The sequence below is a fragment of the Parvimonas sp. KA00067 genome, assembly GCF_001553085.1.
Classification (GTDB): domain Bacteria; phylum Bacillota; class Clostridia; order Tissierellales; family Peptoniphilaceae; genus Parvimonas; species Parvimonas parva.
On the sequence record NZ_KQ960151.1, the window covers coordinates 57672 to 111284 of the forward strand.

Annotated in this window: 50 protein-coding genes and 1 tRNA gene; 49 read left to right on the forward strand and 2 right to left on the reverse strand. The window is 29.3% G+C overall.

Features of this window, described 5'->3' with window-relative positions:
• Positions 1-112: 112 nt before the first annotated feature.
• On the forward strand, positions 113-1471 hold the full coding sequence (gene radA, locus HMPREF3181_RS05535; protein ID WP_068474241.1) for a DNA repair protein RadA: 1359 nt from the start codon (positions 113-115) through the stop codon (positions 1469-1471).
• Positions 1472-1585: 114 nt separating this feature from the next.
• Here radA and HMPREF3181_RS05540 read toward each other — a convergent pair whose 3' ends face one another.
• On the reverse strand, positions 1586-2131 hold the full coding sequence (locus HMPREF3181_RS05540; protein WP_068474244.1) for a DUF6648 family protein: 546 nt from the start codon (positions 2129-2131) through the stop codon (positions 1586-1588).
• A 39-nt stretch (positions 2132-2170) separates the two neighbouring features.
• Positions 2171-2596 carry a hypothetical protein gene (locus HMPREF3181_RS05545; protein WP_068474247.1) on the reverse strand — a complete coding sequence of 142 codons (426 nt, stop codon included), beginning with the start codon at positions 2594-2596 and terminating at the stop codon, positions 2171-2173.
• A 319-nt stretch (positions 2597-2915) separates the two neighbouring features.
• Between HMPREF3181_RS05545 and HMPREF3181_RS05550 the strand changes: the two genes are divergently transcribed.
• From HMPREF3181_RS05550 to fusA, 48 genes are all read left to right on the forward strand, one after another.
• A complete protein-coding gene (locus HMPREF3181_RS05550) occupies positions 2916-3620 on the forward strand; it encodes an ABC transporter ATP-binding protein (RefSeq protein ID WP_068474250.1) in 705 nt (234 codons plus the stop codon).
• Position 3621: 1 nt separating this feature from the next.
• Complete coding sequence (locus HMPREF3181_RS05555) at positions 3622-6843, forward strand: ABC transporter permease (RefSeq protein ID WP_068474253.1); 3222 nt, start codon at positions 3622-3624, stop codon at positions 6841-6843.
• A gap of 48 nt (positions 6844-6891) precedes the next feature.
• A complete protein-coding gene (locus HMPREF3181_RS05560; protein ID WP_068474255.1) occupies positions 6892-7884 on the forward strand; it encodes a Fic family protein in 993 nt (330 codons plus the stop codon).
• 132 nt (positions 7885-8016) lie between these two features.
• Positions 8017-9465 (forward strand): glutamate--tRNA ligase, encoded by a 1449-nt coding sequence (gene gltX, locus HMPREF3181_RS05565; protein WP_068474257.1) that lies wholly within the window; start codon positions 8017-8019, stop codon positions 9463-9465.
• Positions 9466-9471: 6 nt separating this feature from the next.
• Positions 9472-11178 (forward strand): DUF2207 family protein, encoded by a 1707-nt coding sequence (locus HMPREF3181_RS05570; protein WP_068474266.1) that lies wholly within the window; start codon positions 9472-9474, stop codon positions 11176-11178.
• A 140-nt stretch (positions 11179-11318) separates the two neighbouring features.
• On the forward strand, positions 11319-11867 hold the full coding sequence (locus HMPREF3181_RS05575; RefSeq protein WP_068474268.1) for a LemA family protein: 549 nt from the start codon (positions 11319-11321) through the stop codon (positions 11865-11867).
• Positions 11868-12317: 450 nt separating this feature from the next.
• On the forward strand, positions 12318-13280 hold the full coding sequence (locus tag HMPREF3181_RS05580; RefSeq protein ID WP_068474270.1) for a metal ABC transporter solute-binding protein, Zn/Mn family: 963 nt from the start codon (positions 12318-12320) through the stop codon (positions 13278-13280).
• Between the two features lie 68 nt (positions 13281-13348).
• Positions 13349-14059, forward strand: coding sequence for a metal ABC transporter ATP-binding protein (locus HMPREF3181_RS05585; protein WP_068474272.1), 711 nt, complete (start codon positions 13349-13351; stop codon positions 14057-14059).
• Positions 14060-14061: 2 nt separating this feature from the next.
• The gene (locus HMPREF3181_RS05590; protein ID WP_068474274.1) at positions 14062-14955 is read left to right on the forward strand and encodes a metal ABC transporter permease; all 894 of its coding nucleotides are present in this window, start codon (positions 14062-14064) and stop codon (positions 14953-14955) included.
• Positions 14943-16052, forward strand: coding sequence for a metal ABC transporter permease (locus HMPREF3181_RS05595; RefSeq protein ID WP_068474276.1), 1110 nt, complete (start codon positions 14943-14945; stop codon positions 16050-16052). The genes HMPREF3181_RS05590 and HMPREF3181_RS05595 overlap by 13 nt, the downstream gene beginning before the upstream one ends.
• Before the next feature lie 352 nt (positions 16053-16404).
• The gene (locus tag HMPREF3181_RS05600) at positions 16405-18081 is read left to right on the forward strand and encodes an NHL repeat-containing protein (RefSeq protein WP_068474278.1); all 1677 of its coding nucleotides are present in this window, start codon (positions 16405-16407) and stop codon (positions 18079-18081) included.
• A gap of 241 nt (positions 18082-18322) precedes the next feature.
• Positions 18323-19381 carry an ABC transporter substrate-binding protein gene (locus HMPREF3181_RS05605; RefSeq protein WP_068474280.1) on the forward strand — a complete coding sequence of 353 codons (1059 nt, stop codon included), beginning with the start codon at positions 18323-18325 and terminating at the stop codon, positions 19379-19381.
• A gap of 88 nt (positions 19382-19469) precedes the next feature.
• The gene (locus HMPREF3181_RS05610) at positions 19470-21155 is read left to right on the forward strand and encodes an ABC transporter permease (protein ID WP_068474606.1); all 1686 of its coding nucleotides are present in this window, start codon (positions 19470-19472) and stop codon (positions 21153-21155) included.
• A gap of 8 nt (positions 21156-21163) precedes the next feature.
• The gene (locus HMPREF3181_RS05615) at positions 21164-22234 is read left to right on the forward strand and encodes an ABC transporter ATP-binding protein (protein ID WP_068474284.1); all 1071 of its coding nucleotides are present in this window, start codon (positions 21164-21166) and stop codon (positions 22232-22234) included.
• Between the two features lie 108 nt (positions 22235-22342).
• On the forward strand, positions 22343-22927 hold the full coding sequence (locus HMPREF3181_RS05620) for a DUF3841 domain-containing protein (protein ID WP_068474288.1): 585 nt from the start codon (positions 22343-22345) through the stop codon (positions 22925-22927).
• A 143-nt stretch (positions 22928-23070) separates the two neighbouring features.
• A complete protein-coding gene (locus HMPREF3181_RS05625; RefSeq protein ID WP_068474291.1) occupies positions 23071-23523 on the forward strand; it encodes a hypothetical protein in 453 nt (150 codons plus the stop codon).
• A 198-nt stretch (positions 23524-23721) separates the two neighbouring features.
• A complete protein-coding gene (locus HMPREF3181_RS05630; RefSeq protein WP_068474294.1) occupies positions 23722-23970 on the forward strand; it encodes a hypothetical protein in 249 nt (82 codons plus the stop codon).
• A 228-nt stretch (positions 23971-24198) separates the two neighbouring features.
• Positions 24199-24483, forward strand: coding sequence for an Asp-tRNA(Asn)/Glu-tRNA(Gln) amidotransferase subunit GatC (gene gatC / locus HMPREF3181_RS05635; protein WP_068474297.1), 285 nt, complete (start codon positions 24199-24201; stop codon positions 24481-24483).
• The gene (gene gatA, locus HMPREF3181_RS05640) at positions 24483-25889 is read left to right on the forward strand and encodes an Asp-tRNA(Asn)/Glu-tRNA(Gln) amidotransferase subunit GatA (RefSeq protein ID WP_068474300.1); all 1407 of its coding nucleotides are present in this window, start codon (positions 24483-24485) and stop codon (positions 25887-25889) included. The genes gatC and gatA overlap by 1 nt, the downstream gene beginning before the upstream one ends.
• A gap of 1 nt (position 25890) precedes the next feature.
• Positions 25891-27318 (forward strand): Asp-tRNA(Asn)/Glu-tRNA(Gln) amidotransferase subunit GatB, encoded by a 1428-nt coding sequence (gene gatB, locus HMPREF3181_RS05645; RefSeq protein ID WP_068474303.1) that lies wholly within the window; start codon positions 25891-25893, stop codon positions 27316-27318.
• On the forward strand, positions 27318-27920 hold the full coding sequence (rdgB, locus tag HMPREF3181_RS05650; RefSeq protein WP_068474307.1) for an RdgB/HAM1 family non-canonical purine NTP pyrophosphatase: 603 nt from the start codon (positions 27318-27320) through the stop codon (positions 27918-27920). The genes gatB and rdgB overlap by 1 nt, the downstream gene beginning before the upstream one ends.
• Positions 27901-28371 carry a YfcE family phosphodiesterase gene (locus HMPREF3181_RS05655; protein ID WP_068474308.1) on the forward strand — a complete coding sequence of 157 codons (471 nt, stop codon included), beginning with the start codon at positions 27901-27903 and terminating at the stop codon, positions 28369-28371. The genes rdgB and HMPREF3181_RS05655 overlap by 20 nt, the downstream gene beginning before the upstream one ends.
• Before the next feature lie 167 nt (positions 28372-28538).
• On the forward strand, positions 28539-28856 hold the full coding sequence (locus tag HMPREF3181_RS05660) for a nitrous oxide-stimulated promoter family protein (RefSeq protein WP_068474311.1): 318 nt from the start codon (positions 28539-28541) through the stop codon (positions 28854-28856).
• Positions 28857-29312: 456 nt separating this feature from the next.
• Positions 29313-29639: an ATP synthase subunit B family protein gene (locus HMPREF3181_RS05665; RefSeq protein ID WP_068474317.1), complete on the forward strand. Its 327-nt coding sequence runs from the start codon at positions 29313-29315 to the stop codon at positions 29637-29639.
• Positions 29626-31545, forward strand: coding sequence for a V-type ATP synthase subunit I (locus tag HMPREF3181_RS05670; RefSeq protein ID WP_068474320.1), 1920 nt, complete (start codon positions 29626-29628; stop codon positions 31543-31545). The genes HMPREF3181_RS05665 and HMPREF3181_RS05670 overlap by 14 nt, the downstream gene beginning before the upstream one ends.
• Before the next feature lie 46 nt (positions 31546-31591).
• Positions 31592-32077 carry a V-type ATP synthase subunit K gene (locus HMPREF3181_RS05675; RefSeq protein ID WP_068474321.1) on the forward strand — a complete coding sequence of 162 codons (486 nt, stop codon included), beginning with the start codon at positions 31592-31594 and terminating at the stop codon, positions 32075-32077.
• A 33-nt stretch (positions 32078-32110) separates the two neighbouring features.
• On the forward strand, positions 32111-32662 hold the full coding sequence (locus HMPREF3181_RS05680) for a V-type ATP synthase subunit E (RefSeq protein ID WP_068474323.1): 552 nt from the start codon (positions 32111-32113) through the stop codon (positions 32660-32662).
• A gap of 13 nt (positions 32663-32675) precedes the next feature.
• Positions 32676-33662 (forward strand): V-type ATP synthase subunit C, encoded by a 987-nt coding sequence (locus tag HMPREF3181_RS05685; RefSeq protein WP_068474325.1) that lies wholly within the window; start codon positions 32676-32678, stop codon positions 33660-33662.
• Complete coding sequence (locus HMPREF3181_RS05690; RefSeq protein ID WP_068474327.1) at positions 33655-33963, forward strand: V-type ATP synthase subunit F; 309 nt, start codon at positions 33655-33657, stop codon at positions 33961-33963. The genes HMPREF3181_RS05685 and HMPREF3181_RS05690 overlap by 8 nt, the downstream gene beginning before the upstream one ends.
• Before the next feature lie 16 nt (positions 33964-33979).
• The gene (locus HMPREF3181_RS05695) at positions 33980-35749 is read left to right on the forward strand and encodes a V-type ATP synthase subunit A (RefSeq protein ID WP_068474329.1); all 1770 of its coding nucleotides are present in this window, start codon (positions 33980-33982) and stop codon (positions 35747-35749) included.
• Positions 35742-37118 (forward strand): V-type ATP synthase subunit B, encoded by a 1377-nt coding sequence (locus tag HMPREF3181_RS05700; RefSeq protein ID WP_068474331.1) that lies wholly within the window; start codon positions 35742-35744, stop codon positions 37116-37118. The genes HMPREF3181_RS05695 and HMPREF3181_RS05700 overlap by 8 nt, the downstream gene beginning before the upstream one ends.
• A 13-nt stretch (positions 37119-37131) precedes the next feature.
• Positions 37132-37767, forward strand: a complete 636-nt coding sequence (locus tag HMPREF3181_RS05705; RefSeq protein ID WP_068474334.1) for a V-type ATP synthase subunit D — start codon at positions 37132-37134, stop codon at positions 37765-37767.
• Positions 37768-37922: 155 nt separating this feature from the next.
• Positions 37923-38288 carry a hypothetical protein gene (locus HMPREF3181_RS05710; protein ID WP_068474336.1) on the forward strand — a complete coding sequence of 122 codons (366 nt, stop codon included), beginning with the start codon at positions 37923-37925 and terminating at the stop codon, positions 38286-38288.
• Between the two features lie 56 nt (positions 38289-38344).
• Positions 38345-40093, forward strand: coding sequence for a hypothetical protein (locus tag HMPREF3181_RS05715; RefSeq protein ID WP_068474338.1), 1749 nt, complete (start codon positions 38345-38347; stop codon positions 40091-40093).
• A gap of 538 nt (positions 40094-40631) precedes the next feature.
• Positions 40632-40934: a DUF1292 domain-containing protein gene (locus HMPREF3181_RS05720; RefSeq protein WP_068474341.1), complete on the forward strand. Its 303-nt coding sequence runs from the start codon at positions 40632-40634 to the stop codon at positions 40932-40934.
• 55 nt (positions 40935-40989) lie between these two features.
• Positions 40990-41838: a Cof-type HAD-IIB family hydrolase gene (locus HMPREF3181_RS05725; protein WP_068474343.1), complete on the forward strand. Its 849-nt coding sequence runs from the start codon at positions 40990-40992 to the stop codon at positions 41836-41838.
• A gap of 1 nt (position 41839) precedes the next feature.
• The gene (locus HMPREF3181_RS05730) at positions 41840-42280 is read left to right on the forward strand and encodes a peroxiredoxin (protein ID WP_068474345.1); all 441 of its coding nucleotides are present in this window, start codon (positions 41840-41842) and stop codon (positions 42278-42280) included.
• Entirely contained in the window at positions 42280-43227 is a 948-nt protein-coding gene (locus HMPREF3181_RS05735) for a tRNA modification radical SAM protein MnmL/YtqA (protein WP_068474347.1), read from the forward strand. The genes HMPREF3181_RS05730 and HMPREF3181_RS05735 overlap by 1 nt, the downstream gene beginning before the upstream one ends.
• On the forward strand, positions 43227-43889 hold the full coding sequence (sdaAB, locus tag HMPREF3181_RS05740) for an L-serine ammonia-lyase, iron-sulfur-dependent subunit beta (protein WP_068474349.1): 663 nt from the start codon (positions 43227-43229) through the stop codon (positions 43887-43889). Before HMPREF3181_RS05735 ends, sdaAB begins: the two co-directional genes overlap by 1 nt.
• Positions 43890-43897: 8 nt before the next feature.
• Positions 43898-44779 carry an L-serine ammonia-lyase, iron-sulfur-dependent, subunit alpha gene (gene sdaAA / locus HMPREF3181_RS05745; RefSeq protein ID WP_068474351.1) on the forward strand — a complete coding sequence of 294 codons (882 nt, stop codon included), beginning with the start codon at positions 43898-43900 and terminating at the stop codon, positions 44777-44779.
• Between the two features lie 33 nt (positions 44780-44812).
• Positions 44813-44898: transfer RNA gene (locus tag HMPREF3181_RS05750), tRNA-Leu, on the forward strand.
• A gap of 335 nt (positions 44899-45233) precedes the next feature.
• Positions 45234-46559: an electron transport complex subunit RsxC gene (gene rsxC, locus HMPREF3181_RS05755; RefSeq protein WP_068474353.1), complete on the forward strand. Its 1326-nt coding sequence runs from the start codon at positions 45234-45236 to the stop codon at positions 46557-46559.
• Positions 46560-46569: 10 nt separating this feature from the next.
• Positions 46570-48009, forward strand: a complete 1440-nt coding sequence (locus HMPREF3181_RS05760) for an RnfABCDGE type electron transport complex subunit D (RefSeq protein WP_082713922.1) — start codon at positions 46570-46572, stop codon at positions 48007-48009.
• Entirely contained in the window at positions 48009-48587 is a 579-nt protein-coding gene (locus HMPREF3181_RS05765; RefSeq protein ID WP_068474356.1) for an RnfABCDGE type electron transport complex subunit G, read from the forward strand. The genes HMPREF3181_RS05760 and HMPREF3181_RS05765 overlap by 1 nt, the downstream gene beginning before the upstream one ends.
• Before the next feature lie 10 nt (positions 48588-48597).
• The gene (gene rsxE / locus HMPREF3181_RS05770) at positions 48598-49212 is read left to right on the forward strand and encodes an electron transport complex subunit RsxE (protein ID WP_068474358.1); all 615 of its coding nucleotides are present in this window, start codon (positions 48598-48600) and stop codon (positions 49210-49212) included.
• The gene (gene rsxA, locus HMPREF3181_RS05775) at positions 49212-49787 is read left to right on the forward strand and encodes an electron transport complex subunit RsxA (RefSeq protein ID WP_068474366.1); all 576 of its coding nucleotides are present in this window, start codon (positions 49212-49214) and stop codon (positions 49785-49787) included. Before rsxE ends, rsxA begins: the two co-directional genes overlap by 1 nt.
• A 10-nt stretch (positions 49788-49797) precedes the next feature.
• Positions 49798-50631: an RnfABCDGE type electron transport complex subunit B gene (locus HMPREF3181_RS05780; RefSeq protein WP_068474369.1), complete on the forward strand. Its 834-nt coding sequence runs from the start codon at positions 49798-49800 to the stop codon at positions 50629-50631.
• Between the two features lie 602 nt (positions 50632-51233).
• The gene (gene fusA, locus HMPREF3181_RS05785; protein WP_068474372.1) at positions 51234-53297 is read left to right on the forward strand and encodes an elongation factor G; all 2064 of its coding nucleotides are present in this window, start codon (positions 51234-51236) and stop codon (positions 53295-53297) included.
• The last annotated feature ends 316 nt before the right edge of the window (positions 53298-53613 follow it).

The window sequence follows — 53613 nt, forward strand, 5'->3', positions numbered from 1 at the left end:
GTTAATATTTAAAAATGGAATTATATTTAAACGAGGTACTCTACTTAACTTTAGCCACATATCCCTATTGCTTTTTAAAATTTTTTACATTACAATATAATTGGTGATTAAAATGAAAACAAAGAAAAAATATATATGTTCAAACTGTAATAAAGAATCTTTAGGTTGGCAAGGTAAATGTAGTTTTTGTGGTAGTTGGGGAACTATCGAAGAAGTTGAAGTTTCAGTTGTAAAAACTGCAACGAATAAAATTGTTGCTAAGGGAAAAGTTGAAAAGTTAAAAAATGTAAATGTTAATGAAAATGATAGATTTGTTACCGGAATTTCTGAACTCAATCGTGTATTAGGTGGAGGAATTGTTCGTGATAGTGTAAATATTTTAACTGCAAGGCCGGGTTGTGGTAAGAGTACATTGCTTTTACAACTTGCACTTGACTTTGCAAGTAAAAATATAAAAACTATCTACATTTCTGCAGAGGAAAGTTCATCTCAGATAAAATCAAGAGCAAATAGAATTATAAAAGAAATTCCTGAAAATATTTGGATACAATCAACACAAAGTATGGACGAGTCTTTAAGTTCCATTGAAGAAGTTGACGCAGAAATTGTAATTTTAGACAGTATTCAAACTGTAATGTTAAGTTCAATTTCATCAAGAGCCGGTTCTCCAACGCAAACCGTTGAATGTATAAACGAATTGGTTAGGGTTGCAAAAAATGATAAAAAACCTAGAGCAATTTTCATTGTTTGCCATATGACAAAGCAAGATGAAATGGCAGGACTTAGAACTCTTGAGCATATGGTAGATTCCGTTTTGCTTTTAGAGGGAGACTCAGATGAAAGTTTAAGAACATTAACAAGTACAAAAAATAGATTTGGAAGAACAGGAGAAATCGGACTTTTTAAAATGGAAGAGTACGGACTTTTAGAAATAAAAAATCCGTCAGAGTTTTTTGTAACACAAAGAGAAAAGGACGTTTGTGGAAGTGTGTTGTCGGTTGCAAAAGAGGGAAGTAGAATGTTGGTCGTTGAGGTTGAAAGTCTGGTTTCACAATCTTTTACTAACTATCCTGCAAGAATTGGAGATAGTTTAAAGAAAGACCAGTTAAATACATTGCTTTCAATCTTAGAAGAAAGAGCCGGTTTTAATTTGTATAATAAAAATGTAATCTTAAAGACGACAGGAGGACTAAAAATTTCAGAGCAATCTGTAAATTTAGCTGTAATAATTTCAGTTGCCTCATCAGTTTTGAATAAAGCAGTTCCAAGAGATAATGTTTTTATCGCAGAAGTTGGACTTACAGGAGAGCTTAAAAAAGTTCCAAACTTAAATGAAAGACTTGTTGAGCTTGATAGAATGGGTTACAAGAAAGCCTATATTTCAAATGAAACGGTGGATATAAAAAATTTAAAAACATTAAAAATAGAAAAGTCAAAGACTTTAAAAGAAGTAATACAAAAAGTTTTTTAGAAAAGAAAATATTAAGTTAATCCTTGCATTTCATTATTTTTTCGCAACGGTTTGAAATCTAAGAAACCAGTTATTCCACAAGAATATTAAAAGCTGATGAATATTCATCAGCTTTTAAATATTTGTATTAACATATTCATTTATTTTTGAAATTCTAATTTCGTCTATAAAAATATTTTTTTCTTTTAATTTTTTTAAAATTTCTTCATTCATAGAATGAAATATTGCAAATTCTACATTTTTTACAACAATTTCAAAAAGTGAGTTGTTAAGTCTTTTTGAGTGCATATCTATAAAATAACTTTCTGTAAAATTTTCGTCTAAAAAATCTATCATTTTTAGAAGATGTTTGTCTTTTTCGGCATAGTAGTTATTTGATTTTTGGATATTTTCAGTATATTTTTTTAATTTTTTTTTATTGTTCGAGTACAATGTAGATTTTTGTTTAAAAAATTTTGCCAGAATATTGTAATATTGGTAATTATACATTCCTTCTTCTAGCGAGGATATATTTAAAAGTGGTTTCATATTTAGATTTTGTACTAATTCATAATTTTTTTCTAAAAAAGTAATTTTATCTATTTTTTTATCCGAAAGTTCTTGTATTAATTCATTTCTTTTTTTGAAAAAAATTTCAAGTTGTCTTTTTGGTATATTCATATTCACACAAAAAAAGCATCATTACGATGCTTTTTAAATTTAGTCTAATTTTAGCTCTATACAATTTGCTTTAGCATGATCGCAAAGTTCTTCTTTTGGAATATCAATTCCCATAAAAACTTCAAGATTGTGCTTTTCACAAAATGCCTCTACGTCATTTTTAAATTTACAAAGCATATCGCAATCCATTTTAATTATTGAGTAAATTCCATCGATGTAAATTTTTTCTACATCATAATCTCTTGAAACAATGCCGAATAAGAATCCGAAAAGTTTATCAAGACTTTCTATTCCGTATTCTTTAGCGTTTGTCAATCTAACGCTGTGGTCCAAGCTAAAGATATGAGAATCATCTGTATCAATGAAAATGATGTTTCCATTTCCATTTCTCACTTCTTCGTTAGCTTTGTCTATTAACCATTTAGTTTTTCCAGACCCTGATGGACCAAGTACAAAATTTAACATATAAACCACCCCTTAAATTCTTTTTCTTATTATACCATTTTGAAAAAATTAATACAAGTGTTTTTGGATAAAAAAGATTAATAAAAAATATTGAAAAATAAGTATTTTTTATTAATATTATGAAATATTTTTGAAAACGATATTAAACTTAGAGAATATACAAGTTTTTTATAAAGATACCGGCAAAGATATAACTCATTTTATAAAATTTATAAATCTTGATTTTTTTTCTGTTTTGTGATAAAGTAAAATCAGATAATTGTATATAATTTTATGAAATGAAAATAAACTTAAGGAGTATCTGATAAGGAGGCTTGTTATGGCTTTTGTTGAATTTAAAAATGTTTATAAAAAATATAATGAGGGGAAAAGCTCGGAAATTGTTGCAAATCGTGATGTTTCTTTTGAGATTGAACATGGTGAATTTTGTGTGATTGTTGGCCCTTCGGGAGCAGGTAAGTCCACGATTTTAAATATTTTAGGTGGAATGGACGATGCGACAAGTGGAGAAATTTTTATAGACGGTAAAGATATTTGCAAGTTTAATAAAAGACAATTAAATGATTATAGAAGATTTGATGTGGGTTTTGTTTTTCAGTTTTACAATTTAATTCCGAATCTAACAGTTCTTGAAAATGTTGAGCTTGCAGGACAAATCGTTAAGGAAAGTTTGAGTCCAACGGGAGTTTTAGAGTCTGTTGAATTATCTCATAGGCTTAAAAACTTTCCAAGTCAATTATCAGGTGGAGAGCAACAAAGGGTTGCGATAGCTAGAGCTTTATGCAAAAATCCGAAATTACTTTTGTGTGATGAGCCGACCGGAGCCTTGGACTATCATACAGGGAAGAAAATTTTAGGTCTTTTACACCAAAGATGTAAAAGTACGAATACAACAGTAATTTTAATTACTCATAACAAGGCGATAGCACCGATGGCTGATAGAGTTATCGAAGTTAATGATAGTACAGTTAAAAATGTTATATTAAATAAAAATCCTAAGGATATAAAAGAAATCGAGTGGTAATATGAAAAAATCATTGTTTAAAAATTTTTACAGAACAATTTTTAGGTCGTTTCCAAAGTTTTTATCAATTATGTTTATGATTGGACTGGGAGTTATGGTTTTTGTTGGGCTTAAGATAACTCCATATATAATGAGAAGAAGTGTTGATAAGAGTATAAATGACGGAAATTTATATGATTTTAAAATTTCTTCAAGTTTTGGTTTGCTAAAAGAAGATGAAAATATAATTTCAGGTTTGAAAAATTTAAAAACTCTTGAATATGGATACAGTATCGACCTTAAAGATGAGGATAGAAAAGTTGACTTCGTCATTGAAAATAAATCTGAAAAAATCAGTACCGTTAAAATAATTTCAGGAAAAGATATTTCGAATGAAACGGATATTTTATTGGACGAAAGGCTACAATCCACTTACAAAATTGGAGATGAAATAAATTTTAAAAATGTTGAAAAGTTTGGTATTTTTAAAGATGAAGTAAAAAAATTAAAACATAATAAATTTAAAGTTGTAGGCTTTGTTAAAAGTCCGGAAGTTCTAACTTCATTGTTAAGAGGAACTACTGAAAATGGATATTTAGGTATAATTTCTAAAGAAACTTTTGACTTTAGCCATTTTTCACATGCCAAAATTATTTTTTCAGATTTGAATGATTTAAACAAAAATACAAAAAAATTTGATAAAATGAAGAACACTAAGAGGCTCGAATTACAAGAAAGTTTTAAAAACAGACCTCTTGAAGTTTATGAGCTGATTTATTCTCAAAAGAGGGAAACTTTGGATAAGAGCAAGGAAGAAGTTTCAAAAAATAAGATTGACGTTGAAGAAAATGAAAAAAAATTAAAACAAAATTTTGAAAAATTACAAAATGGACAAAATGATATAAGACGTGCTTTTGCAGATTTGAATTATCAAAAAAATCAATTTGTTCTGCAAATAGATGAAAATAGGAAAAAAATATTGGATTCTATTAATGACTTATATAAAAAAGAAAGTACTATTAAAGAAAAAAAGGCAGAATTACTTGAAAAAAATAATTCTTTGATAAAAAGTAAAAATGAATTGGAAAAGCAAAAAGATGAAATACTTTCAAAGATAATTTCTCTAAAAGAGAATTTACGATTACTTGAAGAAAATTTCAAGTCAAAATTCATTGGAGAAAAAGAATATAAAACAAAAAAAGAGGCAATAGAAAAGAATTTATCTTTACTTAATGAAAATTTTTCTAAACTTCAAAAAGGTTTAGAGGAAGTTGAAAAAAATTTGGGAAATCTATCTTCAGGACTAAAAGAGCTGGAAGAAAATTATAAAAAAATATCTTCTGGAATTTCTGATTTAGAAAAAGCAAAAAAAGATTTACAAGAAAAATCTGAAGAGGGTTTAAAAAAATTTGATGAATACTATTTACAATTAGTTCAGAAAAAAGAAGAAATACAAAAGAATAATTTAAAATTAAAAGAGGGCAAAGAAAAAATTGAAGATGCAAAAGATAAAATATCAGATGCAGACTCAAAAATTTCTGAAGGAGATGAAATTTTATCCAAACTCATAGAGCCTACCTATAATATTGAGGACGGTTTTAGTAGCTCAGGAACTTCAAATGTATATTTTGCAAGTAATGGAATCTATGGCGTTTCAAATGTTTTTTCACTATTTTTCTATTTTATTGCACTTTTAGTTTCACTTACTACAATGACCAGAATGGTTGATGAAAATAGGGTACAGATAGGAACTTTAAAGGCTTTGGGTTATAGTAATGTGGATATTGCAAAACAATATTTTTACTACGGATTTTTGGCAAGTGTAATCGGTGGAGGAATAGGTTCAGTTTTAGGATTTAAAATAATTTCTCCGCTTGTTTACGGAGCATATCTAAAAGCCTTTATATTTCCAAAAGTATTTGACAGCTATTATTTAGATATTGTATTTTTGGGAATTTTAATCGCAGTATTTTGTACGGCTTTTGTTTCTTATATAACTTGTATAAAAACTTTGAAAGAAAAAATTTCATCTCTTATGAGAGCAAAGGCTCCAAAGAGTGGGAATACTGTTTTTCTTGAAAGAGTGCCTTATATATGGAAAGAACTTTCTTTCTTGCAAAAGGCAACTTTGAGAAATGTTTTTAGATATAAACTCAGATTGTCAATGACAATTATAGGAGTAATGGGTTGTATGGGACTTTTGGTGCTAGGCTTTGGAATCAAAGATAGCTTGGACGGAGTTTCCGATTTGCAATATGAAAAATATACGAAGTATCATAGTTCTGTTGTTTATAATCCAATGGCACTTTCAAAAGATTTGGATAAATTTAACGAGGATATAAAGTCAAACAAAGATATAAAAGAAAGTTTAGATGTCTCAATGGGTGTTGTAAATATAAAATCCGATAAAAAATTTGATGAAAAGATAGGAGTTTTTACAACAGATAATTTGACAGAGTTTTCAAAATTCTTCGGACTGTATAATGGAAATGAAAAAATTGAAAAGTTAGATGACGGAATTTATATAAATAAAAAATTGTCCGAAAAATTTTCTCTTGTCGTTGGAGATGAAATCTCGTTTATAAGTAATAATAAGGAATATAAAGGAGTAGTTGCAGGAGTTTTTGAAAATCACGTTGGTAATTTCTTTGTGATGAATGAAAGTACTTATGAAAAAACTTTTTTCAAAAGACCTATAAAAAATACTAAATTGTTGATATTGAATGATGGAAGTAAAGAAAATATCGAAAAAGTTATCAATGAAGTTGAAAAGGATTCTGTCGTTATAAAAGCTACTGATATAAATGTATTAAAGAAAATAATTGACGATGCCTCATACAGCGTAAACTCAATCATCTTAGTAATTGTAATCTGTTCAGGATTTTTGTCAATAGTTGTGTTATATAACCTTAGCAATATAAATATTTCTGAAAGAAAAAGGGAAATTGCAACACTAAAAGTTTTAGGATTCTATCCGATAGAAATCGACAAATACATTTACAAAGAAACTTTAATACTAACTGTAATAGGAATTTTTATAGGAATATTTGTTGGACATAGCTTGCATATAAATATAATGGAGCAACTTGCAATGGACTCAATCAGATTTTTCAACAAAGTGAAACTTGTAAGCTACATTTATGCAAGTGTCGTAACATTGTTATTTACATTTGTTGTATATTTTATAGTAAAAATAATCTTAAAGAAAGTTCCGATGATTGAATCACTAAAAGATATTGAGTAGAATATTGGAAGATAATAAGCAAGATAATAAGCAAGATGGAGTGATAATATGAGTGAATATAAACCACCTTACTATTTAACTGAAAATATGTTAAGTTTTGTGGCATCTATTTCAGAAAAATTAGGGAAATTGAATGTGTATAATGGATTGGAATCAAAACCACATTTGAGACGTAATAATAGAATAAAGTCAATACATTCTTCTTTGAAAATAGAGGCAAATTCTTTGTCTATTGGAGAAGTTAAGGATGTGTTAGATGGTAAAATTGTTCTTGGACCTGAAAGAGAAGTTCAAGAAGTGAAAAATGCTTATGATGCTTACGATTTAATATCAGAAATTAGCCCATATAGTATAGATGATTTAAAAAAAGTTCATGGAGTTATGACTAGAAATTTAGAGCTACAAGCTGGAGAATTTAGAAGTAGTGGAGTTGGCGTTTTTAATGGAGATAGTTGTATTTTTATGGCGCCACCATTTAAACAAGTCCCAAATCTTATAAGTGATTTATTTTTATGGATGGATGAAAATAAATTTAAAATTCATCCTCTAATAATGGGAGCTGTTTTTCATTATGAATTTGTTTTTATTCATCCATTTACAGATGGAAATGGACGTATGGCAAGATTGTGGCACACTTTGATTTTATCAAAGTGGAATCAATTATTTGAGTTTGTGCCGATAGAAAGTCAAATTGAAAAATTTCAATCTGGATACTATAAAGCTATATCTGATAGTCATAGTAATGGAAATTCAAATATTTTTATTGAATTTATCTTAGAGCAAATAGACTTTGTATTAGAACTATTATCTAATCAGGTACAAAGAGTTGATTATAATTTATCAGAATATTTAAAAAAGATGTTAGATGTTATGGAGTTTGGAATTCCTTATTCAACTACAAGTATTATGGAAATGTTAGGGCTTAAATCAAGAGAAACTTTTAGAAAAAATTATTTAAATCCGGCAATAAAATTAGGATTGGTAGTTCGTACAATACCTAATAAACCAAACAGTAAAAATCAAATGTATGTAAAAATATAAAAACATTAAAGCAACCAAATTGAAGTGGTTGCTTTTTTTATAGCTTTTCAATTCATATAATTCTTTACAAAAAAAGGTAATTGATATATAATTATCTTGAGATTATATTCATTATTTTAGGAGGAAAAGAAAATGGTTAGATTACGTTTTGCACCAAGTCCAACAGGATATTTACATATAGGAGGACTTAGAACTGCACTTTATAATTATTTATATACTAAACAAAAAGGTGGAAAATTTTTACTTAGAATTGAAGATACAGACAGAACAAGATATGTTGAAGGAGCTATTGAAAATTTAATTCATGAGCTTAAGTGGTCAGGCGTTGAGGCTGACGAAGGAGTTTGCTTAGACGAAAACGATAAGATTACTGAAGTTGGAGAATGTGGTCCTTACATTCAATCTGACAGAGTTGAAAAAGGAATTTATAATAAATATGCAGAAGAACTTATAGAAAAAGGATATGCTTATTATTGTTTCTGTAGTAAGGAAAGACTTGACGATATAAAGAATCAACAAAAAGCTGACGGAAAGATTCCAAGATATGACGGACTTTGCAAGGGAATTAGCATTGAAGATGCTAAAAAGAGAATTGCAAATGGAGAAAGTTATGTAATTAGATTAAAGTTACCTGAAAATAGAGATATAGTTTTTGAAGATGTTATCAAAGGAAAAATCACAATAAATACAAATGATATGGACGACCAAGTTTTAATCAAAGCTGACGGTTTTCCAACTTATCATTTTGCAGTTGTTATTGATGACCATTTAATGGGAATTACTCATATTGTTAGAGGAGATGAATGGATTTCATCAACTCCTAAACATATTTATCTATATGAGGCATTAGGTTTTGAAAAACCGACTTTCGTTCATTTACCAACAGTTTTAAATAAGAGTGGTAAAAAATTATCTAAGAGAAATGACGATGCATCTGTTGAAGATTTCAGATTAAAGGGTTATTTACCTGAGGCACTTATAAATTATCTTGCGCTTGTTGGTTGGAGTCCTGAAAGTAATGAAGAAATTTTATCTTTAGAAGAAATGGTTGAACAATTCTCTTTTGAAAGAGTTTCAAAATCCGGTGGAGTTTTCGATGTTGACAAACTTGATTGGGTTAACGCTCAATACATTAGAAAAATGGAAATTTCAGAACTTGCTAAACTTGTTAAACCATATTTAGTTGATGCAGGTTTTGTTAAGGAAGATGTTTGTGAACAAAGACTTCTTCTTATCACAAAGACTTTCCAAGAATCTATTTCAAGACTTCCACAAATAGTTGAACAATCAAGATTTTTATTTGAAGATGTTGAAGTTGAACAAGATGCTGTGGAAATGAGAAATGTTGCTCATATAGAAATTTTGAAAGAAAAAATCAGAGAAGAATTATCTCAAATTGAAGAAATTGATGATGAAGTTGCTAAAGGCTTTATGAAAAAAATTCAAAAAGCATCAGGATTTAAAGGGAAAGATTTATATATGCCTGTTAGAGCATTGCTTACAGGTCAAGTTCATGGTCCTGAACTTTCAAATATTTTGGAAATTTTAGGTAAAGAAGAGGTTTTAAGAAGATTAGGGTAGGTTTTTATGAAAAATTTTAGAAATTTCGTAAAAAAGTTTTTTGTATTTTCTTTTATACTGATTAGTATCTTAGCGATACCACTTTCAAATGCTTTTGCAGATGATTTTTATGAAAATAAAATAAATGTAAAAATTAATAAAGACGGTAGTGCAGATATTGAAAGTATTATGGATTTCAAGCCAACTAAGGGAACTGAATACTATATTCCGATTGAAAATTTAGGAAAAAGTGAAATTAAAGATTTTAAAGTTTCAGAAATTTTAAATGGAAAAGAAATTCAGTATGAATCACTAGGGTTTGGTTGGAATACAAAAGCAAGTAGAGCACAAAAGGCGAAAAAGTCTGGAGTTGTTAAAACTTCAAATGGTTATGAACTTTGTTTCGGCTTTGGAGAATATAAAAGAAATACTTTTGTTTTAAGATATAAAGTTACAAATTTTGTAAAATTGTTAAATGATTCAGATATGATTTTCTGGAAATTTGTAAATGACAGCTTATCTGCTCCTCCACAAAAAGTTAGCGTTATTATTTCAAAGGAAGACGGAAAATTTGACAATACAAATTCTAAAATTTGGGCTTTTGGTAATAAAGGTAAAATTGAATTTATTGATGGTAAAATAGTTTTTAAAACTTTAGAAGGTCTTAGAAGTTCAAACTATGTAACTATTTTAACTCAGTTAAATAAAGGGGAAATAATTTCCGGAGAAAAAATAAATAAAGACTTTTCATATTATAAAGATATGGCTTTTAATGGCTCACAATATAAAAAAACTACAAAACAAAGTGCCTTCAGTTTTAAAAAATTATATAGATTGTTATATATTTTAGCAATTATACCACTTTTAAGAGGTTCTTTTAAAAGTGAAAGAATTAAAGGTGGATATAAAAAGGGAGATTTTAAAGGAGAATATTATAGAGATATCCCTGAAAAAGAATGGTGGCAATTATCTCACATTTTAAAATGTGCAGGATTTGATGGAGCGGAGTCAATAATTAGAGCATATTTTCTAAAATGGATTCAAGGAAAAGTATTGATACCTATGACTGAGGAAAAAGGCTTTATTTTTAAAAAAGAAGTTTTATCTTTAAAAATCAATAATAAAATAGAGTATGATTTTGAAACAACAGTAGAGAGAAAATTATTTTCTATGGTTGAAAAAGCAGCTAGAGATGATGAAATTCTACAGGAAAATGAATTTACTTCTTATTTAAAAAAGGAAAACAATCAAAGTGCTTTTAAATCTTTACAGGAGTCTATGAAACAAGATTCTTTAAGTTATGCTAGAAAATATGATTTGCTCGAGATGAATGAAAAAGGAAAGTGGACATATAAATATAATGAAAAAGGTAAGAAATTTACTGAACATCTTATAAAATATTATAATTATTTAAAAGATTTTTCATTATTAAGCGAAAGAGAAGTTTCAGAAATAAAAGTTTGGAAAGATTTATTAATTTATGCGACACTTTTTGATGTTGCAGAGGAAGTTCAAAAACAATTAAAGAAATTATCTCCGGAATTTTTAGAAAAGTATGATGTAGATGTGAATTCATTGCATACAGCTATGCTTTATTCCCATGTATTCTCCAATAATTTCTTGGATGCTTATTCAACTGCTGTTGCAAGTTCATCAAGTGGTGGAGGAGGTTTCTCCAGCAGAGGTGGAGGTAGAGGCTCTTTCGGCGGGGGTTCCGGAGGAGGAACTAGATAATTGGATATTAATTTAACATATTTCCATTTTGATAAATCTAAAGTGGTAAATATGATGAAATAAATATTCTTTTACACAAGAATCGTAAATTCATATTTATTTTAACATAATAGAATATATATTTTGAAAGGAGAAAAATTATGACAGCATTATATGTAATTCTCGCACTAGTAGTTCTTTTAGTACTTTGGGTTATAGCAGGATATAATAAACTTATAAGACTAAGAGAAATGGTAAAAAATGCAATGGGACAAATTGCAGCAAATGTTGAATCAAGATGGGACGCTTTAAAATCTTTGATTGATGCAACTAAAAAGTATTCTGAACATGAATCAGAAACATTGAAAAATGTAATTGCACAAAGAGGTGGCGTAAACAGTAACAGTACAGTAAAAGATATTGAGGCTGATAACAATATGTTTACACAAGCACTTTCTAGACTTGCAGTAGTTGTTGAATCATATCCGGAATTAAAAGCTAATACATTGTATTTAAATACAATGGATAAAATTGACTCTTATGAACAAGATGTTAAAAATTCAAGAATGGTTTACAACGATACCGTTACTAAATTTAACAGAACAATGTTAGTATTCCCATTGGTTTTAATTTCAAGAATGATGGGCTTTACTGAATACGAATATTTCAAAAATACAGAAACAAAAACAAATCCACCAAGTTGGGATTAGTAAAAGGCACTCGAAAGAGTGCTTTTTTGTTATGAAATAACAAGGTTCTAAGTTATCCACTCGATGCAAAGCATCGTGTAAGGGTGTTTATTGTGTAAAAAATTGTAATGTGTTAAAATCTAATTTAGATAGAGTAAAGAGGTATTTATGAAAAATTTTAGAAAATTTGTATTTTTTATTTTTATATTTGTTGAGATTTTATTAATGCCACTTTCAACCAACTTTTTTTGTGGAAATTTTTATAATTGAAATAAATTTTCAAACTAAAAAGGAAATTTGTGTAAAAAATTATAATCTGTAATTATAAAATGTTGAAAAATTAATATTTTATCAAGTGAAAAATATTTTTATAAAAATAAGTAATAATAATTGATATTATTTAAAAAATATGGTAATATATATAAGGAGAGAAAAATAAATATTCTTCAAGAAAAATTTAGGAGGAAAAGTATGAAAAAGAAATTTATGTTATTACTTGCGTTAGTGCTTTCGGTAGGAGTTTTGGGAGCTTGTACAAAGAAAGCTGACGATAAAATGAAAAAGGAAGAAAAGAAAACTGAGCAAAAGGCTGAAAAGAAAAAAGTTATTGCTACAAGTACAATGCTTACAGACTTGGTAAAGCAAATAGGTGGAGATAATTTTGAAGTTGAAGGAATGATGAAAGCGGGGGTTGACCCTCATTTATACAAACCGACTGCTGGAGATGTTGAAAAACTTGAAAAGGCTGATGTTGTTGTTGTAAACGGATTACATTTGGAAGGTCAAATGGGAGAAGTTTTACAAGGTCTGGAAAAACAAAATAAAAATGTTGTAACTGCCGCTAACAATATTCCAAAAGAAGATTTACTTCCTTGGGAAGAAGAAGGTGCAGGTCCAAACGACCCTCATATGTGGTTCAGTATTAAAAATTGGAAAGTTGCCGCAAAGAATGTTGCTGAAGGTTTAAAGAAAACTGATAGCTCAAAATCTGCTGAGATTGATAAAAATCTTGCAAAATATGAAAAAGAACTTGATGAACTTTCTGCTTATATAAATAAAAAAGTTAAAGAGTTACCGGAAAATCAAAGAGTTTTAGTTACTGCTCATGACGCTTTTAACTATTTTGCAAAGGAATTCGGTTTTAGAGTAGAAGCAATTCAAGGAATTAGTACAGAATCAGAAGCAAGTGCAGCTGATATAAAGAAACTTTCAGATTTTTTAGTTAAAACAAAAATAAAAGCTGTTTTTGTTGAATCTTCAGTTCCTAAGAAAACAATTGAATCTTTAGTTGAATCTTGTAAAGCTAAAGGTCATAATGTAAAAATAGGTGGAGAATTATATTCTGACTCATTGGGAGATGATAATACAAAAGAAAATACTTATATCTCAATGTATAAATACAATATTGACACAATAGTTGACGCTTTAAAATAAACTTTTAAAAAGAATCTCCTAACTATATACTTATTGTAGTGGGAGATTTTTGTATTTTGGAGGAAAAAATGAACGATATAGCTGTAAAGGTTGAAGATTTAACTATTGCCTACTATTCAAAGCCGGTTGTTTGGGACGTTGATTTGGATATTAAAAAAGGCAAACTTACTGCGATTTTAGGTCCGAATGGTGCCGGTAAATCGACTTTGTTAAAGGCGATGTTAAATTTGATTCCTATTTCATCAGGAAAAATTTTATTTTTCGATAAAACTTATAAGGAATTTAGAAAAAATATTTCCTATGTACCACAGAGTGAGTCTGTGGATTGGGACTTTCCAACTGATGTACTGGACGTTGTTATGATGGGAACTTATGGGAAACTCGGTTGGATAAAAAGAGCCGGAAAGAAAGAGAAAGAATTATCTTTAGAGGCTTTAAAAAAACTTGGTATGGAAGAATATGTTGACAGACAAATAAGCGACCTTTCAGGAGGACAACAACAAAGAGTTTTCTTGTCAAGAGCATTGGTTCAAGACAGCGAAATTTATTTTCTTGACGAGCCTTTAAAGGGTGTTGATGCCAAGACTGAAAAAGAAATTATGAGAATTTTAAAAGAGCTTAGAGATTCAGGAAAGACTATCGTAGTTGTTCATCACGATTTGCGAACAGTTGAAGAATATTTTGATGATGTTGTACTTTTAAATAAATTAGTTGTTGCATCAGGCTCAGTCAAGGACGTTTTTATAGAAGAAAATATAAATAAGGCTTACAGGGTGTAGATATGAATGGAATTTTAGATTTACTTACGGACTATACTTTTTTGATGATTACAATAGGCTCCGGACTTTTGGGACTTTTAAGTGGAGTTATGGGAGTTTATGTTACGGTAAAGAAACAAGGGCTTATTTGTGATGCAATTAGCCATTCAACACTTCCGGGAGTTTGTATTGCCTTTATGGTGCTTGGAATTAAAAATTTAGAATTTTTACTTTTAGGAGCATTTATTGCTGGAGTTGTATCAGCACTTCTTATTTTTGGAATAGATTTGAAGTCAAAAGTAAAGTTTGATAGTGCATTGGCAATAGTTTTGTCAACATTTTTTGGACTTGGTGTTGTACTGCTTGCACTTATTCAAAGAAAAGCAAATACAAATCAAGCAGGTCTCGATAAATTCATATTCGGTCAAGCTGCTGCATTTTTAAAAAAGGATATTTATTTTTTAATCGGAATAATTATTTTAGTTTTATTTGTAATTTTATTATTCTGGAAAGAGTTGAAGTTATATTCATTCGACCCTGAATTTGCACAAACAAAAGGCTTTTCGATAAATATAATGACTGGAATTTTAATAGTTTTACTCGTTATTTCCATTGTAATGGGAATTCAATCAGTTGGAGTAATTCTTATGAGTACAATGCTTATTGCACCACCGGTTGCAGCAAGACAATGGACTGACAAATTTAATATTATGATGATTTTATCAGGAATTTTCGGTGCGTTTTCAGGAATAGTCGGCTCATTTATAAGTATGTACTACAAAGGCTTGTCAACCGGACCTGTCATAACGATAGTTGCAAGTATAATTGTATTTTTAAGTATATTATTTTCACCAAAAAAAGGGATTTTGTTTGTTAAAAAGAGAACAATGCAAGGAGGGACTAAATGCGACAATTAGAAATTTTAATAGCTGTTAGTTTAGTTTCAGCTGCCTGCTCATTGCTTGGACCATTTTTGATTCTTAGAAAAATGTCAATGATGATAGATTCCATAACACATACAATTTTGCTTGGAATTGTAATTGCATTTTTCATTACAAAAGATTTAACAAGTCCTTTATTGATTGTTGGAGCAGGACTTGTTGGAATACTTACTGTATTTTTAACGGAACTCATAAACCAAAAGACAGCTTTACACGAAGATGCATCAATCGGACTTGTATTTCCTTTTTTATTTAGTATTGCGATAATAATAATTTCAAAATTTTTAAGAGGAGTACATTTGTGTATTGACTCCGTTTTGGTCGGAGAAGTTGCTTTTTCTGTAATTCCAAGAATAGAATTTTTTGGATATGAGGGCTCAAAAGTTATTTTTGTTATGGCAGTAATATTTTTAATAGATTTAATTTTTATTGGAGTTTTCTTTAAAGAATTAAAAATTTCTACATTCGATAAAAATTTGAGTTTGATTTCAGGCTTTGCACCTGCTGTTATCTATTACGCTTTAATGAGTTTAGTTTCAATTACAACAGTTGGCGCTTTTAACGCCGTTGGTTCAATTCTTGTAATTTCATATATGGTTGTGCCGTCTGCTTGTGCATATCTTTTGACTCACGATTTAAAGAAGATGATAGTTATAAGTGTATTTGTCGGAGTTTTAAGTAGTGTGTTGGGATTTTACTGTGCATATATTTACGACCTTTCAATCGCCGGAACAATAGCCGTTGTAAATGGAATAATCTTTTTCTTGGTATTCATATTTGAGCCGAGAAACGGAATTATAAGAAAGATTGTAAATGAAAGTAGAAAAAGAACTGAATTTGCAGAGGTTACAATGCTATTGCATATTATAAATCACGAAAATACAGAGAATGAAAAAGTTGAATGTAATATTTCAAAAATAAATGAGCATTTGTGTTATGCAAAAAATAAATTTGAAAAAGTTTTAAAGAGTATTATAAATAAAAAACTTGCCTATATAGATAATGACATTATAAAAGTTACAGATATGGGCAGAGAAAAAACCTTGAATAAATTTGATGAATGGATGAAGTAAAATAGAGATAGAATAAACTTTTGATTATCATTTATCTTTATTTAAATTTGCAAAGCAATTATTTCGAAAAATTAATAAAAAATTAAAAGAGAGACAATTTTTCATAAAAAATCTCTCTTTTTTTGTACTCTTGGTATCACATCATTTACAAATGTACAATTATAAATAATTTAAATGATTTTGCATTTATAGTATAATAAATATAATTTCGCTATTTCTGTGCGAAATAATATTTATTTCACCATATTCACCTTTGAAAAAATATCTAAACAGGAAATATGGTATAATAATGGTATAAAATTTTTATTTAATTAAATAAAAATTATTATAGCAAGAAAGTGTAGGAAATAAAGTGAAAGAGGAAGATATAGGTATTAAGTATTGTAGAAATTTTATTGAAAATAAAAACAATTATATTAAATATTTAGGTATTTCAGAAAAAGGACAATACATTTTTATAGAAGAAAATAAATATGTATATAAAATAGATTATGATTATAATTTAGATATTGTAGAAATAAAAAAAATAAAAATTGATAATCAAGTTGATTATTATGTTGAGTCAAAAAATGGTGCATATTATTATTCTAAAAGCGATAATTCAATATATAAATATGAAGAACAATTAAAGAAAAGATGCTTAAGAAAAAGTTTTTATAGCTTAGAAAGTGATGAAAAGTTAATACATTTAAAAGTAGTAAATAATAATATTATATTTTCTACTACAAAATTAAGATTAGTTTTTTTGAGTTTAGAAACTTTTAATGTTGATAAAATAATATATCTTGATAAAAATTTTTTTATAGAACCTTTTTGGTTTGAAATTTTAGATGAAAGAATATTGCTAGTTGATGCATCTGCGAATTGTGTACATGAAATTAGTTTTAGTGGTGAAATTTTGTGGACATATGGTAAATATGATGATCCAGGATATGAAAATAATAGATTGTTTATACCTGTTTCTGCCATGAAATATAAAAACGAATATATAATTTCAGAACAAAGAGGTCATAGGATTATAAGTGTTTCTAAAAATAAAGAGATTTTAAAAATATATGGTAATACATCTAAAGTCGGTAATTTAAAATATGGCTTTTGGGCTCCGTCTATAATGGGATATTATGGAGATAAAATTTTAATTGCTCAATGTAAAGGTTCGAATCTTAATATTATTTTATTAAATACAAAAACTGGGAAAACTAAATCAGTTTATGGTAATTCCATAATAGAATCTTCTATTTTTAATTTTCCTAGAGTGATAGCATGGTCAAAAAAATATAAACTATTAGCTATAGCCGATAGTGGAAATAATGAGATAAAAATAATGAAAAATAATAAAGTATTAACAGTATTAACTAAATTTAATGGGAAGGGTCTTCAATTTCCAAGATATGTTAGTTGGAATGATGAAAAATTATTGATTACAGATAGTAAAAATCGTAGATTAATATATTATGATTACCAATTAAAAGAATATATTGAGTTTAGTTCTGAATTGTTTAATAATAATTTTGATAAAAAGGACTGGTTACAATCAGCTATTTTAAAAGATAATTATTTATTAGTATCATCTTCAAACAAATTTGTGGTATATTCAATTGAAAATTATAATTTAATATTTGATAGTTCTTTAGTAAATTATAAATTTAAGGATATACATAGTGTGAGTTTTTCTTCTTTAACTAAATTTTTAGTTGCTGATACCGGTAATAATTCTGTTGTTGAAGTAAATATAGATAAAAGTTTTAAAGTTATAAAAAATGTAAATTTAAATGGGCATCATATTAAGTTAAAAAAGCCTAGATATTTTTGTAAAGAATTTAATAAGTATCTAATTGTAGATAGCGGTAATTCTAAGATTTATATTATTGATAATATTAATGATATGAATGTATTATCTTGTATTGGTGAAAAAAGAGGTTTAGGTTATAAAAGATTTTCATTGCCAAGATGTGCTTGTTTTAAAGATGATAAAAATATATTTATATCCGATACTGATAATCATAGAATAGTTTTAAGAAATATATAGTTAACTTATTTGTTGTTTTAATTATACAGGATATTCTCTTTTTTGTTTGTTTCGTTTTTGTTATGTTTTAAATATTTAAACAATAGTTTATATTTTTACTTTTATATATATCAATGTTGTTAAAAGAAAATTATTTTGTTAAAACATTAAAAATGTATAGATTTTTTTATAAAAATTTAGTATAATCAGTTTAGATTGTTTATACAATTAAAAATATAATATTTTTCATTAGGAGGATTTTATGAGAAAAAAATTTTTAGCACTTATGCTATCTGCATTAATGATTGGTGCTACTGCTTGTGGAGCAAAGACAGAAAAAAAAGATGAAGTAAGTAACAATATGAAATCAAATGAAGAAGTTACAGGTAAGGTAAGAATCTATACTTCAATGTATGAAGATATAATAGATAATATGAAACCTGCTCTTAAAAAGAAATTCCCTAAGTGTGAAGTTGAATTTTTCCAAGGTGGAACAGGTACTTTACAAACAAAAGTTGCAGGGGAAATTGAGGCCGGAAAACTTGCTTGTGATATAATAATGGTTGCAGAACCATCTTATGCTTATGAGTTAAAGGAAAAGAAGATTTTACATAAATTTGATATCGAAAACAAGGATAAATTAGCTTTCGAATATGATAAAGAAGGTTATTGGTATCCTGTTAGAATTTCTAATATGGTATTAGCTTATAATCCTGAAAAAACTAAGAAGGAAGACATTGCTCAAAGTTTTAAAGAATTTGCAGAAAAAGAAACATTGGCAGGAAAAATATCAATGTCAGACCCATTAAAATCAGGTACAGCTCTTGCAGCAGTTAGTGGATTGAAGGACAAATATAATGAAGAATATTTTACAAAATTAGCTAATAAAAAAGTTGCTGTTGAGGCTGGAAGTGTAGCTTTAGCTAAACTTGAAACAGGAGAAATGGATGAACTTATGATTCTTGAAGAGTCAGTTCTTAAGAAGAGAGAAGAAGAAAAATCACCTCTTGAAGTTATTTATCCTAAAGACGGAACAATTGTAGTTCCTTCACCAATTATGGTTATAGATGAAAAATTAACTGAAAATAAAAATACAAAAGCAGCTGAGGCCATTTCAAAATGGTTCTTATCAGAAGAAGGTCAAAAATATATAGTTAAGGGCTGGATGCACTCTGTATTAAAAGATTTCTCTGAAATTCCTTATGATGCAATCAAAACTTCTGAAATAACTGGAAATAGTATAAAAGTTAAATGGGAACAATTAGTTAAAGATAGAGATGGCTTAAGAAAAATGTTTACTGATACAATCGGTAAAAAATAAATTCACAGAATAATTTGAAATTATTGTTTCAAAATAAAAAAATATAACGGGGGGAGGAAACTCCCTCTTGTTAATGAAAGGTTATTTTATGCAAAAGACAGAAAGAAAATTTAAATTAGATATAAAGTGGATAATAATGTTGTCGATAGTTGCGCTTTTAATTGTTTTTGAAGTTTTTCCACTTTTGTATCTTTTTGTTAAGTCCGTATTTCCAAATGGAAGTTTTACTCTTGAAGCTTTCAAAAGAGTATATAGCTATGATGCAAACTTTATAGCTGTAAAAAATACTATTGTAACGGCAGTTGCAACAACTTTTTTTGGAATGTTAATAGCTTTTCCTCTTGCATTTTTAGTAGGAAGAACTAATTTATACGGAAAAAAAATATTTAGAACTATGTTTGTTATTACATATATGGTTCCTCCTTATGTAGGAGCAATGGCTTGGCTTAGACTTTTAAATCCAAGGGTTGGAACTTTGAATATGCTTATTCAAAAAGTATTTGGGCTTAGTCAACCAATTTTTAATATTTATAGTGTATGGGGAATGATTTGGGTTCTTACTTGTTTTTATTATCCTTATGCCTTTATAACAATTTCTCGTGCAATGGAAAAAATGGATCCTTCTCTTGAAGAGGCTGCTAGAATTTCAGGTGCAAGTCCTTTAAAGACTTTATTTACAGTTACAATTCCAATGATGACACCAAGTTTAATTGCTGCAGGACTTTTAGTTTTTGTAACAGCTGCATCCTGTTACGGTATTCCTTCAATAATAGGAGCTCCAGGACAGATTCATACAGTTACAACCAGAATAATTGAGTTTGTTCATATAGGAAACGAAGAGGGCATAATTGATGCTACAACTCTAGCAGTATTTTTGATGATAATTGCAAATGTAGTTTTGTATTTTTCAACATTTGTACTAGGAAAAAAACAATTTATAACTATGAGCGGAAAATCTACAAGACCTGTAATAGTTGATTTAGGAAAATGGAGAACTCCTCTTACAGTATTAGTTTCTATTTTTGCTTTTGTTGTAGTAATAGTTCCTTTTATAACCGTAGCTCTTACGTCTGTAACTGTTAATATGGGTAAATCATTGTCTTTATCAAATATTTCATTTAAGTTTTGGAAACAAATGCTTGCAAGAGATAGCATATTAAGTTCGACAATAAACAGTTTAGTTGCTGCTTGTGCTGCTGCATTTTTAGGAATAATAATTTCTTGTATGATGGCTTATTTGCTTGAAAGAACAAAAGTAAAGGGAAGAAAAATACCTGACTTTTTGATTACTGTAGGTTCAGGAACTCCAAGTATTGCAATAGCTCTTGCCCTTATAATGACAATGAGTGGTAAATTTGGAATAAATATTTATAATACAATTTATATTATGATAATCGCATATATGATTAAGTATATGTTAATGGGAATGAGGACTGTAGTTTCAGGAATGAGTCAGGTGCATCCTTCTCTAGAAGAGGCATCTCAGATTTCAGGAGCAGGTTGGCTTAGAATGATTAAAGATGTTACAGCTCCTTTAATAATGCCGTCAATAGTTGCAGGTATATTTTTAATCTTTATGCCTTGTTTTTATGAACTTACTATGAGTACATTGTTGTATTCATCTCATACAAAGACTATCGGTTTTGAACTTTATAATTATCAAACTTATCATAGTCAACAGATAGCCAGTGTACTTGCTACTGCGATTTTGATTTTTGTATTATTAGTAAATTGGATTTTAAATAAACTTACAAAAGGTAAGTTTTCAATTTAGGAGGAAAAATGTCAACAATTACAATAAAAGAAATAAGTAAAGCTTTTGGAAATGTAGAAGTTTTAAAACCTTTTACAGAAACTTTCAAAGATGGTGAATTTATAACTTTGCTTGGTCCGTCAGGTTGTGGAAAAACAACAATGTTAAGACTTATAGCAGGCTTTGAAAAACCTACAAGTGGAGAAATACTAATAGGAGATAATGTTGTTTCCGGAGGAAAAACTTTTGTTCCTCCTGAAAAAAGAGATATAGGAATGGTGTTTCAATCTTATGCTGTTTGGCCTCATATGAATGTTTTTGACAATGTTGCCTATCCTTTAAAAATATCAGGTGTTAAAAAACAAGAAATAAAAGAAAGAGTTGAAAAAGTTTTAGATATAGTTCATTTATCTCAATATAAAGATAGAATACCGTCAGAGCTTTCAGGTGGACAACAACAAAGGGTTGCTCTTGGACGTGCTTTAATTGGAAAGCCTAAGTTACTTTTACTTGACGAACCTCTTTCAAACTTAGATGCAAAACTTAGAGAAGAGATGCGTTTTGAAATAAAAGAGATACAAAAAAGACTTGGAATTACAGTTGTTTATGTAACTCACGACCAAATAGAGGCTATGACAATGAGCGACAGAATAATTTTGATAAATAAAGGAGTTGTTCAACAAATTGGAACTCCTGAAGAAATTTATAGAAATCCTGCAAATCCTTTTGTTGCAAATTTTGTCGGTCGTGTTAATTTTATTAAGGGAATTTCAAAAGATGGATATGTTGAAATTTCAAATACTGGAAAAAAATTAGCTTACGATGGAGATAAAAAGGGCAATGTTATAATTGCAATAAGACCTGAGGCTTTAAGAATAGACGAAAAAGACGGAACAATTGATGCAAAACTTGTAAGTCAATTTTATCTTGGTGATGTAAATGACTGTAAAGTTGATTTGGGAAATGAAAATATAGTTAGAGTTATCGACCATGTTGAAACTTACGGAATGTTTGAAGAAAATTCAAATATAAAACTTAGAATTAAAAACTTCATGGTATTTGACGATGACGGAAAAGATTACACAAAGATAATAACATAAAAATTAATTTTAAAGCTATTGAATTTTTCAATAGCTTTTTTATGTTTTATAGTCATATTGATTTTTGTGATTTAATGTGATACAATAAAATGAAAGGGTGTGAAATGTATGGAAACTGTAAGATTATACACAAGACAAGACATTCGTTCTTTAAGAGAAATTGAAGAAAAAGGATACTTTACAAACAAAATTTCTTATGTTAGAGAAAATTTTGGCGTGATTTCTGATTATATTTTAAGTTGTTATAACTACTTTGTAACAGAGGCATCAAAAAGAGTTCCTAAACCAAAAGAAGTTGAAATGCCTGTTTGGTGCGGAGTCAGCAATAAAAACTGTATGCCACCGATTGAAAATAGCATTTTATATGTATTGGATGTTCCAAAAGATGAGATAATTTATTTTGACGGAGTTAAATGGGATTATGTACTCAATCATCATTATATTCCATTAGATGAAGAAGATGATAAAAAGTACAATGAACGACTAAAGAAAAAGGGAATAGATAACGGTTTTGAATTTTTTGAAGGCAAGTATAGAAATTTTTATCCCGAAGAAAAAAGAATTGTAATAGATAGTTGGAGTAGAATATTCGACATTGATGAATGGGATATTTACAGAGTTCAAGCAAATATATGGCAGATAAAAAAAGAATGGATTTTTGCTATGGTAAAAAAAGGAGAAGTAATTCCTTAATTTTAACTATTAATTTAATAAATATTTATTTAAAAGCTATTGACGTATTTTTATTTGTTTAGTATAATTTAGATAATTAATAATATTTTTCAAAAATACATGAAGATTTATATAATTTACATAAAATTTAGAAGGAGGATATTATGAAAAAATTTTTTAAAAAGTTAATTTTGATTTTGCCTGTTTTCGTTGCTCTTTCAGGTTGTGCTAAGAGTTCTAATGTTAATGAAGACAATACAAAAGCACAAAAGCATATTGTTAGAAAAGCAAGTAAAGAAGTTCAAGAAGTTTGTGGATATTATTATGCTTCTGATTCGCAAATTGTTATAGATAATGGAGAATATTATGGAGTACCTTGTTTGTATTACAAAGCTAAGCCGATAGACTTTGATAATTGTTCAAAAGAATCTGTTAGAAAACTTCGTGGTGATTTTACGGATGACGGAAATTTTTTAGAACCGAAAGTTTTTGAAGAAGGTGGAAAAAAGTATTTAACAGCTGATTTCTTCCCTGAAAGAAAATTTTGGATAAAAGATGAAAAGACAATAGTCGATACTGAAACAAATACAGAATATATAAAAGGCGAGCCTAAATAGAAAAATTAAAAAGTTGAGAAATTTAATGTTCTTAACTTTTTTAGTTGTAATATGATTTATTTGCAAAAAAAATTATAAATTTAACTCATTTAACTTAAATAATTAAATATAAAGGATTGTGAATTGATTATGTTGTTATTGTATAGAATAATGCTTTTAATCTGTGGTTTATATAATATAATTATGGGGGTTTTATACTTGAATAATAAATGTCAAAAAAAGATAATTCCTTACTATAAGATTGATGATATTTCAGAAGATTTAAAAAATGATTTAATGAAAAAATTTGGTAAATTGTGTTTGTTTTTCGGAATTATTTTATTGACGATACCATTACTATTGAATACTGTTAGAAAGATGATAGTTTTTTGTATTATTATGGTAACTGTATTATTAATTTTAAAGATTAAGTTATTAGATTATAGAAAATCCATATTAAAAGAATAAATATTAATTGTATTAAAAATTTTTAAATTATATGTATTAATGTTAAAAAGACTTGAAAATAAAAAAATTCAAGTTTTTTTTACATTTGGGTCTAAAAATGCTATAATTTTATATATAAGTTTATTGGATAAGATTTTAACAGAAATTTCGTTGATTAAAATAAAGACGGAAATAATGTTCTAATCTCATTTACAAGGATAAATAATAAAATTTTAATAGGAGATTTTTATGGTTACTAAGGAAGAGGTAAAGAAAATTTATTATCTTGCAAACTTGAATGTAAAGGAAGAAGAACTTTCTAGCATTGCTAAAAAGTTTGATGATGTTCTTGTTTTTGCAAATGAAATTATGGAACTTGATACTTCAAGTTGTAGTGGTCTTGAAATAGTTGTTGAGCACAACAGTCCTTTGAGAGAAGATGTTGTGGAGGAAAGTATTTCTAGGGAAGATGCACTTTTAAATGCTAGTGATAAAGAGTATGGATATTTTAGATTGCAAAGGGTTGTGAAATAATGGATATTTTAAGTATAAGAGAAGATTTTATTAGTGGTAAGGTGGATTTGGTTTCATTTTATACTGATGTTATAAAAAGAATTGAAGATAAAAAGGATTTGAATATTTTTCTTGATTTTTCTAAAGAAAAAGTTATGGAAAGAGTTAATTTTTTAAATGAAAAATTAAAAAATGGCGAAAAATTAGGCTCACTTTTTGGTATTTCTATTTCAATTAAGGACAATATCTTAGTTAAGGGTTATAAAAATACTTGTGGCTCAAAAATTTTAGAAAATTTTTCTCCGATTTTTAATGCTACAATTATTGACAGACTTTTAGAAGAAGATGCTGTTATTTTAGGTAAAGTAAATATGGATGAATTTGCTATGGGTGGTTCAGGAGAAACTTCATATTTTGGCACAACAAAAAATCCACTTGATGAAAGTTTAATTCCAGGTGGTTCATCTTCCGGGTCTGCAAGTAGTGTAAGTGCCGATCTTGCTATGATTAGTTTGGGTTCAGATACTGGTGGCTCTGTTAGAAATCCTGCATCTTTTTGCGCCTGTGTTGGATATAAACCAACTTATGGTATGATTTCAAGATATGGTGTTGTTTCTATGGCTAGTAGTTTAGACCAAGTTGGAATTTTATCAAATGATGTTAAGTCAATTTTACCTATTATAAATGTAATTGGCGGTTTTGATGAAATGGACGCTGTTACTATGAGAGATGCTGTAAATTTCAAAGAAGATAGTGAATTTTCATTAAATGGAATTAAGATTGCGACAGTTTCTAATTTGGAACAATACGAACTTGATGAAGTTGTTTTAAATGATTATAAAAAGGCGATTGAAAATTTAAAAAATCAAGGTGCGATAATCGAAGAAGTAGATTTTAAATATATTAAACATTCTACAAATGTATATAATGTTGTTATGAGTTCTGAAGTTTCAAGTAATATGTCAAGATTTGACGGTATTAGATATGGATACAGAACTGAAAATTATGAATCAACTAGAGAGCTTTTCACAAATACAAGAAGTGAAGGTTTTGGGGAAGAAGTTAAGAGAAGAATTGCAATGGGAACTTTCTACCTTGCAAGCTCAAACAATCAAGCACTTTACAAAAAAGGCTTGGAAGTTAGAGAGTTGATAAGTAAGGAAGTAAACGAAGTGCTTTCAAATTATGATTTTATCTTAACTCCGACTACAACTTGCCTTCCAAGAAAAATTGGAGATGAAAAGGAGAATGCTTTAAGTGCTTATGCAGGAGATACTTTTAATGTTCCTGTAAACTTTGCCGGACTTCCTGCTATTTCTGTGCCTTTAAATCTTAAAAAAATTGGTGGAAGTGTTCAATTTATAGGTAAGAGATTTGATGATGAAAAACTTTTAAATCTTGCAATGAATTTTGAAAGGGGGCTTTAATATGAGTTTAAAAACTATAATAGGACTTGAAATTCATGTTGAGTTACAAACTGAAACAAAAATGTTCTGTGGTTGTAAAAATGAATATGGTTGTCCTCCAAATACGAATGTTTGTCCAACTTGTTTAGGACATCCGGGAACTCTTCCGAGAATAAATAAAAGAGCGATTGAATATGCGATAATGGCAGGTAATGCTTTTAATTGTGAAATTTCAATGGATATGAAAATGGATAGAAAAAAATATTTTTATCCCGACTTGGTTAAGGGTTATCAAATTACTCAAGAGAGAACTCCGATTTGTAAAAATGGTTATATAGAAATTGAAACTGAAAATGGAGTAAAAAAAGTAAGATTACAAAGAATACACATAGAAGAAGATACGGGAAAATCAATCCACAACGAAAGTGGACATACTCTTATGGACTACAACAGAGCTGGTGTTCCACTAATAGAAATTGTATCTGAGCCTGATATGAATAGTCCTGAAGAAGCTATTGCATTTTTGACAAATCTAAAGGAAACTATAAAATACCTTGGAATTTCAGATGTAAAAATGGAAGAAGGCTCACTTCGTTGTGATGTAAACTTGAATGTTGTTGATGAAGAAACAGGTTTTAAAACAAAAATTACAGAAATTAAAAATCTAAACTCATTCAAAGCTGCACTTCGTGCAATGGAGCATGAACAAAAAAGACATATAGAAAATGTTAAAAATAATATTATTGGCGAAAAAGAAACTAGACGTTGGGACGAGGCAAAACTTGAAACTATAATTATGCGTCATAAAGAAGAGGGGAATGATTATAGATTTAGTGTTGAGCCTGACATTCCTTATATAACTCTTGAAGAAAGTTTTGTTGAAAGCATTAAGGAAAAGATGCCTGAACTTCCAAGAAATAAGAAAAATAGATTTTTAGCTGAATACAAACTTTCAGAATATGATGCAAATGTATTAACTCAAAATAAATATTTGTCTGAATATTTTGAAAAAGTTGTAAAAAAGGTTGATGATGAAACTCTTGTTTCAAATTGGCTTTTATCTGATGTTTTAAGAAGAGTTAAAGATTTGGAAATTGAATTTGAGGAAATTCCTTTGAATATAGAATCTTTTGCCAGTCTTTTAAAATTGGTTAAAGAAAATAAGATTAATGCAAATGTAGGAAAAAAACTTCTTAGAGAATTGTTTGAAGAGGGAGATTTTGACCCACTTAAAGTTGTTGAAGAAAGAGGACTTATCCAAATTTCTGACGATAGTGCATTGATTAAAATCGTTGAAGAAGTTTTAAGCAACAATCCGTCTTCAATAGAGGACTATAAAAACGGAAAAGACAGAGCTTTAGGTTTCTTAATGGGACAATGTATGAAGGCGTCAAAAGGTAAAGGAAATCCACAAAAGTTTAATGAATTGATTTTAGAAAGGTTAGTTTAATGAAAAAAGTAGCTTTATCTACGGACAATAAAAACAAAGTTAAAGAGATATTTGCGATTTTAAGCAAATATGACTTTGAAATTGTAACAAAATCAGAACTTGGTGTAACAGAAGAATTTGAAGAAATTTATGATACACTTGAAGGAAATTCAAAATTAAAGGCTGAAAAGTTGAGAGAATATTGTTCCTTTGCTGTTTTAGCTGATGATACAGGACTTTTTGTAAATGCTTTAAATGGAGAGCCTGGAGTTTTATCTGCAAGATATGCAGGAGAACATGGAAATAGTGAAGCAAATAGAAAAAAACTTTTAAAAAATCTTGAAGGAAAGTCGGATAGAAGTGCATATTTTAAAACTGTTATCGTCTTTGTTGACGAAAATGGAGATGAATATGTAGCAAAAGGAATTTTAAAAGGAACTATTTCAACAGAAGAACGTGGCGAAAATGGTTTTGGATATGATAAAATTTTCATTCCTGAAAATATGGATAAAACTTTAGCAGAAATTGGAGCAGAAGAAAAAAATAAATTTAGCCACAGAAAAAGAGCCTTAGAAGATTTGAAAAATATTTTAGGTGATAGATATGATAGTAGCAGTTGTTAGTGATACCCATGGAATCGTACTTCCGGTTGCATACAGTTTGCAAAGAAATAAAGTTGACATCGTCCTTCATCTTGGAGATGATGTGGATGATTCAAGGAAAATTGAACAAATTACAGGAATGGAAGTTTATGCAGTTCGTGGGAATAATGATATAAACGAAAATGACACGCCCGAAGATTTAGTTTTAGAAATTAGAAGAAAGAAATTCTTTTTAACTCATGGACACAATTATGATGTTGATAACGGAATAGAAAAAATAGTTGAAAAAGCTAAAGAATTAGGGGCTGACTATGCACTTTTTGGACATACTCATGTTCATTTAAGAGAAAGAATTGACGGAATAACAATTTTAAATCCTGGTAGTACAACACTTCCAAGACATGGAGATACAAAGGGATATTATATCGTAAACTTAATTGAAAAAAGTGTAAATAGAATTAATTTAAAATAATCGGCGTAATAACCGACCTTTTGGTCGGTTATTAGCTGATTTTTTTCTATGGAGGACTATGAAGGTAAGAAAAATGGGTATCGTATCTTTAAGATGTATTATTCCTTTTGGAATAAACGCAAAAGCAGATATTGAAAGGCAAATTATAGAATTTAAAGAATAAAGATATGAAAAAAAGTGTTGAAAAGAAAAGAGATAGAGAGAAAAAAGTAATAACTGAAATGGTAAAACTCTATTGCAAGAAAAATCATAAAAATGGAGAATTATGTGATGAATGCAATGAGGTTTTAAATTATTCTATAAAAAGAATTGATCATTGTAAATTTATGGAGACAAAAACTTTTTGTTCAAATTGTAAATCTCCCTGTTATAATATGGAAATGAAAGAAAAAGTAAAAAAAATTATGAAATTTTCAGGCCCTAGAATGTTATTTTATCATCCGTTGTTGGTTATTTATCATATAATAAGCGGAATTAAAAAATAGATATAATTTATATGATAAAATAAAAATTTTTTATGTTAAATAAGAAACTGAAATATTGTCGGGAAAGTTATCGTATTTGTTGAAATTTGAATATTTATTTAACATATTTCTTTTAAGTTATTCATTGACTTTAATTTAATTTTGTAATATATTTAACTTGATAAGTTATTGGGTAAAATATAAGCAGTAATAATTTTTATGAAAAAGATTTTTTTATAAAAATTATATTATCAATTTTTTGTAAAAAGATACTTGAAAAAATATAAAAATAGGTTTATAATAGTTCTATGATTAAAATGGGGGAAAATTTTTGAATTTAAGAAAATATAAAGTCCTTTATTTTAATGGAATAAAAAACATAGTTTTTTAAATTTTGGAATTTTTGTGTACTTATTATGAAAATGTTATCTTAAAAATTTTAATTTAAAATACTATTTAATATTAGGAGGTGATGAAATGACTACTGATGCTATAAATAGAGTTAAAGAGGCAGAATTAAAAGCTAAAACTTTACTTGAGGATGCTAAACTTGAGGCGGGAACTTTGAGAAAAAATTCTGAAAAAGAGCGACATGAAATTTTTGACAGAATTGTTGATAACGCTAAAAAAGAGGCTGAAGAAATAAGAATTAGCTCTAAAAATGAAGGCGAAATGTTAGCAAGACCTGTAATTGAAAAGGCTAAAAAAGAAGTTGAGCTTATTAAATCTGTTGATGATGAAAAATTAGAGTCTGTGGTTAATTCGATAGTAGAGAGGATTGTGAGTGTAAATGGCAATAGTTAAAATGAAGGAATTCACTTTATTTGCTCTTGAAGGAAAAAGAAAGCGATTGCTTGAAGAACTCCAAAAGTTTGGTTATGTAAACTTTTCAAAGTTCGATTCTCTTGAACAGTTTGATTATCTAAAGGATATAGAAGTTTCAACAAAAGAAACTAATTATGTCGAAGAATCTGCGAAGATTAAATGGCTAATTGATTATGTCGGAAGATTTGTTGAAAAAGAAAAAGGTTTATCAGCCTTGAAAAAGGGACCTATTATTTATACTTTTGATGAACTTGAAAAAGAGGCAAAATCTTATGATTATGTTCCTGATTTTGAGGCTTTAACTGATATAAGTAAAAGGATAGATTCAAATAACCAAAGATTGAATGCGATAGATAATTCTATTAAGGAATTATTGCCTTGGATTTCTATTCAAGAGCCTATTAAAGATTTGAATTCATTCAAAAAATTAAAATTTATTATGGGTTATTTACCAACAAAGAATATTGAAAAATTTAGAAATGCTATTGTTGATTTGAAGTCAACATATTTTGAAGAAAGAGATATAGTTGGTAAAAATGCTTATTGTATCATTTTTACAAATGAGTTGGAGCTAGAAATGGTACTTGAAAATTTAAGATTAAATAGCTTTAGTGAAGTTAATCTTGAAATCAAAGGGGTAGTTAGTGAAGAGCTTGATGCTTTGAAAAATGAAAAGGAAGTTTTAGAAAAAGATAATTTAGAATTGACTGAAAAGATTAAAAAATTTACAGGAAATGTTCAAAAAATGCAAAGTGTTTATGAATATTATCAAAATTTATCTCTTAGAGATACAGTCGTTTCTAACTTTAAATCTACTGAAAAACTTGATGTTATTCAAGGGTATATTCCGGCAGATAAAGAAAGTGATTTTAAGGCTTTACTTGAAAAGGTTTCAGCGTCTAAAATTTATCTAGAAATTGAAGATGCAAAAAAAGATGACCCGAATGTTCCTATTATTTTAAAAAATAATAAAATATCATCTTTGTTTGAATCTGTAACTCAGATGTATGCACTTCCAAAATACAATGAAATAGATCCAACATTTTTACTATCAATTTTTTATTGGGTATTTTTTGGAATGATGGTTGCCGATTTTGCATATGGACTTATTTTGTTTATAGGTTCAGCAATTGCGTTGAAATTTTTTAAATTTGATGATGCTACAAAGAAGTTTTTAAAATTTTTCTTTGCACTTAGTATATCTACCATGATATGGGGCTTGCTTTATGGTTCAGCATTTGGTGATTTGATTAAACTTCCTACTCAAGTTTTAGATTCATCAAAAGATTTTATGACTGTTTTAACGCTTTCAATAGTTTTTGGAGCGGTTCATTTAGCAGTTGGACTTTTAGTTAAAGCATATATATTAATAAAAAATGGGAAACCATTGGATGCTTTTTATGATGTGTTTTTGTGGTTTTTAACATTGATTTCCGTAATAGTTTATATTTTAAATAAAAATACAATTTCATTTTACACTATGTTAATTGGAATGATTGGAATAGTATTATTTGGAGCAAGAGATGCAAAAAGTATTCCTGCAAGAATTGCAGGTGGACTTTATTCATTATACGGAATAACTTCATATATAGGTGATTTTGTTTCGTATCTTAGACTTATGGCTTTGGGCTTAGCAGGAGGATTTATAGCTATAGCCATAAATATAATCGTAAAGATGCTTGCAAATGCGGGAATTATTGGAATAATATTTGGAGTTATACTCTTTATATTTGCACAATCATTTAATATATTTTTAAGCTATTTATCAGCTTATGTACACACTTCAAGACTTATGTATGTAGAATTTTTTAGTAAGTTCTATGAAGGTGGAGGAAAAAAATTTAATACTTTTAGAAGTAAGAAAAAATATATAGAAGTAAAATAATTCTATTAAAAACTAAATAAAAAATTATTTTAAAGGAGATTTTATTATGAAAGAATTTATGAGCGTATTAGCAGAACACGGTGGTGTTGTATTTGGAATTTTAGGAGCAGCGTTAGCTGTATTATTAGCAGGTATAGGATCTGCAAGAGGAGTTGGTTTAGCAGGGGAAGCTGCAGCAGGCCTTGTTATAACTGAACCGGAAAAATTTGGTAAAGCAATGGTATTACAATTATTACCAGGTACTCAAGGACTTTATGGTTTTGTAATTGGACTTATGATAATGGGTAAACTTAATGTTTCTATGAGTTTACAAGAAGGTTTATATTTAACTATGGTAGCTCTTCCTGTTGGACTTGTAGGTTTAAGATCTGCACTATATCAAGGAAAAGTTGCTGTTGCAGGTATAAATATCTTGGCTAAAAATGAAGAACATCAAACAAAAGGTATTATCCTTGCAGTAATGGTTGAAACTTACGCCATTTTAGCATTTGCAATGTCATTCTTATTACTTTCAAAAGTTGTATTCAAATAGACAGCATAAATAAAATAAAAAGGATGTGATTGAATGTCTAACTTAGACAATATTATAGATGAAATCCTTCAAGATGCTGAAAATGAATCTAAAAAAGTAGTAGAAGATGCTAAAAGTGAAGTTGCAGTTCTTGTTGGAAAAACAGAAAGTGAAGCTCAAAAGAAAGCTGATAAAATAATTGAAAAAGCAAAAGTAGAGGCTACACAATCTAAAGAAAGAATAATTTCAAACTCAAGTTTAACAGCAAGAGATATGGTTCTAGTTGCAAAACAAGAAATGATTAATAAAGTTTTTGAATTGACAAAAGAAAAATTAAAAACATTAAATCATGATGATTATTTAAAATTCGTTGAAAATTCATTAAAAGCTTTAGAAGTTAGAGAAGATAGTGAAATTATTCTTACAGAAAATGAAAAGAAACTTGCAGGAGAAAAGCTATTTGGTATAAAAGTAGCTGATGAAACTGTTGAAAGTGGATTTTCACTTAAAAATGGAAAAATAATTTTAAATAATGAATTTTCAAGTTTAATAGACTTAGTAAAAGAAGACTTAGAACAAGAAGTAGCAGATAAGTTATTTAGTTAGTAGGAGGTGTATTATGGATAGAGAAAATTTTATCCAATCAAGTGTTAGAATTCGTCATCTGGGAAAAAGCTTACTTACTAAACAACAGTTTGAAAGACTTGCCGATTGTAAAGATTTACAAGAAGTTATTAGGTTTTTAAATGAAACTTCTTATTCAAGTGAAATTTCAAAATTAGACAGAATAGAAAATTATGAAACTATTTTATCTAATACATTAAATAAAACTTATAAAGAAGTTTTTGAAATATCAAGTGAAAAGTCTATAGTCGATTGCTTGCAATTTAAATATTTATATCATAATTTAAAAGTTTGTGTTAAAGAAAAATTACTAAATGAAGATTTTGACACAATGTATTCTCTATTTGACAGAAATGAAATATTAGATTTTAAACAAAAAATTTTGGATTCAAATATAGATATTTCTAAATATTATAAAATGGCTCTAGATATTTTTGAAAAGTCTAAAGATCCACAAGATATTGATATATTTTTAGATAGAGAATGTTTTAAAAACATTTTAGATCTTGTTAAAAAATTTAATTTAAATATGATAGAAAATTATTTTAAAGCTATGATTGATTTTACTAATATAAGAACTTTTATAAGATGTAAAAGGCAAAAACAATCTAAAGAAGTTTTAGAAAAATCTTTAATAGAAGGTGGAGAAATTCAAAAAGATGAAATTTTAGCACTATTCTTTAATGAAATAGAAACTTTAAATATCAAATTTAAATCATCTAGTATTTCTAAAGTTTTATCTTTAATAATTGAAGAGTATAAAAATACATCGTCTTTAAGTAATTTTGAAAAATATGTTGATGATTATTTAATGGATCTAATTAAAGAAACTAACTCTATAAATTATGGGGCTGAAGTTATTTTTGCATATTTGATTGCAAAAGAAGTAGAAATAAAAAATCTAAGACTTGTTTTAGTAGGAAAAGTTAATGATTTGTCTGCTGATTTTATAAAAGAAAGGTTGCGTGAAGTTTATGTATAAGATAGCTGTAATTGGCGATAAGGATTCTGTTCTTGCCTTTAGAGCGCTTGGAGTTCATGTTTTCACTGCAATCGAGGGAAATGATGCAAGAAGAATTATTGACAAATTAGCAAAAGAAGAATATGGAATTATCTTTGTTACTGAACAATTAGCAAAAGATATTCCAGAAACTATTCAAAGATACAACAATGAAGTTATTCCAGCAGTAATTTTAATACCTAGTAACAGAGGTAGTTTAAATATAGGCTTAGAAAATATCAACAAGAATGTTGAAAAAGCTGTTGGGTCAAATATATTATAGAAAGCGAGGGCTTATATTGAAAGTCGGTAAAGTTATTAAAGTTTCCGGACCTCTTGTAGTTGCAGAAGGAATGGAAGACGCAAACGTATATGATGTTGTTGAAGTTTCTGATAATAAGCTCATTGGAGAAATTATAGAAATGAGAGGCGACAAGGCCTCAATACAAGTTTATGAAGAAACTACTGGTATTGGACCTGGAGATGAAGTTGTTTCAACTGGTAGTCCACTTTCCATTGAACTTGGACCTGGTATGATAGAACAAATGTTTGATGGTATTCAAAGACCTCTTGAGGCATTACAAGCTAAAGCAGGAGATTTCCTTTTAAGAGGTGTTAGTGTAGCATCATTAAATAGAGAAAAGAAATGGGATTTTGTTCCAACTGTAAATGTTGGAGATGAAGTTTCAGAAGGAAATGTAATCGGAACTGTTCAAGAAACAACTGTTGTTTCACACAAGATTATGGTTCCTCCAGCTGTAAATGGTAAAATTGTTGAAATTTTATCAGGAGAACATACAGTTGATGAAATTATTTGTAAAATAGAAACTGAAAATGGAATTAAAGAATTAAATATGATTCAAAAATGGCCGGTACGTCGTGGTCGTCCATATTCAAGAAAATTAGACCCTGTTAGACCACTTATAACAGGACAAAGAATTATCGATACATTCTTCCCTGTTGCAAAGGGTGGAGCTGCTGCAATTCCAGGACCTTTCGGTTCAGGTAAGACAGTTGTTCAACACCAACTTGCTAAATGGGCAGATGCAGAAATCGTAGTTTATGTTGGTTGTGGAGAACGTGGAAACGAAATGACAGATGTTCTTATGGAATTTCCTGAAATTATAGACCCTAAGACTGGACAATCACTTATGAAAAGAACAGTTCTTATCGCAAATACTTCAAATATGCCAGTAGCGGCTCGTGAGGCATCAATCTATACTGGTATTACTATTGGGGAATATTTTAGAGATATGGGATATTCAGTAGCGCTTATGGCTGACTCAACTTCACGTTGGGCAGAGGCACTTCGTGAAATGTCCGGTCGTCTTGAAGAAATGCCTGGTGATGAAGGTTATCCTGCATATCTTGCATCAAGAGTTGCAGACTTCTATGAAAGAGCTGGTTTTGTAAAATGTTTAGGCGAAGATAGAGAAGGTGCTTTAACAGTAATCGGTGCCGTTTCTCCTCCGGGTGGAGATATTTCAGAACCGGTATCACAAGCTACACTTAGAATTGTAAAAGTATTCTGGGGACTTGATTATGCGTTATCTTATAGAAGACATTTTCCGGCTATTAACTGGTTAAATTCATATTCATTATATCAAGATAAAATGGATAAATTTATGGATGCAAATATTGATAGAAAATTCTCTGAATACAGAATAAAATCAATGGCACTTTTACAAGAAGAATCAAATTTACAAGAAGTTGTACGTCTTGTTGGTAGAGATTCACTTTCAGAGGCAGACCAATTAAAACTTGAAGTTTCTAAGTCATTAAGAGAAGACTTTTTACAACAAAATGCATTCCATGAAGTAGATACTTATTGTTCACTTCCAAAACAATTCCAAATGTTAAAAGTTATTTTAGGTTTCTATGAAGAGGCTAAAAAAGCTTTAGATGCCGGAGTATATCTTGATGAAATCTTGAAGATTGAATCTCGTGAAGGTATAACAAGAAGTAAAAATATTTCAGAAAATGAATTAGAAAAATTCGATACATTATTTGAAACAGTTAAAAATGATATAGAAAAATTAATAAGCGAAGGAGGTAACTCTAATGCTTAAGGAATATAAGACAGTAAGAGAAGTAGTAGGACCTTTGATGGTTGTTGAAGGTGTTGAAGGAGTTAAGTACGAAGAGTTAGTTGAAGTTAGACTTCAAAATGGAGAAAAGAGAAGAGGAAAAGTTCTTGAAATTGACGGCGACAAAGCTATGGTTCAGTTGTTCGAAGGTTCAGCAGGAATTAACTTAAGAGATACAACTTGTAGATTCTTAGGGCACCCACTTGAACTTGGAGTTTCTGAAGATATGATTGGAAGAATTTTTGACGGTCTTGGAAATCCTATAGATAAAGGACCAAAGATTATTCCTGAAATGAAAATTGACATTAACGGTTCTCCAATTAACCCTGTATCAAGAGATTATCCTTCAGAATTTATTCAAACAGGTATCTCTACAATAGATGGACTTAATACATTAGTTAGAGGACAAAAATTACCAATTTTCTCCGGTTCAGGTCTTCCACATAACAATGTAGCAGCACAAATTGCAAGACAAGCCAGAGTTCTTGGAGATGGAGAAAAATTCGCCGTAGTATTCGGAGCAATGGGTATCACTTTTGAAGAGGCTCAATTCTTTATTGATGACTTTACAAAAACAGGTGCGATAGATAGAGCGGTTTTATTTATGAACCTTGCAAATGACCCTGCAATCGAAAGAATTGCAACTCCTCGTATGGCACTTACTTGTGCAGAATATTTAGCGTTTGAAAAAGGAATGCACGTTTTGGTAATCTTAACTGACCTTACAAACTATGCTGAGGCACTTCGTGAAGTTTCTGCAGCCAGAAAAGAAGTTCCGGGACGTCGTGGTTATCCAGGTTATTTATACACTGACCTTTCAACAATTTATGAAAGAGCGGGTAAATTAAAAGGCAGACCTGGTTCAATAACACAAATTCCTATTTTAACAATGCCTGAAGATGATATTACTCACCCAATTCCTGACCTTACAGGATATATCACAGAAGGACAAATCATTCTTTCAAGAGAATTATATAAACAAGGTATCCAACCACCAATCTTTGTAATTCCTTCATTATCAAGACTTAAAGATAAAGGTATCGGTAAAGGAAAGACAAGAGAAGACCACGCAGACACAATGAACCAAATCTACGCAGGATATGCATCAGGTAGAGAGGCTCGTGAACTTGCAGTAATCTTAGGGGAATCAGCATTGTCAGAGGCTGATAAAGCATTTGCAAAATTCGCAGACGCTTTTGATAGAAGATATGTTGACCAAGGATACGAAACAAATAGAACAATAGAAGAAACTTTAAACTTAGGTTGGGAATTATTAAGTATAGTTCCAAGAACAGAGCTTAAGAGAATTAGAGAGGAATATATTGACAAATATTTAGGAAAGACAGAATAAAGGGGAGATATAGATGGCAAAGCTAAATGTAAATCCTACGCGTATGGCTCTTTCTAATCTCAAAGGAAGACTTGTAACTGCTAAAAGGGGTCATAAACTTCTTAAAGATAAACAAGATGAACTTATGAGAAGATTTATAGAAATGATTAGAAAAAACAAAAAACTTCGTGTTGAAGTTGAAAAAGAACTTTCAAACTCATTCAAATCTTTTCTTTTAGCAAGCGCTGTTATGAGTCCAGAATTTTTGGAACAAGCTGTGGCCTTTCCGAAAGAACAAGTATCTGTTGCCATTGAAACAAAAAATGTTATGAGTGTAAATATTCCAAAAATGGAATTTAACAGAACAGAATCGAATGGAGCCATATTCCCTTACGGATATGCTCAAACTTCTTCTGAACTTGACGATGCTATTTTAGAATTACATTCAGTAATGGATATGCTTTTAGAACTTGCAGAAGTAGAAAAAGCGTGTCAGTTAATGGCAGATGAAATTGAAAAAACTCGTAGAAGAGTAAATGCTCTTGAGTATAGAACAATTCCGGACCTTGAAGAAACAATTAAATTCATTAGAATGAAATTAGATGAAAACGAAAGAGCTACTATTACAAGACTTATGAAAGTTAAGGATATAATAGCTAAACAAGCGTAAAAAAAGCTGTTGCGATAAGCAACAGCTTTTTTGTGTATTTGCTTTTAACAAAGTTACTATTGTTTTGTATTGACATATTTAATTTTAAAGTATATAATTAATTTAAAGTAGAAAAAAATTAATTTAAAGTAGAAAAATCGTTTTAGGAGGTTATTATGAAAGCTAGTGAAGAATTTAGAAGTTTTTTGTTTGTTGTTTTATTTTTAATAACTGCTTTAATTAGTAGATATATACCTAGTCTAGGAGCATTAAATAAAATTACATTTTTAATTGCATTTACTATGTTGTTTTATATTATACTTTTTTTTACCCCTATAAAAAATTTAAAAATCTGGGAACATAATTTATATACTAAGTATTTTAAAGACCATACAATAGCTAAAAGAGCTATTAATTCATCTATTTTATGTTTTACGCTTTTTTCATTTAATAAATTAGATTATATGGCTGCACTTGGAATAGGATTTTTGGTAGTTGGACTGTTAATACCTTTGTTTTCAGATAGATTGATTGAAAAGTAAATTTTTTTAAAGTTTATTATATAAATAGAAATTAATATTTTTAAGGAGGAATTTTTGTGGAAAAATTAAAGAAAGATAATATTGAGATTGATGATATTTTGGAAGAAATTTCAAATGTCGAAGTTGAAGAAAAGGTTGAAGATACCAAAAAAGAAGAAGTTAAGCAAGAGAATACTATTGATGAAAAAACTGAAAATATTGAGAAAAATGTTCCTAATAAACAAGGAGATTTTAAGGAAAGTTTTGATAAATTTATTACAAAGAAAAATTTATTAGAATACATTATGGGTGGAATTTCTGCTCTATTTATACTTAGTCTGGTATTTTTGTTCTTTAAGATGATAAGTTTATATAATTTTGTAAATAAAAGCACTAAAGCTAATATTAACGATATGGATTTTGAAAGCGCCCTTTCAGGAGTAGAAAGTGTTATGTCCGGTTTGCGTTCTTTTGTTGCAGTTATAAATGTAAGAAATTTTATTGGATTTTTAATTTTTCTATCACTAATTTTGATGGGACTACTTTATTATAAATTAGTTTGCATAAAAAAAAGAAATGACTTTTTTAAACTGCCAACAAATTTGAGTTTTGTAGGTGGTATTTTAGCAATTTTTATTGGAAATTTAATTTCAAGAAAGTTTTTTAATTTGGCAAGTTTAGTAAAAAAATTAACTGAAAATCCTCTAAATGCTTTTAATGGAAAGTTAGGTTTTGGAGATTTTAAAGACCCTGATAGTATCATCAGTGCATTTTCAATGTCTAAATTATATTTAACTATTTTATTTTATATTATTGGAATTATAGCTTTCGGTTTGACTATCTATATGTTGTATTTAGTTATATTTAAAAATCAAAATGTTTATAGTGCAAGTGAAAATATCAAAAAAGCTACAAATTCAGCTGTTAATAGTGGAGTTGCAGGAGCGGAAGCTGTTGCTGAAAAAGTTAAAACAGCAGATTATAGCGTTGTAACTGATAATGTTAAGAAAAATAAAAAATATATAATTTCAGGAATTTTAGGCTTTATAATTATAGTTGGTGGTATATTTGGTTACAAAACTATAAATTATATGTTAAAACCTGATGCTGTTATAAGTTTAGAAAATATGGATATGACTTTAAATATTTCAGGATATGATGGATATGGGGTTGTAAAGGCTGATGTTTCAGGAGTTCCAACAATAAAAGAAGTTAAAGATAAAAAGAAGTATAAGGAGATAAATAGCATTTTAAAAAACTATAAGGTTGAGTATAGTAAAGAAAAGGAAATTAAAAATGGAGATGAAATTACAGCTACTTTAAAATTTGAAGATACTAAGGGATTAAAATTAAAATTTGATAAAAAAGAGCTTTCTGTAACTGCTAAAGCAAATAATCTTGTAGAATTTGTTAGAGATTTTAAAGATGTTGAAAAGCATCTTAATAGAATGGAAGAAGATGCCAAGAAAGTTTTTGCCAAATCAAGTAAATATTCAGATGCTAAAAACTTAAAGATAGAAAGAATTGCAATTTATGATATGCCATTAACAGAAGAAACTATAAATTCAGCTGTTATGTCAAAAAGAGGTTTAGATGATTACTATAAATTGTGCATAGTATATAAAATAACTGGAGAAAAGAAAGAAATTTTAAGTGAAAAATTAAAACCTTTTGAAGACTTTAAATACTATGAATTCAAAGGCTTTAAAAAACGTGGAGAGGCAGTAACATATTCAACAAGTAACGAAGGATATTATGTTGATAAAACTCTTGATGATATAGAAAATGGATTACAAATAATCGGTTATAAAAAGGTAAAAAAATAAGATTGAAATAAATTATTTAAAAAAGTTTATTGAGTTATGCTTGATAAACTTTTTTTGTGTAAAAATTTTTTAATAAATTTATCACTTAATAATTTTATTCTAATGGCTTAAATGATAATAAAAAAAGTAAAGTCTTTTTTAAAAATTGTGGATAAGTTGAATAACTTGTGGATAAGTGTATATTTTAAGCTTTATTTTGTGGATAACTTTTTTAAAATATGGGATAACTTTTAAATTTTTAGGGAAAATTAAGGAAAATTTGTTTATTTTAACATTATCAATAGAAATTAATGTGAATAAAATTTTTTTAAAAAAATATTCAATTACAAAACGCCTAGAGAATTATTTTTATGTGGCTAATTTATTCTTGCAATTTAGGAAAAAAATATTATTATAAAAAATTTTTAAAAAAGGTATATTTTTTTTAAAAAATGTGGTATTATTATTGTAGATATATATTTTATCACTTAAGGTGTAAAATATATTTTTATTAGTTTAAATATTTTAAACTTTTAATAATTTAAGGAGGACATACACAATGGAAGAAAATAAAGGCTGTGGATGTGGCTGCGGTTGTGGCTGTGAAGAAGAAATGGAAGCTGAATTACTGGTTTTTGAAAATGAAGACGGAAAAGAAGAAACTTTTGAAGTTATCGGAGTTTTTGAGGTTGAAGAAAAAGATTATATCGCTCTTCAAAGTCAAGAAGACGGAAGTATCTTACTTTGCAAATATATAGAAAAAGAAGACGGAGAATACGAAGTTGAAGAAATCGAAAGTGATGAAGAATTCAATAAGGTTTCTGATGCGTTCGATGCTTTAGTTGAAGAAGACGAAGAATAATATGAGTCTATAAAGTGCCGTTATCGGCACTTTATTTTTTTGAAAAGAGGTGTTTATGTTAAGAGCAGTTTGTTTAGATTTAGATGGTACTTTATTAAATGATGAAAAGAAAATATCTCCTCGTAGTTTTGAGTTGTTGGACAATTTAATTGGAAATGGAGTTGAGGTTGTCATTGCAACCGGCAGGCATTTTTATATGGTTTCAGACTTTTTGAAACCTTTAAAAAGGGACATTATGATTTGTGCAAATAATGGAGCTATGAGCAGATTTAAAGAGTCAAATAAATTGGTTAATGTTGAATATGTTAAAAATTCTAAGTTTTTGGAGGTTTTTAATAAGGCTTTGGATTGTGGAATGAATCCTTATATTTATGTAGATTCTTTTGTTGACGGTTATCATCTTGCTATTGCGGACGGTCGTCCTAAGAAAAGTCATTTTGAAGAAAATATTGTAGATAAAAAAATTGCTACTGATAGTATTAGATATTTTAGTCAAATTGATATTAAATCTTTAGAAACTGTTTTATGTATTGCCTTTTTAGATGAGAAAGAAAAGATTGATGAGTTTTATAGATTATTTAATGATGAGCATAATCTGGTTAAGAATAGATATTTGATTCCTGACGGAAGAAAGGTGCTTGAATTTCAATCAGCAAATGCAGATAAGTGGATTGCTATAACTAATTATCTAAAGAGTAAAAATATCAGTCTTTCCGATGTTGTATCTTTTGGCGATGAATTTAATGATAAGTCGATGATTAAAAATTCCGGCATTGGTTTTGCAATGAAAAACGGAATTGATGAATTAAAATCTTTGACAAAAAATATTACTGAATTTACAAATAACGAAGATGGGGTATATTTTGAATTGAAAAAGTTATTTAAAGATGTTTTAGGAGGATAATATGGCTTGTAATTTAAAATTTAATGGAATGAATGGTGAATTTTCTTTAGATAAATATAAAGGAAAGAAGATAATCTTATATTTTTACCCAAAGGATAATACTTCAGGTTGTACTTTGGAGGCAATTCAATTTAGTGAACTTAAAGATGAGTTTGAAAAGTTAAACGCCGTTGTAATCGGTGTTAGCAAGGACTCTCTTTTAAGTCATAAGAAATTTATCGAAAAGCACAATTTAAAAGTTGAGCTTGTTTCTGATGAGGATATTTCTATTCAAGAGCATTTTGATGTTTGGAAATTAAAAAAAATGTGTGGAAAAGAATATATGGGAACTGTTAGGTCAACTTTCATTTTGGACGATGAGGGTAATATTTTGAAGGAATTTAGAAATGTTAAGGCTAAAGACCACGCAGTTAAGGTTTTAGAGGCTCTAAAGGAATTATAATGTTAGAGGAAGATTTTTACAGAACATATTCAAAATATCTTAAAAATATTTATGGAGAAAAAGTTTATAAACTACCTGTTAAACTTAATTTAAGCTGTCCTAATAGAGATGGAAATATTGCAACGGGTGGTTGTATTTTTTGTGGGGAAGAAGGCGGTTCTTTTGAGAATTGCCATATTTCTATGTCTGTTCGCGAGCAGGTTTTAAGGAATAAAAATTATATTTCTAAAAAGTATAATGCAAAGAAATTTATTGTATATTTTCAAAATTTTACAAATACATATCTTGGAATAGATGATTTTAAAAAGATGATTGAAGATAGTGTTGTTGATGAGGATATAATTGGAATTTCACTATCTACAAGACCGGATTGTATTTTAGAGGAGCAATTATTATTTTTAAAAGAATTTCAAAAAAATAGAAATTTAGAAATTGATTTTGAACTTGGCTTACAAACGGTAAATTATAGAACTTTAGTAAAACTTAATAGAGGACATACATTAGCTGAATTTATCAATGCAGTTAATCTGATTCATAGTTTCGGTTTTAGGGTTTGTACTCATATAATCGTTGGACTTCCTTGGGACGATGAGCTTGATATGGTGGAGTCTGCAAAGATTCTGTCTGCTCTTAAAGTTGAGGAAGTAAAGCTACATTCTCTATATATCGTAAAAGGTACGGTTTTAGGAGAAATGTATCTGAATGGAGAAATAGAATTAATCAGCAAAGAAAAATTTGTCGATTTAGTTATTTCTTTTTTGAGAAATTTAGATGAAAAAATAGTTTTACAAAGATTGCTCGGTCGTGTTCCGGAAGAAAATAGTCTATTTTGTAATTGGAGCACGAGTTGGTGGAAGATTAGAGATGAAATTTTAGAAAAAATGGAGAAAAATAATTTTAAACAGGGAGATTTGTTTAATAATTTTAAAGGAGTAGAGAAAAAATAATGAAAAACTATGGTTTGTTTGATGTTATAGGTCCAATAATGATTGGTCCATCAAGCTCACATACAGCAGGAGCTTGTAGGCTTGGACGTATTTCAAAAATCATTTATGCAAGAGATATAAAAAAAGTAATTTTTCATTTACATGGAAGTTTTAAAAGCACATACCAAGGCCATGGAACTGACAGAGCTTTGGTAGGTGGTATTTTAGGTTATGATACTGATGATGATAGAATAAGAGATGCTTTAGATATTGCTAAAGAAAGAGGAATAGAATTTTCTTTTGTACCTATGGATTTGTTATTTGCACACCCAAATACTGTAAAAACTGAATTTATTGACCCTAATGGAGAAAGCTTTTATGTAATAGGCTCATCTATCGGTGGTGGTGCGATTGAAATTACAAATATCAATGGCGTTGAAGTTAAGTTTGGTGGTGTTTATAACACAATAATTCTTAAGTACAATGATAGGTACGGAATGATTGCACAAGTTAGTACGATTTTAGCTGAAAATAAAATTAATATAGGTAGTTTGGTTATGAATAGAGAAGAAGGCGTTGCATCTGCGATTATGGAAATTGACGGTGGAATTGATGAAATGGCTATTTATAGGATAAGTAAATTACCTGATATGTTAGAATGTATGATTTTAAAACCATTATAGGAGGTTATATGATTTCTTCAGGAGCACAATTATTACAATTATGTAAAGAAAAGAATAAAAAAATTAGTGAAGTCGCATTAGAACACCAATTAGAAGAAATGGATATAACAAAAGAAGAACTTTTAAAGATGCTAAGAGAAACTTACGATGTAATGAAAGCATCAGCATCAGATGTTATAACAAATGATAAGATTAATCCATATAAAATAACTGGTGGAAATGCAAAGAAAATTTTAAGATATGCACAAAGTGGAAAAAGTATTCTAGGCGAGTCAATGGTAACTGCGATTGCAAGAGGCTTTTCAACTTCAGAAGTAAATGCAGGTATGGGAAAAATTGTAGCTGCACCAACTGCCGGAGGAGCTGGAATTTTACCGGGAAGTCTTTCCTGGATACAAGACAAATTTAATTTTACAGATGACGAAATGCTAATGGCACTTTTAGTTTCAGGAACTGTCGGACGAATCATAGCAACAAATGCAACAATTTCAGGGGCAGAGGGAGGTTGCCAAGCCGAATGTGGAGCAGCAACTGCAATGAGTGCAGCAGCTATTGTTGAATTGCATGGAGGAACTCCCGAACAATCCCTAATAGCAGCATCATTTGCAATGCTTATGGTTTTAGGTTTGGTTTGCGACCCTGTTGCAGGACTTGTAGAATTTCCTTGCGCACTTAGAAACGGTTCAGGAACGATTAACGCATTAGTCGCAAGTGATATTGCAATGGCAGGAGTTGAATGTATAGTACCATTTGATGAAGTTGTTGAGGCAATGTACGAAGTTGGAAACGCATTACCTGAAACTTTAAGAGAAACTGCGTTAGGTGGTTGCGCAGCTTGTCCGTCTGCTAAAAAAATGGAATGTAAAGTATTTCCAAATAGATTAAGTTAATATTTGGACTTGAGAAATCAAGTCCTATAGTACGCAGAAATGGTGGAACTGGCAGACACGCTATCTTGAGGGGGTAGTAAGCATTGCTTGTGAGGGTTCGAGTCCCTTTTTCTGCACCAAACTCTGTTAGAAAAACTAGCAGAGTTTTTTTGTGAAGAAATCAATATTGATTCAAAATTAAGAATAAATTTCATACTATAATCAATAAATAATTATCAATAAAAAATATTTATAATTAAAGTTAAAAATCTAAGATGATTTGCTACTTTTTATCAATTCACTACTTAAGATTAAATTGACATTGAAGTAAAAATGGTGTAAAATAATTATGAATACAAGTTTTTAAAATTATTTTTTACATAACATAATTTTAATCTTAATTTAAGATTATGTATAGGATTTATTTATTGAAAAATTTTAAAAAAATTTGTGATATTAAAAAGAGGTGAATAAAGTGAGCGTGAACACTTTTAAAGGTGGAAAGCATATCCACGATTTTAAAGAGTTGACTAATTCTAAACCTGTTAATTTCGGTTTTGTACCAAAGACAGTAACGATACCTTTATCACAACATTCAGGTGCGCCTGCTACTTGTTTGGTTAGTAAGAATGATTTGGTAAAAGTTGGACAAAAGATTGGTGAGGCCTCAGCTTTTATTTCTGCTAATGTTCATTCAAGTGTTAGCGGGAAAGTTAAGTCTATTGATGAAATTATGACTGCAACCGGTGTTGTATGCCAAGGGGTAACTATTGAAAATGATGGTTTGGACGAATTAGGCTATGAAGAAAAGAATTTAACTATTGATGAAGTAAGCGCAACAGACATACTAGATGCCATAAAAGAAGCTGGAATTGTTGGACTTGGTGGTGCCGGGTTCCCAACTCATGTAAAATTGACAGCTAGAGAAGGACAGATTACAGACTACATAATAATAAACTGCGCTGAATGTGAGCCATATTTAACAAGTGACCAACTTATGATGGAATTATATCCTGAAAAGGTTGTGATGGGGTGTTTGCTTGCTATGAAAGCTATGGGGGCTAAAAAAGGTATTTTAGGTATCGAAGATAATAAGCCTTTAGCTATTGAAAAATTGCAAGAGGCATCAAAATCTTATCCTGAGGTAACTGTTAGTGTTGTAAAGACTAAATATCCACAAGGCGACCAAAAAAGACTTATCCAAGCTACAACTGGAATTGTTGTACCGTCTGGATCATCAACTTCTGCAGTTGGAATAAGAGTAATAAATGCGAATACTGCAATTGCTATTAATGATGCTGTTTTACATGGTAAACCTTTATATGAAAAATTAGTTACAATGACAGGCCATGCTCTTAAAGAACCACAAAATGTTATGGTTAGAGTTGGGTCAAAAATTTCTGATATTGTAGAATTTATCGGTGGATATGAAAGTGAGCCTGGAAAAATTATTTCCGGTGGACCTATGATGGGAGAAACTCAATACACTCCAAATGTTACGACTGGAAAAGCTATGGGTGGATTACTTTTTATGACTCAAGAGGAAAGCGCACCTAAAGCTGTAAGTCCTTGCATTAGATGTGGTAAATGTGTCGATATTTGTCCTGTGTACTTACAGCCTTTGTATTTACAGCTATATACTTTGAAAAATAGAGTTGAACAGGCTGAAAAATTACATTTAATGGATTGTATAGAATGTGGTTCTTGCTCATATATTTGTCCGTCAAATAGACCTTTAGTTGAAGCAATCAGACTTGGAAAAGCTGAAGTTAGAAAACAAGGTAAAGGAAAGAGAGCATAAGGAGGGTACTATGGACGAAAAAGATTTAAAAGTTGAAGTTCCTTCTGAATTAGAAAACGGAACGGACATTGAGGTAAAAGAAACTGAGGTCGTAACTGAAAGTGTTGAGGAAGTAAAGGAAGTTGAAACTGAAAAAGTTGAAGAAACTTCTACTACTGAAGAAAAAACAGAAAGACCGGTTAGAGAAAGAAGAGAAAGACCTGCAAGAGAGCCTAGAGAAAGAACTCCAAGAGAGAGAAGACCTAGAGCAGCTGCAGAAGAAAATACAGAAAATTCCAAAGTAGTGGAAAATGCTGAAACTACTGAAGAAAAAACAGAAAGACCGGTTAGGGAAAGACGTGAAAGAACGCCTAGAGAACCTAGAGAAAGAGCTGAACGTCCTGCAAGAGAAAGACGTGAAAGAACAGCTACTACTGGAGAGGGTTCAGAAACTCCTGCTAGAGAAAGAAGAGAAAGACCTGCTAGAGGTGGACGTAATGAAGAACCACAAATCAAGTTATTTGTAGGCTCATCTCCTCACTTGAGAAGTAAAGAAACAGTTAGTACAGTTATGAGAGATGTTGTTATTGCACTTATTCCAACTTTACTTGCCGGAATTTATTTCTTTGGACTTAGAGCATTACTTGTTACATTAGTAGCAGTAGGATTTGCTGTTGGGTCAGAATATCTTTATGAAAAATTAACTCATAAACCTATTACAATAAATGATTTTTCAGCAGTTATTACAGGTATGCTTTTAGCATTTAACGTTCCTGTTACTATTCCATTCTGGATGGTAGCGCTTGGAAGTATGTTCGCCATTATAATCGTTAAGCAATTATATGGTGGACTTGGAATGAACTTTATGAACCCTGCACTTGCTGCAAGAGCTGCATTAATGGCATCATTCCCAACTGCTATGAGTAATTATGTTGCTCCAAATGCTGGAATTTCAAATTTATTAAATTCATCAACTTATTCATCATTAGATGCTACAACTTTTGCAACTCCGTTGTCAAAAGGAACTCCTGTTAACTTCTTGGAGGCATTTATCGGTGTTAGAGGTGGTTGTATTGGGGAAGTTTCTACAATATGCTTATTAATCGGTGCTGGATATTTGTTATACAGAGGAGTTATTCAAATTAGAATTCCAGCTGTATTTATAGCAACAACAGCAGTTGTTTTAGCATTAACTGGAACACCAATAGCAGATTTGCCAATTCAACTTTTAATGGGTGGACTTGTATTAGGGGCATTCTTTATGGCTACTGATTATGTATCAGCTCCTGTAAATAGAAAAGCTCAAATATTTTTTGCAATAGGCTGTGGGGTAGTTACCGCCCTTATAAGAAATTTAGGTGCACTTCCTGAAGGGGTAAGTTATTCAATTCTATTTATGAATATATTTACACCACTTCTTGAAAAATATTGTATCCCTAAAGTTTTTGGAGAAGGGAGAGTTAAAAAATAATGAAAGAAACTATTAGATTAACAGTAAGATTGTTTTTAATTACAGCAATCGCAGGTTTAATTCTTGCCTTTGCAAATAGTTTTACTTCTCCAGTTATTCAACAAAGAGAAAAGCAAGAATATGAAAATGCTCTAAAAGAAGTCTTTGCTGATGCGGATAAATTTGAAACTTTAGAAGAAGGAAAACTTAATTCAATAAAAACAAAGATAAAAAATATAGAAAAAGTAGAAATTGCTAAAAAATCAGATAAAACAGTTGGTTATGTTTTTAAAACACTAGGAAAGAATGGTTACGGTGGAGATATTTCAATGCTTATGGCTATAAATATTGAAAACCAAACTATCGTTGGATTTAAAGTTTTAAAACATAATGAAACACCTGGACTTGGAAGTAGAGTAACAACTCCTGAATATGCACAAAGCGTTGTTGGAAATAAAGTTACTGAACATTTAGTTAAAAACTTGCATCCGGACAAAGACAATGATATTCAAGCAATAACAGGAACAACAATAAGTGTTAATGCAGTTTTAAACGGTTTAAATGCCGCAATAGATGCTTTAGCAGATGTTGGAAAGTAGGAGGGATAATATGAAATTAAAAAAGATTTTCTTTGATGGTATATTTTCAAACAACCCCGTACTTGTTCAATTAGTTGGTATGTGTTCTGTATTAGCCGTAACAACTAGTGTTGTTAATGCGATTGGTATGGGTTTTTCAGTAGTATTCGTAGTAACTTGTTCAAATATAGTAATCTCAATGCTTAGAAAATTTATTCCTGATAAGGTTAGAATACCGGCTTATATAGTAATTATAGCGACATTCGTAACATTGGTACAGATGTTCTTGTCAGCTTACATACCGGCACTTAATGCAAGTCTTGGACTTTTCATACCACTTATAGTAGTAAACTGTTTGATTTTAGCAAGAGCAGAGTCTTTCGCATCAAAAAATTCAGTTTTCTCATCTATGATTGATGGTGTTGGACAAGGTATCGGTTTTACTTGCGCATTAGTTGTTTTAGCTAGTGTTCGTGAACTTTTAGGAAATGGAACTTGGTTTGGTTTTCCGATTCTTGGGAAAAATTATGTAAGTATAGGTGTTATTACACAAGCTCCGGGAGCATTTATAATTCTTGGGCTTTTAGTAGCAGGATTTAATATTTTAAATAAAAAAGTTAATGCTAAAAAAGAAGGAGGTAACTAATGGCTACGATATTAAAAATTTTAGTTGCATCAATTTTAGTAAATAACTATGTATTGGGACAATTCTTAGGAATTTGTCCATTGATTGGTGTATCAAATAAAGTTGAAACAGCATTTGGTATGGGTATGGCAGTTACATTTGTAATCACAATTTCAAGTGCAGTAACTTGGTTTATCCAAAAGACAATATTGGATACTTTAGGACTTCAATATTTACAAACTATCGTGTTCATACTTGTAATAGCAACTTTAGTTCAATTTGTTGAAATGGTACTTAAAAAAATGAGTCCAAATCTTTATAATGCGCTGGGAGTTTTCCTACCACTTATAACAACAAACTGTGTAGTTTTAGGGGTTGCGATTACAAATATTCAAAAAGAATATAATTTGTTAGAAACAATATTTAATGGTTTAGGAGCATCACTTGGGTTTTTATTAGCCATTGTTTGCTTAGCATCTTTAAGAGAAAAAATGGAATTAACAGCAGTTCCTAAAAACTTAGAAGGTGTACCTATTACTTTAATTACCATTGGACTTATGTCTTTAGCATTTTATGGATTTGCTGGCTTAGTATAGAGGTGAGATTATGAATGAAATAATGATACCAGTTTTGGTACTTAGTATTTTAGGTATTTTATTTGCATTGATACTTGCATTCGCATCAAAAGTATTTTTTGTAAAAGTTGATGAAAGAGTTGCACAAGTTAGAGGAGAATTACCAGGAGCAAACTGTGGTGCTTGTGGATTTCCAGGCTGTGATGGACTTGCAAAAGCTATTGCAGAAGGAAAAGCTGGAATAAATGCTTGTCCTGTTGGAGGTGCCGACTTAGTTGCAAGACTTGCAAGAATCTTAGGAACAGAAGCAGGAGAAGTTCAAAGAATGGTAGCTTGTGTAATGTGCCAAGGAGATAAAGAATTTGCAAAAGAAAAATACATATATACCGGCATTAGAGATTGTAGGGTAAACAACTCAATGCAAGGAGGAAGTAAGACTTGTGCTTATGGTTGCTTAGGCTGTGGTACTTGTCAAGACGTTTGTGGATTTAATGCAATAGATATGATAAATGGACTTGCAGTTGTAAATAAAGAAAATTGTACAGCTTGTAACAAATGTATAGATATTTGTCCAAAGAACTTAATTGATTTAGTTCCTTATGAACAAACAGTTATGGTTAAATGTAAGAGTTTTGCAGCAGGAAATGTTGTAAAGAATGCTTGTAAAGTTGGTTGTATCGGTTGTAAAATGTGTGCTAGAGTTTATCCTGAGGCATTTACTATCGAAAATAATCTAGCAGTTGTAAATTATACACAAGGCTTAGACGAAACATTACTTTTACAAGCTGCAGATAAATGTCCTACAAATGCAATTCATCCAGGATTGTTAAAGAAAATGGCTGAAAAAGTAAATGAAGTAGCATAGATAAGAGTGGGTTTAAACTCACTCTTTTTTTGTTTTAATTATATATATTATATATGGAGTTATTTTAAATTTAACATTGTTTTTTTTTTTATTTCTATGTTACAATAAATATATCAAAAGCGTTTTTTAACTTAAGTTATAAAAATTGGGGGTTTGTTATGAAAATTAAGAAAAAAATTAGTATTTTGTTAGCTTATGGATTGCTGTTTTAGCATCTAATATTTTGGCAATTTATTTTACAAAATAGAGATATTAATTATGGTAGTAAATAAATTTTTTAAAAAGTATTTGATTTCAGTTATAACGTTTTTGATAATTTTAATAGTATATAAACAAGATATCATAAAATTTATGGTATTGTATGTTTTGTTGTTGATTGTATTTGAATGTATATTACAATTAATTAAAAAAATTAAATAAATTCAATGAAAATTCCAGTTTTTAAAATTAAATACTGGAATTTTTTTATAAAAAAACTATTTGTAAGGGTGTTTTATTTTAACTTTTTCATAAAAAAAACTTGACTTGAAAACATTTCCATATTATAATATCATTAAGGTATTAATTTATCTATATTTACGAAATGTTAGGGGGAATTAAATATGAAATCATATTCAACAGAAAAGATTAGAAATCTTGCGTTAGTTGGGCATAGTGCCAGTGGGAAGACTTCTCTTTGTGAGGCTTTACTTTATAAGACTGGCAATTTAAAAAGACTTGGCAAGGTTGAGGACGGAAATACCGTAACTGATTTTGATAAAGAAGAAATTTCAAGAGGAGTTTCTATTTCAACTGCTATTGCACCAGTTGAGTGGAAAGACTTTAAGATAAATTTAATTGACACTCCGGGGTATTTTGATTTTAGTGGGGAAGTTTACAGTTCTCTTAGAGCATCTGAGGCTTGTTTGGTTGTTTTAGATGCGCAAAACGGTATAGAAGTTGGAGCTGAAAAAGTTTTAAAATATACTGAAAATATTGAATTACCAAGAATTATTTTTGTAAACAAGATGGATAAAGAAAATGTAAATTTTGCAAAAGTTGTTAGTGATTTACACATTGCTTTTGGTAAAAAGGTTATTCCTTTCACTCTTGCTCTAGGCGAAGGTGAAAATTTTAAAGGTATTATTGATGTTTTAAATAAAAAAGCTTATGAATATGATGGATTTGAAAGAAAAGAAGTTGAAATTCCTGAAATAAGAGTTGAAGAAGTAAATCACGTTTATGATACAATCGTAGAAGTTGTTGCAGAAACTGATGACGAACTTATGGAAAAATTCTTTGACGGTGAAGAGTTTAGCCACGAAGAATTTATGAAAGGTGTTACAAGTGCATTGTTAAACGGTTCAGCTGTTCCTTTGATTTGCGGTTCTGCTATAACAGGTGCCGGAATTGATATGTTACTTGATATCATCACAGATTATATGCCTGCTCCAAATGATGAGAGAGCAAAGAGAGGCTTTAGAAATGAAGATGAAAATGTTAGAAATATTTGTGTAAATGAGCCTTTCTCAGCAGTTGTATTTAAAACTATTGTTGACCCATTCGTTGGAAGAATTTCAATTTTTAAAGTTATGAGTGGTAAGATTAGTAAAGATACTGAAATTTTTAACTCTACAAAAGATGAAATGGATAAGTCAGCAGGATTATTCTTCTTGAGAGGTAAAACTCAGTTGGAAACTTCTGAAATAGTTGCAGGGGATATTGGTGCAGTTTCAAAACTTAATTTAACAGAAACAGGAGATACTCTTTGTGATAAACAAAATAAAACTCTTTACAAGAAGATTAAATATCCAAAACCAAATCTTTATTTTGCGATAGAACCGAAATCTAAAAATGATGAAGATAAGATTTCACAATCTCTTCATAAATTACATGAAGAAGACCCAAGTTTTGTATCTGAAAGAAATGTAGAAACTAAACAACATTTAATCGGTGGACAAGGAAATGTTCAACTTCAAGTTGTTTTAGATAAACTTAAAAATGTTTATGGTGTTGAAACTAATATCGTTCCTTTAAGAATTGCATACAGAGAAACTATTAAAGGTAAATCAGATGTTCAAGGTAAACATAAAAAACAATCCGGTGGTGCAGGTCAATATGGAGATGTATTTATGAGATTTGAACCATCAACAGAAGAATTTGAATTTGCTGAAGAAGTTTTCGGTGGAGCAGTTCCAAGAAATTACTTCCCTGCAGTTGAAAAAGGAATTAGAGATTGTCTTGAAAAAGGAATTTTAGCGGGATATCCGGTTGTGAATTTAAAAGCAACTCTTTATGACGGTTCATATCACCCTGTTGATTCTAATGAAATGGCATTTAAAATTGCAGCCTCAATAGCTTTCAAAAAAGGTATGGAACAAGCAAAACCTGTTTTACTTGAACCTATAATGAAAGTTGAAGTAAGAATACCTGAAATTTATATGGGAGATGTAATGGGTGACTTGAACAAGAGAAGAGGAAAAGTTTTAGGTATGGAAATGCTTGAAGACGGAACTCAACTTGTAATCGGAGAGGCACCACATTCAGAACTTTTTGAATATGCTATCGACTTGAGATCAATGACTCATGCAAGAGGAGAATTCTCAATGGAATTTGACAGATACGAAGAAGTACCTGCAAATATCGCAGAAAAAATCATTGAAGAGTCAAAAAAAGAAGATAAATAGATAAAATTAACTGACCTTTTAGCTTTACTTAAAAGGTCAGTTTTTATTATGAGGAATATGTTTAGATTAATAAATTTATCGGACAAGAGAGATTTGAAAAAGTTAATATATAATAAAATAATATTGCACAAAAAATACAGATAGGTTATATAAAAAATAGCTTATCTGTATTTTTTAATAATTATTTTGTCATAAAAAATGTAAAAAAACTATTGACAAAAAATATATGTATATATATAATTTAAATGTGAGAAGATATAAAAATAAAAAATAGGGGTAAAATGAAAATGAAAATGAAAATGAAAAGGATAATGGG

What these genes read in the sequence shown, in the direction of transcription:
- radA (WP_068474241.1), top strand. Translation starts at nt 113, where the DNA reads ATGAAAACAAAGAAAAAATATATATGTTCAAACTGTAATAAAGAATCT.
- HMPREF3181_RS05540 (WP_068474244.1), bottom strand. Translation starts at nt 2,131, where the DNA reads ATGAATATACCAAAAAGACAACTTGAAATTTTTTTCAAAAAAAGAAAT.
- HMPREF3181_RS05545 (WP_068474247.1), bottom strand. Translation starts at nt 2,596, where the DNA reads ATGTTAAATTTTGTACTTGGTCCATCAGGGTCTGGAAAAACTAAATGG.
- HMPREF3181_RS05550 (WP_068474250.1), top strand. Translation starts at nt 2,916, where the DNA reads ATGGCTTTTGTTGAATTTAAAAATGTTTATAAAAAATATAATGAGGGG.
- HMPREF3181_RS05555 (WP_068474253.1), top strand. Translation starts at nt 3,622, where the DNA reads ATGAAAAAATCATTGTTTAAAAATTTTTACAGAACAATTTTTAGGTCG.
- HMPREF3181_RS05560 (WP_068474255.1), top strand. Translation starts at nt 6,892, where the DNA reads ATGAGTGAATATAAACCACCTTACTATTTAACTGAAAATATGTTAAGT.
- gltX (WP_068474257.1), top strand. Translation starts at nt 8,017, where the DNA reads ATGGTTAGATTACGTTTTGCACCAAGTCCAACAGGATATTTACATATA.
- HMPREF3181_RS05570 (WP_068474266.1), top strand. Translation starts at nt 9,472, where the DNA reads ATGAAAAATTTTAGAAATTTCGTAAAAAAGTTTTTTGTATTTTCTTTT.
- HMPREF3181_RS05575 (WP_068474268.1), top strand. Translation starts at nt 11,319, where the DNA reads ATGACAGCATTATATGTAATTCTCGCACTAGTAGTTCTTTTAGTACTT.
- HMPREF3181_RS05580 (WP_068474270.1), top strand. Translation starts at nt 12,318, where the DNA reads ATGAAAAAGAAATTTATGTTATTACTTGCGTTAGTGCTTTCGGTAGGA.
- HMPREF3181_RS05585 (WP_068474272.1), top strand. Translation starts at nt 13,349, where the DNA reads ATGAACGATATAGCTGTAAAGGTTGAAGATTTAACTATTGCCTACTAT.
- HMPREF3181_RS05590 (WP_068474274.1), top strand. Translation starts at nt 14,062, where the DNA reads ATGAATGGAATTTTAGATTTACTTACGGACTATACTTTTTTGATGATT.
- HMPREF3181_RS05595 (WP_068474276.1), top strand. Translation starts at nt 14,943, where the DNA reads ATGCGACAATTAGAAATTTTAATAGCTGTTAGTTTAGTTTCAGCTGCC.
- HMPREF3181_RS05605 (WP_068474280.1), top strand. Translation starts at nt 18,323, where the DNA reads ATGAGAAAAAAATTTTTAGCACTTATGCTATCTGCATTAATGATTGGT.
- HMPREF3181_RS05610 (WP_068474606.1), top strand. Translation starts at nt 19,470, where the DNA reads ATGCAAAAGACAGAAAGAAAATTTAAATTAGATATAAAGTGGATAATA.
- HMPREF3181_RS05615 (WP_068474284.1), top strand. Translation starts at nt 21,164, where the DNA reads ATGTCAACAATTACAATAAAAGAAATAAGTAAAGCTTTTGGAAATGTA.
- HMPREF3181_RS05620 (WP_068474288.1), top strand. Translation starts at nt 22,343, where the DNA reads ATGGAAACTGTAAGATTATACACAAGACAAGACATTCGTTCTTTAAGA.
- HMPREF3181_RS05625 (WP_068474291.1), top strand. Translation starts at nt 23,071, where the DNA reads ATGAAAAAATTTTTTAAAAAGTTAATTTTGATTTTGCCTGTTTTCGTT.
- gatC (WP_068474297.1), top strand. Translation starts at nt 24,199, where the DNA reads ATGGTTACTAAGGAAGAGGTAAAGAAAATTTATTATCTTGCAAACTTG.
- gatA (WP_068474300.1), top strand. Translation starts at nt 24,483, where the DNA reads ATGGATATTTTAAGTATAAGAGAAGATTTTATTAGTGGTAAGGTGGAT.
- gatB (WP_068474303.1), top strand. Translation starts at nt 25,891, where the DNA reads ATGAGTTTAAAAACTATAATAGGACTTGAAATTCATGTTGAGTTACAA.
- rdgB (WP_068474307.1), top strand. Translation starts at nt 27,318, where the DNA reads ATGAAAAAAGTAGCTTTATCTACGGACAATAAAAACAAAGTTAAAGAG.
- HMPREF3181_RS05655 (WP_068474308.1), top strand. Translation starts at nt 27,901, where the DNA reads ATGATAGTAGCAGTTGTTAGTGATACCCATGGAATCGTACTTCCGGTT.
- HMPREF3181_RS05660 (WP_068474311.1), top strand. Translation starts at nt 28,539, where the DNA reads ATGAAAAAAAGTGTTGAAAAGAAAAGAGATAGAGAGAAAAAAGTAATA.
- HMPREF3181_RS05665 (WP_068474317.1), top strand. Translation starts at nt 29,313, where the DNA reads ATGACTACTGATGCTATAAATAGAGTTAAAGAGGCAGAATTAAAAGCT.
- HMPREF3181_RS05670 (WP_068474320.1), top strand. Translation starts at nt 29,626, where the DNA reads ATGGCAATAGTTAAAATGAAGGAATTCACTTTATTTGCTCTTGAAGGA.
- HMPREF3181_RS05675 (WP_068474321.1), top strand. Translation starts at nt 31,592, where the DNA reads ATGAAAGAATTTATGAGCGTATTAGCAGAACACGGTGGTGTTGTATTT.
- HMPREF3181_RS05680 (WP_068474323.1), top strand. Translation starts at nt 32,111, where the DNA reads ATGTCTAACTTAGACAATATTATAGATGAAATCCTTCAAGATGCTGAA.
- HMPREF3181_RS05685 (WP_068474325.1), top strand. Translation starts at nt 32,676, where the DNA reads ATGGATAGAGAAAATTTTATCCAATCAAGTGTTAGAATTCGTCATCTG.
- HMPREF3181_RS05690 (WP_068474327.1), top strand. Translation starts at nt 33,655, where the DNA reads ATGTATAAGATAGCTGTAATTGGCGATAAGGATTCTGTTCTTGCCTTT.
- HMPREF3181_RS05700 (WP_068474331.1), top strand. Translation starts at nt 35,742, where the DNA reads ATGCTTAAGGAATATAAGACAGTAAGAGAAGTAGTAGGACCTTTGATG.
- HMPREF3181_RS05705 (WP_068474334.1), top strand. Translation starts at nt 37,132, where the DNA reads ATGGCAAAGCTAAATGTAAATCCTACGCGTATGGCTCTTTCTAATCTC.
- HMPREF3181_RS05710 (WP_068474336.1), top strand. Translation starts at nt 37,923, where the DNA reads ATGAAAGCTAGTGAAGAATTTAGAAGTTTTTTGTTTGTTGTTTTATTT.
- HMPREF3181_RS05720 (WP_068474341.1), top strand. Translation starts at nt 40,632, where the DNA reads ATGGAAGAAAATAAAGGCTGTGGATGTGGCTGCGGTTGTGGCTGTGAA.
- HMPREF3181_RS05725 (WP_068474343.1), top strand. Translation starts at nt 40,990, where the DNA reads ATGTTAAGAGCAGTTTGTTTAGATTTAGATGGTACTTTATTAAATGAT.
- HMPREF3181_RS05730 (WP_068474345.1), top strand. Translation starts at nt 41,840, where the DNA reads ATGGCTTGTAATTTAAAATTTAATGGAATGAATGGTGAATTTTCTTTA.
- HMPREF3181_RS05735 (WP_068474347.1), top strand. Translation starts at nt 42,280, where the DNA reads ATGTTAGAGGAAGATTTTTACAGAACATATTCAAAATATCTTAAAAAT.
- sdaAB (WP_068474349.1), top strand. Translation starts at nt 43,227, where the DNA reads ATGAAAAACTATGGTTTGTTTGATGTTATAGGTCCAATAATGATTGGT.
- sdaAA (WP_068474351.1), top strand. Translation starts at nt 43,898, where the DNA reads ATGATTTCTTCAGGAGCACAATTATTACAATTATGTAAAGAAAAGAAT.
- HMPREF3181_RS05760 (WP_082713922.1), top strand. Translation starts at nt 46,570, where the DNA reads ATGGACGAAAAAGATTTAAAAGTTGAAGTTCCTTCTGAATTAGAAAAC.
- HMPREF3181_RS05765 (WP_068474356.1), top strand. Translation starts at nt 48,009, where the DNA reads ATGAAAGAAACTATTAGATTAACAGTAAGATTGTTTTTAATTACAGCA.
- rsxE (WP_068474358.1), top strand. Translation starts at nt 48,598, where the DNA reads ATGAAATTAAAAAAGATTTTCTTTGATGGTATATTTTCAAACAACCCC.
- rsxA (WP_068474366.1), top strand. Translation starts at nt 49,212, where the DNA reads ATGGCTACGATATTAAAAATTTTAGTTGCATCAATTTTAGTAAATAAC.
- HMPREF3181_RS05780 (WP_068474369.1), top strand. Translation starts at nt 49,798, where the DNA reads ATGAATGAAATAATGATACCAGTTTTGGTACTTAGTATTTTAGGTATT.
- fusA (WP_068474372.1), top strand. Translation starts at nt 51,234, where the DNA reads ATGAAATCATATTCAACAGAAAAGATTAGAAATCTTGCGTTAGTTGGG.